The sequence below is a fragment of the Streptomyces sp. NPDC017056 genome, from assembly GCF_044332485.1.
GTDB lineage: Bacteria > Actinomycetota > Actinomycetes > Streptomycetales > Streptomycetaceae > Streptomyces.
The window spans coordinates 1-56,156 of record NZ_JBIRPD010000022.1; the positions used below are offsets into that span (position 1 = coordinate 1).

The window sequence follows — 56,156 nt, forward strand, 5'->3', positions numbered from 1 at the left end:
CCTGCGCGATTTGGCACAACCGCACCATCGGCGCACCCACCACCAGGTCACTGACCGCCTACGACCACTAAGCCACATCGGAACTACTCGTCTAGGTCCGGCGCTTCGTCAAAGTATCGATTGGCGACTCGTGGATCTTCCAGAAGGCCAACCCAGCTCGATTCCGAATTATTCATAGTATAATTTCCTGTCAACTGCGGGGAGTTCGCTAAACCGCATGCTATCCACCTTTCCTGCGTAGAGGTGCTTCTCGCGATCCGGCCCGGTACCGGGGGCCCGGAAAGCACTGATCCTGTCCACCGTAAGGGAATCGCTGCTGGTGAAGGTGAGGTTCACCCCTTCACCAGTGACGGCGACGTTGATGCGCCGACGCTCCAGGGCCGTCATGGTCACATCTGCAGTGACCGGAGGTTTCCACTGGTGCATGGAGACGTCCTCGACGGCCAGAAACTTCAGGTGGAACTGGAGTCGATCACACCCCTCTTCCGCCCATTCAGGCAGCGGAAAGTCAGGAAAAACGGGAAGATCCAGCCGCAGGATGATCGTGGGACCGTACCGGTCGAAATGAACGGATCTCAGAGTGATTTTTTCAAGCGTAGGCAGCTCCCGGTAAAACTTTTCGATCTTTTCCTTGTTGCGTAGCAGTTCACCCCAGGTTCGGGTCATAGTAATAGTGCTCCTCGCATCCCTCATAGTTTGAATTTCGTGTGTCTTCGATTGGGCGCATGTGAATATGCGGGCGCTGATAGCCATTTTCGCCCGGCTCGCGGTGCCCCGTCCAGTGATTCTGGAATACCACGAAATCTCCGCGGTCGTTCAGGTGGGTTTCTTCCGGGAAGTAGATCGGGTTGTGTTCTTTGTCGAACAGCTGCTTGCTTCCTTGCCACTCGGGCGTTGTTGCCGGCACCCAGTCATCTACAGCTACCGGTTCTTGCCCCCAAGGGTCCCCGGCATCGCGAAATGCCTTTTTCTTGGCCTCCTCCAGGCTGGGATCATCGGGACACGACTCCAGGCCCAGCGGGTCCGCCCAGGACAACGGGTTGACTACATAGGCATGGTGGTTGGGAGCCGCACGAAGGCCGAGCGGGTCCGGACTCAGGTATGAAGCGGTGTCGGGCGAGTAGTACCGGAAGTAGTTGTATCGCAGCCCTGACTCTTCGTCGTGGTACTGGCCGGGGAACCGCAGTGGGCAGTCCACCGCGCCTCTCGCCGGGAAAGGGGAGCTCCCCATACGGTTGGGGGAACGGCGCAATCCGGCAGGTTGAGGGCTTGAGGCGGCGCCTCCGGGGCATGGGCGGCCGCTTGTTTCGCGGCGAGATGGGTTGCGCCGCCTGGCGCTGGCCGACGGCCCCGCCCCGCCGCCCGGGGTGCGCAAGACGGGCGCCCTCGATGCGGGGCCGGACTCCCTGGAACGGATCGCCGAAGCAATCCGTTCCGGCGAGATCACGGTTCCGACCGCGGCGACCTACCCAGTTGAGCAGATCCGCGAAGCCGTGACGACACAAGCCCAGAGACATGTCCACAGCAAAATCGTGATCACGCTGTAAACCGGCACAAGTACGGACAGCGGGCCACGCGGCGCGATGGCCGCTGAGCCGGCCTTCGGCCAGGCCTGTGCACCGAATCGCAAGCTGTGCGATGGCCCAGTGGGCGCGTGGACTTCCCACACCGGAACTTGCGCGGTCCGCGCGTACTGCAGCCGGATCGGCTGGGACAAGGGCAAGGACCATGTCGGCGCCCAGCTCGGTCATCTGCCGGTTCAGGCGTTCGGCGGTCCGACAGAACGTCGTCCGGACTGCCCGCTGTACGCGGTGTTCCGGGCCGTCAGCGGGTTAACCGGGCCCGCAAGTTTCCCAGTCGGGAGCATGCCCCTCGTCGCTGTGCCCGGCGAACCGTGCTCAGACAGCCATCTGAGTACCGAGGGCGCAGTCCAGCACGTGTACGAACACGAGGGGAGGACGTGATGCCGTACAGCTGGGTGACGTCGAGCCAGCCGGTCTTTAACGACGCGGTCAGCAGGCCGTAGTACGACCCGTGGGCTGGCCCGAGGACCAGGAAGCGAAGGGGCGCGACCGCCGCGGCGGCCCTACTACGGCCAGCTCGGGATACGCCGCAGTCAGGCGCTCCGTCACCGCCTGGCCGAACGGCTTCATCTGAATCGACCAGGCCGGTGTCAGGCACCCGCCTCACGCCACCAGGCGTCCAGCTTGGACGGTTCCGGGGAACCACACCCGGGTGGAGGCTCGCATATAGTCCGCCTACCTCGCCAACCAGCAGCGCAACCCGGGCATTGCCCGCCGGGAAAGGAGACGTCCCATGCTCGCCGTCGTTCTGGCCGTCACCGTCCTCGCCGCAGGTGTCCTGATCGCCAAGGCAATCGGAATCTTCTTCACCAGAAGAGTCTTTCTGGCCTCCGGGCTCGTCGGAAACTTGCTGGAGGCCGCACTCCTGCTCGCCAGCACGGGCTGGCTGGTCAATTTCTACGGCGCCGCCAGCGTGTTCGCGGACGAGGGCGAGGCCGTCTCCTTTTTGCCCGTCCGCCAAGTCCGCGACACCGGTCACGGCGTCATCGACCTGGTGTCCGAGTGGATCGCACCGACCGTGACCGTACTGTTCACGGCAAGCGGTATCTGCCTCGTCGCCGTAGTCGGGGCAATACTGCGGCACCGCGGCCACCGGCAATCACTGCTTTGAACTGATCGAGACGGCCGTGGCCCAGCACCCCGCCCTGGTCCACCACCGGGTGCTGTACGGGCCGCCGCGGCACCGAGCGCTCGCCGACCATCTGGTGCGGCTGCTGGAGTTGCGGGATCCGTGGGCGCACCGCAACGGCGGCAAGACGCTGCACATCGAGCTCGTCGAGCCCCCGGAGGCGCTGGAGTGCTTCTTCGTCGCCACTGAGACGCTGAAGCAGGGCCGCCCTGGACCCGGCGAAGTTGGCTGCGTCGGGTAGACGCCTCACTAGTGTTGTGACCGCATAGGTTCGCCGGTGTGAGCCTTGCGGGATGATCACCTCATGAGTGAGATCGTGTTGATGTCGGACCCGAGGGTCGCTGCCATACCCGTTGCGGAATGCGGTGAGCGTCTCGTGGATGTCCGACGTGGTGACTCGTTACTGGTCGATGTGCGCAAGCAGGATCCAGACGGTGCCTTCGCGCATCTGCGGGAAGGTGTGCTGGAGCGGCTGCACAAGGCCCAGTCGATGCTTTCGCCGGGCTTGAGACTACTGTTCGTCGAGGGATACCGGCCTCCTGCCCTTCAGCGGGATTACTTCGAGGAGTACGCCGGTCAGCTGCAAGCCGTCCACCCTGAGTGGTCCTCCACGCAGGTCCACGCGGCGGCGAGCCGGTATGTGTCACCGCCCGAGATCGCACCGCACAGCGCCGGGGCAGCCGTCGATCTCACCCTGGCCGACGCAGGCGGGCACGAGCTGGATCTGGGCACGCGGATGGACGCAGACCCTGAGGAGAGCGAGGGCGCCTGCTACACCGATGCTGCCAACATCAGTGAGAAGGCCCGCGCCAACCGGAAGCTGCTGGGCGCTGTGCTCACGGCTGCGGGGCTGGTGAACTACCCCACGGAGTGGTGGCACTGGTCCTTCGGGGACCGCTACTGGGCTCTGATCACGGGGAAGGCCGCGGCCCTCTACGGCCCGAAGGAGATCGACTCGCACGGCTGACCGGCCCGCCGCTGCCGGACTGACCGGTCACACGACGGCGAGGTCAGGGCACCCGCCACAACGGACGCCTTTCTCGCTGCGGACGCCGGCACGTTCACGTCCCGGCTCGCCCGGCCCGCGGCAGCTGATCACCGTGGTGGAAGCTGCGACCGCCGACGCCCCGGTGCAGGTGCCACCGAGAACGGCCCTCTGTCTGCGTGGCGGACCGTTCAGCTTTCTGGCGCGCCGGGCGCGTCGTACGTCGTTCGTGGACCAGTGCTGCACCGCCACGTCCTCAGGTTGAGGTGAGTAGCCGGTCTCAGGCGGGGCCGCGTCGCGCCTCTACGCCCCCCACCATGCCCCTCCCCCACCGCTGCGGCCAGTGTGTTCACCATGCCGCCTCCTCCGCAGCCGCATTCAAGCAGAACAGCGGATGACGGCCAGACGACGATTCCTGCGTCCGGTGCTGGTCCTTGCTGGCGCGCTGCTTGTTGCCGCCGCGTCCGGGGCCGCGCCGCACTGTGGCTAAGACGTCATCTCATTTGGCGATTCTGCGGTAGCAGATGAGGGTGCAGGCGATGCTGGTGAAGGCGAGGAAGTGTGCGGCTTTGCGTTCATAGCGTCGATGGAGGCGGCGGCAGCCGGCGAGCCAGGACGGACATGGTGCGTTCAATGGTCCAGCGGTGGCGGCCGAGTCGCTTTGAGGTCTCGATGCCTTTCCGGGCGATGCGGTGGGTGATACCTCGTCGGCGTAACCATCGCCGCAGGTGGTCGTAGTCGTAGCCCTTGTCACCGTGGAGCTTGCCCGGCCTGCGTCGCCGGGGCCCACGGCGGGAGCGGATCGGCGGTATGCCCTTGACCAGGGGAATCAGGGCTTGGCTGTCGTGCAGGTTGGCCGCGGAAATACCGACGGACAGGGGCAGACCGGTCCGCTCGGTGAGCAAATGGATCTTCGAGCCGAACTTGCCCCGGTCCACAGGATTCGGGCCTGTCAGGTCCCCCTTTTCAGGGCCCGCATGTTCACCGAGTCGATCGCACAGCGGGACCAGTCCAGCTCACCACGGCAGCCCAGCTCATCGAGGACCAGGCGATGGAGCCTGGCCCATACCCGCGCCTTCGTCCACTCCGCAAAACGCCGGTGGGCTGTGGCCCCGGACGGCCCGAAGTAGGCGGAAGGTAACTGCTGCCACGTACAGCCCGACGTGGCCACGAACACGATCGCTGCCAGCACCTCCCGATCACCGTGCCGGCGCCGCCCACCGCCCTGCGGCCGCGACGGCGCCTCCGGCACCACACGCTGGAACAGCTCCCACAACTCATCCGGCACCAGCCGCTCAACGATCCCCACCACGCCGACAGCCTACCGAGGCCACCAAATGAGATGACGTCTAAGGAGGCCGCTCGCACCGGACGCCAGCGCGTACGCCACCGCCTGCAGCAGCAGGGGTGGAAGCTGATCAGCGAAGTCGACGGGCACATGTGGTCCCAGTACGAGCATCCGGACAGCGGCCAGACAGTCGGCGTCAACTGGTACCGAACTACCGGGGTGCTCACCATCACCGTCCGCGCTCCGTGCGGCAAGCTCCCGTCCGGCTTCGACGAGCGTCGGTGGCGCAACGCTCCCGACGCCGCCGGCATCGGGCGGTGAGCGCAGACACCGGGGTGCCGGCAGGCCCGCGCCGCGGGCTCCGCCGTCTGGCCTCCTACAGTTGCTCCCCCCTGCCGGCTGGTTTCGGAGGATGCGTCCCGCCACCGTCCCTGATGTCCTGATCGCAGGTTCGCGGGTCGTAGGACCGGTCATTGGGGATCAACAGCACTCCGGCAACCTGCCCAGGGTGCTCGACGGTGAGCCAGTCATCGCCGGTGCGGGTGCGGTCCGGCTGCTGCCGTGCCTGGCCGGAGTAGATCGTCTGACAGTCCAAGGCCACGCGCTTCTTATCGACCGCGCAGGCCTGCACTGCGGGGCCGGATGTCTCGCTGGTGCCGTCGAAGCGGTAGGTGAAGTGGACCTGGTCGCCGGCGGAGGGCTCCTGCGGGTGGGGCTCCAGGCGCCAGTCAACGACTTCGGCGGTGACGCCGGGGCGCTGCCCGTACGTGTCCTCGACCTGCACTCTCACCCTGGCCTCACCGCGCTTCGCCGTCGTGTCGGTGCAAATCCAGGAGGAAGAGCAGCCGGACAGGGCGAGAATCACCAGAGCCAACGGGGCACCGGCAAGTACCCGTCGAGGAAACACTGAGCAGACCTCCGGTCGGGATGGGGCGAAGCAGTGTATCCCGGGCCTGGCAGCTGCGGGTGAGGGCGGCGAGCGCCTGCGGCAGTGAAACCGAAACGCAGAGGAGCTCTGTGCACCAAGCAGGCGCAGACAGCATCACGATGCAGCTGACTCACCAAGTGAAGCACTGTCTAGAGCAACTGCATTGGGGCTGGCAGCCCCCGGGAGTCAGCCGACCAGGCCCGTGCGTACCGGACCCACCCCGCGCCACGTCCATCCCGCTCTCAGGACCGCGTCGCGCAGGAGGTCCTTCCTCTCCGCACCGACGAAGCGGAAATCCTCCTCTGTCTCAAGTCCGCCGTCGGCCCCCGCCCGGCCGTCCAGCGCCGGGATACCGTCCGCCACCAGGTCGGCACTCTTCGGGAACCGCTGCGCCCCACGTACGGCACCTCCGGCCCGTTGAGCCCGAGCAGCGCCGCCCGCACCTCTTCAGCAGACCGCGGCACGGCACACCTGGCCGGACGCTTGGTGCCGGTCAGTCTGTCGCGAAAACCCATCGGGCGAATCTGCGGATGCCGGGTAACTCAACGCAAGGTCCCCACGCGGGAGCGGCGGACCGGCTCCGACACAGCGGTGGACGCCGGCTGCGCTGGAGCCTGCCCCAGGTCTGCTTCGGTCTTTGATACAGGGTGGCTGAACTCCAATCCACGGGCGCAGCGCTGCTGATGAGCGATGTGAGTACAAGTACTCATGTCTGCACCTGAACTGACAACGTATGTCGATTGTTGTCGCGCATCGCGGGGATCAGAACGGCGGGGCATGGAGATAGACAAGGAAAGCACACAGGCGGCGTTTGCGTCGCGCCAAGCGATGACCTCTTTGACGCCAATCAGAAGAGAACGGACACGACGGGACACAGTGACTGCTGGAAATGTGACGGGCATCCTTGAGGGATCCTTCAGGATGAGAAAGCTGCTGCTTAAGGGCATGAAGAGGTCAAGCGTGCCACATACCCCTTATCCCGCTCGGCCGCGACGTGCAGGTGCCCTCTTCGTCCTGTTGTCCATGGTGGCTGCGGTCACACTGACCGGATGTTCAGGAATGAGCGCCCCGGGAAGAGAAGCTGGCCCCCCGCCGGACAGCCGAGAAGTCTCTGCCGCAAAGAGTGAAGCGCAGAGCATTTCCATCGAGATCCTTAGCATCATCGGTCTGCGTGGCAAGACCAGCAAACCTGGGCCGGGTGTCGCCGTGTGCGGGGACAGGGATCCGGGTAAGTTCTATGCAATTCACCACCATTGGTCCTTGACGGGTGTGCCGGTGAGCTACATGAAGAAAGCCATGAAACGGCTCAGGGAGGGCTTGCCCGGAAAGGACTGGGCAATCACCAGCTACGGCCCGGACAGCAGCCCAAGCAAGAGCCTTGAACTGACCGCAGACTCCGTGAAGGAGAAGTACTCGGTCAGTATTCGGCTCCTGGACGGGACTGGACGGACCGAGCCCGGCGCTCCCACGGCACTGATCTACGTGGATCTGACCTCGGCGTGTTTCCAGGCCCCGAAGGGGAAGACCGTACACGAATACTGACTCCACGTGCGCTATCAGGCACAGCATGCCCAGCCCTTGGGGCCCGCGGGCCCTTCCCACCACCACGCTGCACCGAACCAGCCCCGCAGCCCCATGCCGGGCTCGAGCAGGCCCACCGGGCGTCAACCCGGTGGTTCTCTTCGGGCAGAGGCGGCCCGTCACGAGCGCCGGAGATCAGCGCTCCGCAGCCCCTCTCAGCCTGTGAGCGATCTCCAGATCCGCATGGAGCGCACTGAGCCTGACCAGGTCACGCTGGTCGTCAAGTACGACGACATGAGGCTTACTGCCGACGATGCCAGCTCGGTCGCCTGAAGGGCGTTTTGGGCCCTTGGTCCGGAACTATGCTGCGGCCCGGCATGGTGAGCCGAGCAGGGCGCCGTCGATGAGTTCATCCTCGTCGGGCACAGTAAGCGACCTGGGGCGCACTCGGAGCGTCAGATCGGTATTCCTCTCCTAGATACAGGCACGATTCATGGGATGAAAGAGCTTTACACGGAGCGCGAGCCATGCACGCCGGGGAAGGGGTCGGCGGACCGCAGCGCCTGAATGTCCAAGTATCCGCCTGAGGGGATTCAAGTTTCTCGTAGCGTCGAGTACGAGTAAATCGAGGAATCAAAAAATGCGGCAACTATCAGATGAAGTAATACCTTGACGGAATCAACCAAAAAAGAAGTAGATATTGACCTCATGACGCCGCTTCCGATGAGGTGGCGAGTATCAATAGCTAGCACGCGACAGGATGGAATATGGCACGCCTCACCACCCGTTCGTTGATGGAGTCGGCATTCCCCCCGGAAGAGCTCGTGACGTTGCGGGAAGAGAACCTGTCGGAAGAATTCGAGGAAACGTCCCGGTCAATACTGACCAGCGTCGGCCTTCCGGATGACCGGAGCTCTTTCTTCTTCGTCGACGGGCGACTTACCAACGAGGAGCCTGTCGGCGAGTTCTCCCGCTGTGCGGAGCTCCCCTACTTCTCGCAGTACCGGGACATGCCCGAGGGCTGGGGGAACTGGCTGGTGATCGGGGGCATGTACGAAGACGGCGTGGTGCTGGATCCGGTGTCTGGGGCGGTGTACTGCCTGCCGGACGGCGAGTACACGGCACGAACACTGAACCAGAACCTCGACTCCTTCGTCTACTTCCTGTACTTGTTGCAGTCCGAGCGTCCCAACTATGACTTCTCGGTGTCGGAAGACGTCGATCACTCGGAGGATGTGGCGGTGTCCCTCAGGGAACGGATGATTCGCGTCGATCCGCGTCCTTTCGAGGGGGTGGAGCCAGCGTGGTCGGAGGACTTCGACTGGGACGCCGAAGACGCTCCAGCACTGCCCGCGTGGGATCGTGTGCTCTGGGACGTTCACGAGTCGGTTGGCTAGGCGGATTTACCCATGACAATCCCGGAGAATGCCGTGCGCTGCTTCACGGCTGAGGACGTCTTTGATGACGCCAGCGAACTCCCGAGCGTGCAGCAAATCGCGGACATCGCGGTTCCTCTCCAGGTGGGGCCGTGCTTCGAAACGCTCGCGACGAGCCAGTCCAGTTGCACGCGTACGCGGAGCTCGTCGGGCGCCGGGTGGTGCACGAGAACACCCGGGCGTGGGCGCGTCTGGGTCGGACCGCGGGTTCGAAATCTGCGTCGACCAGGACGGGTCCGCGCGTGCGGTGCTGCTGGGCTTGGACGAGGTGGTGCGTTCGGTGAACTCGACGCATGAGGCTTTCGCGTAGCCGCTCGAAGTGCTGGATCAGGCCTTGCGGACGATCCTCACCGTGGACAGTCCGCAAGCCGCCAAGACCGCGTTCGAGCAGTTGGAGCAGCGGCTGTGGGCCATCGACGCAACCGCGTTCGCCGAGCGGGAGAACTGGTGACCGCTGGTGCTCGACGACATCACGGACACGGCGAGCACCGAATGGTTCGCGGCCTTCGAGGTCGTCAACGTCCGAGGTGAGAAGCAGATCTTCACGGAGCCCGGAAGCGTCGGAATCCATCCTGAGGAGAAGCTGTGGCGGAAGCTACGACAGGCCGGCGTGGAGCCGGAACGGGTGCTGAGGATCCACACGGAGCTGGAGGCGTGCTTCATGCCCAGCCACTACTGCTCACTGTGGCTGGGTGAGGTGTTCCCTGACGCGCAGTTCACGTACAACTTCCCGTACGGAGAGAGCGCCGACTCACGGGCCGAAAGCATCCAGCAGCTGCGAGTGGCCGCTGCTGAGCAGCCGCCACAGTAACGCCACGGGCAAGGAAGAGGGAGAGGGAAACGCGGCCACTGTCTTTCCGGCGCCGGACATTTCCGCTTGACTGCACGTCGAGGGCGCCCGACAAGCAGCAACTGTTCGACTGGGCCGTCAATGCCGACGCAGACCACCCGCCAGTGTCTCTGGTGCGCGGCGCGAGAGGCAGCGGCAAGAGCCGTCTCCTGGTCTGGTTCTTGGCGGGAGCATCCGCCGTCGGCCGCCCTGGTGTGACGGTCCATGCCACCGTCCCGGCCGACCGGCCGACCGGCCGACCGGCTGCCCGGCTGCCCGGCTGCCCGGCTGCCCGGCTGCCCGGCTGCCCGCGGACGCGTTAGCCTGGGATCTCGGCCGGCAGCGGGGCTACGGACCGCTGCCCCGGACCGTCTGCTGAACCGGGTCGCCGGCGACCAGCGGCCGACGCTTGTCATCGTGCCTGACCTGCACCGAGCCGGACCCGGCGTGCCCGATCTGCCTCCAGCCGATCCGGTGACGCTCGTCACCGAGTTGCTCGGGTCCCTGCCGGCGCTCCCCCACGTTCGAGCCGCGGTCGAAGTCGGCAACTCGGGTCTGCTTGCTGATCACCCTGCTGAGGTCATCGAGGTGGAGCCGACCGCCGGTCGCCAACCGGTCGGCGAGGTGTTCATCGGGTTCGTGACTCTCATGGCGGCCGTACCGAGGACTACCGGCGGGCGACCCGACTGGGCGCAGGCTCCCGTTGACGTCCGCGAGCGTGTGCTCGACCGGGCGCTTCACGAAACGGGCGGTCAGTCGACCGCAGCAGACCAGCAGCTGCTGATCGACCCTGGCTTCCACGTCTACGGGCCGACCTGTGCCCTCACGGCCGCGATGGACGACGAACGCCTCCCGCTGCCTGCCGGGGCCCGCCGCATCTGGCGCCGGCAGCGCCCCAGCTCACCGCGACCGATCACAGCCCGGCCGAGCCCGCTGCGCTGCTGCACGCCGCAGCACTCGGTGACAACGGCCGCCTCGCCGCTTACCTCCGTCCCTTCACCGAACAGCGTTCCTGGACGCAACCATCTGAGTACAACACGGCTCCCCAGCTGGCGCCCAGTGCCTCCTTCAGGGGGCCGACAGTCAGCTGCTGGTCGCTGATCCGCTGGGAGGACTGCGCCTTGTCGCTCCAGAAACAGGGCAGCGTACAGGATCGCTACCCTCGCTGACTGGCATTCGCCCCGCGGGCGTGGCCGGGCCCGGCGCTGACACGCCCTTGGTGCTCGGCGATGACGGTGCTCCGCAAGCGGTGGCGGCCGATACGGAAGGGGCAGCCGCCACAGTGCTCGGGCACATCGTCGCCCACCACCGTCCATTTGTGGTCCCTGACCGCGTACGCGCCCACGCCGCGAAGCTACCGCCTTCACACCGTTCCGGCCACAGCCCTCACCTATCTGCGGCTGCCAGTCTTGGCTCCCCAGCCGTGTACAGGTGAACGTCCTCAGGCATTGGTACGCGGGTCATGAGCGGGCCTCGTGAGGTCGCAGGATCGCCCCTGCGGAAGACGGGTTGGCTCAGGAGTTCCGCTCATCGCTGCCCGGCTCGCCGCGCGGCCCGGAGCGTACCGTGCTTCGCACGACAGCCTCTTTGAAGGCCGCCGCGGCGCGTCCTGTCAGGACGATTCTGCGCGGGCGGTCGTCGGCGTGGGTGAACTGGACGACACCGTCACGACGGCCAAGGCTGATGTTGGTGAAGGCGTAACCGATCCGAACGGGCCCTGGTTCCCGATCCGCCAACCGAGCCGCAATGACATCGGCCACGCCCCGGCCCATGGGCAGGGCTGCCTGGCAGGACATTCGGCTCGATGCCCCGCCCACCGACAGCCCGGCAGCCGCATCGCCGACGGCGTACACCTCAGGGTGCGAGACCGAGCGCAAAGTGGCGTCGACGAGCACCCGGCCGCTCTCATCCGTGGCGATGCCTGCCGCGCGGGCCAGTTCCGGCGCACGGAACCCGGTGCTCCACACAACGGCGTCAGCGGCGAACGACGTGCCATCGCGGGTGTCCAAGCCGTCCTCCCGCACCGCTGCGACGACGGTCTGCGGATGCACCGAGACGCCCAGTCGGTCGAGAGCGCGCCGCAGGTGGGTCCGGGCACGCGGCGCGAGCCCGGCACCAACGTCATCGGCACCGGTGAACAGCCGGACCCTCAGGTCGGGGTAGCTCTCGGCCAGTTCCGAGGCGGTTTCCAGCCCGGTCAGCCCTCCGCCGACCACCGCGATAGTGCCGCCGGACGCCATCTCGGCAACTCTGTGCCGCAACCGCGTCGCCTGCTCAGGACCGGCGACAGAGTACGCGTGCTCGACTGCCCCCGGAACATCGTCGAGCCGCGCCTGGCTGCCCACCGCGTACACCAGGGTGTCGTAGCCGATCGTGCGGGGCGCGACGTCCGTACACACAGTCCGGCCAGTGGTGTCGATCGCAGTCACGTGTCCGACAACCAGTTGGACTGGTGTACCGCTGAGCTGTTGGCGCAACGGCAGCTCCGTCCAACGCTGCCCGGCGGCGAGCTGGTGGAGCCGGACCCGTTCCACGAACCGGTCCGAGGCATTGACCAGCGTGACGGTGACATCGTTGCGGCGCAGCTTGCGGGCGAGGCGCTTGGCCGCCAGCAGACCGGCGTAGCCGGCACCTACGACAACGAGGCGATGACTCATAGCATGACTTCCTCTGTGACTACGGGGACTACGGGCGGCTTCGGCGCCGCCTCGGACAATCGGCCATCACTCATCGGTGTCAGGATCTGGCCACTGCAACCGCCCAGGCGATGTACAGGATGTTCATGACTAGCCGGGCCACCGCACCGGCCGGCCGCTCCAGCCGCCGGGGCCGGTCCGGCCGCGCGCGACGCAGCGCGTCTACGTGGGACGTCAGGTAACAGGTGATCAGGGCGGCGGCGGCCCAGCCCCCGGCCAGTCTGCTGCACGGAACCAGCACCAGCGCACCCACCACGACCTCCGCCGCCCCGCTGACGGCCACGAGGAGCCGCTCCCGGCGCAGCCATGCGGGTATCAGCATGCGGAAGTAGCCGGGGACCAGAAAATGCATGACCCCCGTGACGAGCAGGAATACCGCCAAGGCGGCGGCAGCGGTAGCGTGCATGGCACGATGATCCGTTCACCTCGCGCCTGGGCGCTTGAACAAAACGATCGCCGCATCGTCTTCGCCTCCGGCACCGAGGCGACGATGTTCGCCGAGTCCCGTCCGTTCAGCGTCTCCCAACACCAACTGCCCGCGTGGAAAGCCGTGCTGCCGATCGGCGGCCACGCCCAGCTCCTCCAGCCGGGACGGCCCATGGTGGCGGCGTCCGGGCTGATCGTTCCGCCCCAGCTGGCCCATGCCTGTGCGGCGACCTCGCCCTACATCGCCCTGTTCATCGACCCATGGCTGCTGCCTTCCGGCCCGGAGCCGATACGGCTCGGTGCAGGCGAGGTCCGCCGCCTGCTCGCCGCGCTCGGCACCACCGATTCCCACGGCCCCGACACCGGCGTGGACCTGACCGCCGGGTATGCCGAGCTGCGGACACTCGCCGGGCACCCGGCCCCGCTCGATCCGAGAGTGGCCCACGCTGTCCACCTGTGCACGTCGCTCGATCCGGACATGCCCATCACCTCCATCGCCGACGAGGTCGGCCTGTCGGCCCCGCGGCTGCGCGCCCTGGTACGCCAGGACGTGGGAATCGCGCTCACCCGCTTGCGCCGATGGGGCCGGCTCCGTACCGCGATCGCCGACCTGCCGGATTCGACTGCCGCCCTGGCCGCAGCCACCGCAGGCTTCGCCGACCAGGCCCACCTCACCCGCACTGCGCGGGACTTCATCGGACGCACACCCGCCTCTCTGCAACGCGCTGAAGGGTAAGGCGCCATTGACAGGCTGTCGCACCCCGTAGCCCTGAGAGCTGCGACGGCCCCGGGTCTCCATCTGTGCTCGACCAACTTCACAGTGGGGACGCATAGCTGTACCTGCCAGGGCCGCACTCAGGTGTACGCCGACAAGGCGTGACCGCGTCCGCGAGATCGAGAACGGCGATAAAGACGTACACGAGTTCGCTCCACTCACCGAGGCGGAACGCGTGCGGGCCCTGGCCCGCCTGCTGGTTTCATGAAAGTCGATGTTGTCGATGTCTATCGGGAGGCCAATGTCGGTCCCCGGGCGGGCCGCGGCCGTGCGCGGGCGAGCCAGTACGCGTCCGCGGCACCGGACCACCAAGGCCCGGAGGCTGCCGGACGTGCCAGAGACCATGACGACGCAGACGCAGCCCAGCAAGGACGGCGCTGAGGCGGTGGTGCCGACCGAGGCGCCGGAGCCGACCAAGCCGGGCGTGATCCGCCTGTGCGATCCGGCGGAGGATCGGGCGCGGGTGGGCCGGCACCGTACCGGCGGCTCCAACGCGGTGGGCCGCCGGCGCGCGGACGTCCGCCTGCTGGTCGACATCAACGAGCCGGACAGCGACGGCACGTGCCAGGTCACCGGCCGGGTCCGGGGCACAGCGCACCACCGCGACAGCGAGAGCGGCGACGCCCCCTGGAAACATACCGGCACCTACCGGGCGCAGGACTGGCTCAGTCTGCTGCGTCGCGGCATCAACGACCACTTCACCATCGTGGTCGAAGAACGGGAGAACTTCCGTGACGATCCGGGCCTGCAGCCGGACGTCCTGGTGACGCTGTTCGCCAAGGTGAATGCGGACCGGCTCAGCGCCTACACCTTCTAATGGATCTTCGGTGCCGATGAACGCATCGGCAGCAGCCTGCTGGCCGGCGCCTGCGTCCACGGCCGCCAGGTGCTGTTCGTTCCGCGTCGATGAAGGGCCTGAGGTGCAGCACCCTGCGCCATCCGCACACCGGCCGCCATCACAGCACCGGAGACCGCCGCGTCATCGGGCACCATCCGGAATCCTTCGCCGAGATCACCATCGCCGCGCCTCGGCGACCGAGACCGAGGTCAGCGCCGAGGTCGCCGCCTCCCGGAATGTGGGCCTCGTCCGGGACCCCAACGCCACCGACATCCGCGTCACCAGCGCCCTGGAGCGGTACAACGCCCACGAAGACCACCGGCGGACCGCAGCTTCTCACCACCACACGATCCAGACGGTCCACAAGCCCCTCGGCGACCTCAACTCCAGCGGACAGATCACCCACGCCGTGCCCACCGATGAACTCAACCCCTACCGCTACGTCTGGGGCTGCACCGACGCCAGCCTGCAGACCAAGCTGCTACAAAGGGCCGTCGTTCCCATCTACACCCGCATCACCTGACACCGCCACCCGCGCCCGCCACCCCGTCCGCGGCTCCACTCCCCCGCCCCGCCACCACCTGGCACGGTCCCTGGGTGGGCATCGAATTGGGGGACGGCACCAGCACGCCCATTCCCGCCGATCGAGTGGGAGCTGCGGCGGCGGGCGGCTCAGCAGGCGGTGGACGAAGCGAGACTGACGAGACGTATTGGTCCGTCCGGCAACCGCGGCCGAGACTAGCATCGCGCAGGAGCTCTACCGCGGCATCGCTGCCCTGCAGGCCGCCTGGGATACCCGGGACCAGCTGCCACCGCTCGCCCCAGGCTGCGCCTGCTGGTTGAGGTTGGCCAACTCGTACGGCCCCTCGCCGATCCGGACACCGGCTCCGAGGACGTGGAACAGCATCTGCACGAGGCCATGGAAGCCGTAGCCGTCACCTGCACCGCCTCCAATACCCGATTAACCGCCCTGGAGGCCCCACCTCCGACGCCGCAGCGTCAATGGTCGAGATAGCTGGGAAGTCCTGGCACAGTTCGAGCAGGAACTGCACCCTCCCGGTGAAACGGAAGGGACGTGCTGGTGGGATGACCAGGGCGCAGTGAGTGTGCTGTCCCAGATGCGAGAAGGACTGCTTGCCCCGCTCCTCCCCTCCTGAGAAGCCTCGGCCGTTGATCAGGTAGTGAGTGTCCCGTCCGGGGCGCGCCGGATGCCCGCGTAGACCCGCACCCGTGCGCCGGGCTCCCCGGGTCAGGCCACGGCTGTGACGGTCCGCTGGACCACCACAGGGAACACACGGCCTGCACGGGGCTGCGGACGCGATCTCCTCGTCATCAGCCACCATCTCTACCGCGCTCAGGCCCGCCCGGCGAAGTGCGCCTCGCTGATCGCCTTCATACACAGGCAGACCGCCGGGACGGCCCGGTGGTTCGGCCCACGGCAGGAGATCACTCGAACGGGCAGCAAGCAGCCACGTGCCGACGGCGGCGTGCCGCCAGTCCGGTCGCGCTCCAGGATGGCTGCCCGACGCTGGAGCCATAGGACGCTCCACGCCGATGGACCACAAGTCCGCCGACTGGGAGGAGCGAGTCCCTGCTGCCGGCGTCCGGGCATGCCTCCGAGAGATCGGGGCCCGGCAGCGCATCGTCGTCAGTAATCCCGATCACCGCCCGTCCGCGCTGACCGGCGGTTCCGGCCACCTGCACAATGCCGGCGGCCCAGGCCGCCAGGGCGGGGCTGCCGTGTCTCGGCACCCGCCCTTCACGCACCAGGCTGGGACAGCGTCATCGCCTATGCCAAGCTCGTGGATCGCAGTCTCCACAGGCCAGGCTCCCGGCGGGGTGAGGCGCTGGTCGACGTGGACCTGCCTGCGGCTGTACTGACTGCGCGTACCGGCACCCTCGTTGGCTCAGTCGTTCCATCGTTTGCGTGCGGACGCGGCCAGTCCGGTCACCAGGGTGTCGGGAGGCACGTCCTTTGTGACAACGGTTCCGGCACCGACCACCGCCCCACGCCCGACCGTGGCGCCTTCGTGCAGCAGTGCCGGTACGCGCGACCGTAGCGGGTGCGACAGATGTGGCGTCATCGCCGAGTCAGGCGACGTTCCGGCTACTACGTACCGCCCGCCGAGTACGAACACGATCGGCCCGTGGCCTGACCAGGGGGCCGCCGTGACCATCCACGACCTGCTGCGCCGGCGGGCTCGGGAGAGATAAGGGAGGCTGGGGAGGGCCAGGTGACTCGCGCGCCATTGGCCATGGCGCGCGGGCCACCGCGACGAACCGGGCCTGTCAGAGCCAGACATCCGGCTCCCAGTAACTGGCGGGCTTGTTCCAGATGATGCGTCGGATAGCAGCGATCATGTCATTCACCTCCCTTCGTCAGCACAGGCTTGGCGGGGGCTTTAAGGGCGCGGTGCAAGGTGAAGGAGCGAGGGAGAACTGAACCGGACACCAGGGGCCGGGCATCTCCGCCGCCGACGGTCAGGCGGGCGTTTTGTGCCAGGGCGGTGACCGCCTCGGTGATCAGGCTCTGTGCGATGGCCGCGCCGGCACAGGTGAAAGGGCCGGCGCTATAGGGGACGTAGGGGCCTTGCCCGCCCGGTTCGTTCCAACGTTCGGGTCGGAACGCTTCGGGTCGGTCCCAGTGGTGCGTGTCGTGGTGCAGCAGGTAGGGGCTGACCGATAGGACCGTGCCCGCTGCGAACGGCAGGCCACCGAACTCGAGGGGGCGGGGGACGAGTCGGCCGACCATCCAGACGAACGGACGGTGGCGTGCGGCCTCGCGCACCAGCCATTCGGCAGGCCACGGCCACGGCGGGCCGGGCGGGTGGTGCAGGCAGGCCAGCAGCAGCGACCATGCCACCGCGTAGCCGATGTTGCCCACGATCGACTGGAACAGCAGGACGTAGAGGTTTGCCACGGTCCGGTCGGCAAGCTCCTCGGGGCTGGCTCCGATTACGGCGTCCAACACGTCCTGCGGCTCGGCCGCTGCGAAGCCCTGTCTCCGGCGGCTGCGGACATGTCCGGTGATCGCGGCCAACAGTTTGGGGCGCAACAGTTCCGCCCGCGCCCGCTGTCGCATGTACGGCTGGCGGGCGGTCAGGCCGGCCGTCACAGCCTGAGCCAGCTGCCGCCGCAGTGCCGGCGGGGCTTCGGGGTGCAGCAGCACGTCTGCCGTGCACCGGTAGACCAACAGCGGCCCGGCTCCGGGCCACTGGCTGACCGGGCCCAGCCCGGCCACTGCCTCGGCCATGGTTCGGCGGTAGCTGGGCAGGTGCACCCGCAGCAGGTCCCGGACGGCGCGGCCGAGGGCGACCTGGGCGGTTCGCGAAGGCAGCATGCTCCCGAAGAAAGTGGACATGCCGCTGTGGAAGGTCGGGTCGCGCAGCACTGTGAGCGCCAGCTCGGTGTCCCTCACACACCAGGCGCCCCACGGGAGCCGGAACACCTCTACCGGACTCCGGCGTGCGCAGTCTTCGATGTAATAAAGCGGATCACGCCGGAACCGGCGCATTTCTCTCACGCTCACCGCACGCCCTTCCCGAGGGACGTCACCCGGGCACCCAATTCACCACCCGTGACAGGTGCTTGCCCAGCGACGACCCTCCTCAATGCCGCAGGTGCACCACTCCACTCGTAAAGGTGAACACACCGGACACTCGTCCCCGCCACCCGCCACCCGCCACCCGCTCACGCGACCGCTCAAGCTCTCGCCATCAATGTGACCTGCACCGCCCGGAGCGGATCTCTGCCCCGCGGCCGGGAGCAGGCCCCCCGGGCGGCCCCACCGACGAGCTTGACGTAAGGAGTTCACACCGAACGCCGACGGCTTGGACTGCATTACAGACCTACGGCATTCAGCGGCCCAGATGCCGACCGCCTCAGCAGCGGATGCCTTCGGCCTTCCACATCCGCTGATCGGTACAACCTGGCCAACGACCGGACTGGCAGAGGCTTCCCGCTGCCGAGCGAAGCGCGAAACCTGGTCCGCGCTGGCGGCGGGAGCAAGAATTCGATGTCCGACCGGGACCGCGTAAATCTGTGTGACGGTGTGGCGATTGCAGGCGGCGGCTGCTGACCTGGGGTGACCAGCCGCGTTGGGTTACGGTGTCGCGCAGCACGGCCAGTCCGGCACGCATCTGGTGGCGGGTGAGGCCGCAGGATGCGGCAGATGTGCCTGGCATGCTTTCGGGCTGCATCAGCCATGCGGCACGACATGGGTACATGCCCCACAGCAGGCGAGTCGGCTCTTCGTCCCTGTCGGTCTCGCCCGTAGAGACCGCGTGCCCGCCTCAGTCGCAGGCGGCCGAGCCCTCGGGGGCTTACTCGAACTGCCAAGCCCGCTGGGCCTGGGCATGGCATTGCCGAACAGGCACCTGGCCGTGTCGTCGAGTGCTGGTTGGAAGGCGACCGAGAGGCAGGACAGGAAAACGGTCGCTGCCGCGCCGCACCTGCTCGTCGGCGGCCAGGTCGTGGAACGCCTCGACCTTCTCCTGGACTGGACTGACCGTGGGCTGTTCATCTGCCAGGCAAGCTGGCGGAGGGCGTCAGCACGCACCAGCACCTCCAGACCCGCACCCCTGCCCCCTCCCTCACCCCACACTCCTGCCCCGGTGCACCTGGATCCCCTGACGTGGGCGGGGGTGACGGCTACGGCGCTGAGGCAGGGCTGAGGCAAGGGGGCTGGGGTTGAGTTGGGACCAACTGGAACGGTTAGCCGGCGAACTGGAGTCGGTGGTCGTTCAGGTAGGAGCCGAAGCCCTTCGCGATGGTGTGGTAGTTGGCGAAGCCGTTACCCGTGCCCTCGGCCAGGGTGATACTGCCATCCTTCTCGAGAGCAAGGAGATCGGCCTTGCCGTCACCGGTCACGTCGGCGTACTTGAGGCGGTCGTCGTCGAGGTAGGTGCCGAAACCCTTGGCAATGGTGTGGTAGTTGGCGAAGCCATTACCGGTGCCCTCAGCCAGGGTGATACTGCCATCCTTCTCCAGCGCCAGGAGATCTGCCTTCCCGTCTCCAGTCACATCCGCGAACTTCAAGCGATTGTCGTCAAGGTAGGTGCCGAAACCGTTGACGATGGTGTGGTAGTTGGTGAAGCCGCTTCCGGTGCCCTCAGCCAGGGTGATACTGCCATCCTTCTCGAGAGCAAGGAGATCGGCCTTGCCGTCACCGGTCACATCCGCGAACTGCAGGCGGCTGTTGTCCACATAGGAGCCGAAGCCCTTCGCGATGGTGTGGTAATTGGCGAAACTGCTACCCGTGCCCTCGGCCAGGGTGATACTGCCATCCTTCTCGAGAGCGAGAAGATCGGCCTTGCCGTCACCGGTCACGTCGGCGTACTTGAGGCGGTCGTCGTCGATGTAGGTGCCGAAACCCTTGGCAATGGTGTGGTAGTTGGCGAAGCCATTACCGGTGCCCTCAGCCAGGGTGATACTGCCGTCCTTCTCCAGTGCCAGGAGGTCGGCCTTGCCGTCACCGGTCATGTCGTAGCCGGGCGGGTACGGATTCGCATGGTCCTGTCCCAGGCCGGCGCGCGGACCGCAGGTGGGCCAGGCGCCCTGTCCCTGTCCGGCGAGCACCTTCTCGCCTATGAGGATCTGTTCCTTCTTCGTCGCCAGGTCCGCGCGTGGCGCGTAACCAGTTCCTCCGTACGCCTCCCATGTGCTTTGTGAGAACTGGAGCCCGCCGTAGAAGCGGTTTCCGGTGTTGATGCTCCAGTTCCCCCCACTCTCGCACTGGGCGACCTTGTCCCAGGTGCTGACGGATGCTGCTCCGGCGGGGGGGGCGGTGGCGCAGAGCGCTGCGAGGGCGGTCGCCGCCGTTGCCGTGAACGAGAGCAGGCGGGAGCGCTTCTTGTGCGAGGTCATATTGAACCGTTCTGTTGGGAAGGGGGAGAGCATGAAGGCGCACACGGGCTTTCAGTGCGGCGGCCGCAAACTGAAGCCCGTGTGCGGAGAGGGTTGAGGATCAGCCGGCGAACTTCAGCCGGTGGTTGTCCACGTAGCCTCCGAAGCCCTTCGCAATGGTGTGGTAATTGGCAAAGCCGTTACCCGTGCTCTCGGCAAGGGTGATGCTGCCGTCCTTCTCCAGCGCGAGAAGGTCCGCCTTGCCGTCACCCGTGACGTCGGCGTACTGGAGCCGGTCGTCGTTGACGTATCCGCCGAAGCCCTTGGCGATGGTGTGGTAGTTGGTGAAGCCGTTTCCGGTGCTCTCGGCAAGGGTGATGCTGCCGTCCTTCTCCAGCGCGAGAAGGTCCGCCTTGCCGTCGCCGGTCACATCCGCGAACTTCAGACGGTTGTCCTTCAGGTAGGTCCCGAAGCCCTTGGCGATGGTGTGGTAATTGGCGAAACCATTACCGGTGCCCTCGGCCAGAGTGAGGCTGCCGTCCTTCTCCAGTGCCAGGAGGTCGGCCTTACCATCGCCGGTCACATCCGCGAACTGGAGCCGGCTATCGCTGACGTACTCACCGAAGCCCTTAGTGATGGTGTGGTAATTGGTGAAGCCGTTACCGGTGCCCTCGGCCAGAGTGACGGTGCCATCCTTTTCGAGAGCGAGGAGGTCGGCCTTGCCGTCGCCGGTTACGTCGGCGTACTTGAGACGGTCGTCGTCGAGGTAGGTCCCAAAGCCCTTGGTGACGTTGTGGTAGTTGGCGAAGCCATTACCGGTTCCCTCGGCAAGGGTGATGCTGCCGTCCTTCTCCAACGCGAGAAGGTCCGCCTTGCCGTCACCCGTTGCGTCGTGCGTGGCGGCGTCCTGGATGTTGACATAGCGAATGGGCTTGAAGGTGCCGTGTCCGCTGAAGTACGGGTAGGGGATCTGGCGGTAGTGAACGCCGCTGGGCGTGAACTCGTAACCCCAGTAGGCGTCCTGGGACGCGTCGGTCCACTTCGCAAACAGGACGACATGTCCGCTGGCGAGCGTGGCATCGTTGAGCAATGCGTCGCCGGGCTTCAAATCGCTCTTGGAGATCCACTTGGCGAGACCGGTGGGGACCAGCGTGTCCGTCGTCTCGGACCGGTCCAGGCCCCATGCCATGGAGACATAACCCGAGCAGTCCGTGCGATAACCCTGGTACGAACCGCCCCAGTTGTAATTCAGGCCCTGGTCGACCCAGGAGGCGGCGCGTTCAAGGGCCTCGCCACGGGTGAGCGATGCCTTGGCGCTGGCGGCGGCAGCCGCAGCGACGAGCCCTCGGGCCTCCTTCTGCGGCACGGGGGCGACGGCGCCCTGGCCACCCCCGCCGTGGTCCTGCCGGGCGTCGGGCGCGGTCGACGACGTGTCGGCGCTCGCGACAGGCGCGGTGGTCACCACAGAGCCCAGAGCCAGGGCCGTCGTGGCGATAACGGTAAGGGTGCACCTGCGGGCTATGCCGGAGAGCTTCATGACGTCCTTCTGTGTGCGCACAGCCTCCAACCCGACGGCTGTTCATGGAGGCTGCGCGGAGGGAACGGTGGCGACGAACCGGAATGCCCACCGCCGGCGCGCCGTTCTGACTTGCGGCGTGCCGGACGGAATAGCGGTCAATCCGTTTCGTACGCCTTGAGTGAGGCGGAGCCGGGCGAACGGCAGCATAAGCAGCACCTAAATGCGCCGCAAACAAGGCCATTCTTGGGGCATAAAGGGTAAATACCTTGTTATCTACGCATGTATAGTCGTTGCCCGTTTTGAGCGGAGGGTTCATTCTGCGTTACGTTGAGGGGTTTTCCATGGATGCGGGTTCGCCTTGCGGGTCGGCCCCGAGCATCCCGAACTAGAGCCGTTCCGGCGGGTCGCACGAGCATGCGGCGTCTCGTGTGATGGGCCTGCCCAGTGGCCATCAAGCGCCTATTTTCGGCCAATCCGTCACGGGTGTCGTCCGATGCTCCCTCATGTGCGGTTTTTACCACATCGTGATCATGATGAATGTACGCATGACCGACGCTCACCGCTTCTCGCACGTGCCGGCGCGCTACCGCAGCTGTCGCCAGTGCGCCCCGTACACCGGCCGCGCCCGAGTCGGTCTACGGCCGTTCGCAGCCGACCGCGCGGCAGCAACCCGGCGGCCGCCGGCGAAGGGCGATGCGGCGCGAGTTCCCACAGCGAGAGGGCCGGTCTACTGCAGCGCGCAGCCGGTCGGAGTCTGGGATGCGACACGGCTCGGCGCTGGGAAGTCGGGTCTGGTGTGATCCAGCTGCCGCGGCTGGCCCGCCCGCAGCAGTCAGTATTAGTGCAACGTGCCCGGCGTACGTACGCGTTGTCAGCCCCGGCCGCGGTCACGGGTGCGTAGTGCCTGCCAGGCAATCGGCGACGGCGGCGTGGCTTCGGGTATCCCGCGCGTAGGTCAAGGCGGCGATGACGCGGCTGACTGAGTTCGGCTTGCCGATCGTCGCGCTGTCAGGTGCCGCAGTTCAACTGCGGTCGCTCATGTCCCCAATGCCGTACCGGCTACAGGGAGTTTGCGTAGGCACGGTGCGTGTCCGCGACGCGCGGATCGTCGCACTCGGCGCCTCGACGCGGCTGTCGCACGAACTGGCCGCGATCGCCCACCGGATCCTCCGGTGCCTGGTCGAACAGCACGGCCCCCGGCCCTGGCCCCTGCCCCTGGCCCCTGGCCCCTGCCCCTGCCCCTGCCCCTGCCCCCCGGAGGAGACGGCACCGTACGGCTCGGGCTCGACGCCTACGTACGGACCGGGGCGGGCGATTCGCGCGCGGTGCTGGCACCCGCCCAGCCCGCCTGCCGTACAGAAGTGGCTCGCCGCACAGGCCAGGCTGCGTCTGTCGGTCCGCACTACGACGCCCGGGGCGACACACCGCCCACCACCCCTCCAGTGGGCCGCTGGCCGACTGGTTCGACGCGCTCGTACACGTCCGGGCAGCCTCCCCCCTTGGAGCAGCACTTGGATTGTTCGGCTGCCCCCCGGACCCGGTTCTCCCGAACCCTCGCGGGTGTCAGCCGTCGTCGTCCTGATCGTTTCTGGAGGCCCGGCGCCCCCGCGTGACCGCGAGGATGCTGCCTGCGACGGCGATCACGGCGATGGCCAGGGCGATGCTGAATCCGCCCTCCGTATCCCAGTACACGTCTTCCAGGCTGATCAACAGCGCCGCCTCGTCGACGACGAGGGCCAGGCCCACCCCGTAGGCCAGCCCCAGCCAGGCACGTGCCCGCGCCGAACGTTCGGCCAGGCTCGCCGCGCCCACCACCGCGAGCAACAGAATCCCCCACACGTAGTGGTGCAGATGTACTCCGCCGGCCTGCACGTCGCCGACCCCGGCCACGTCGATGTGGATGAGCCAGGTCAGCAGACGCATCCCGCCGAAGGTCAGGGCGAAGCCCCACCAGGCCAGGATGAAGCCCCGGCGTTTCGGGGAGATGCCGGGCAGCAGGCGCAGCCAGGGGGACGGACGCTCCGTGTGCCCTGACGATGCCTGGCCGGACGTCTTCGAGGACTTCATCCGGACTCTCCCGCCGTGAATTTCTCGATCAGTGCGGCCATGGCGTCTGGCGCGCTGTAGTGAGCCGCGTGGGCCGCGCCCGGAATGTCCTTTGCATGCCCGTCGGCAACCAGGTCAGCCACGCGCCGCGTCCATGTGCCGGAGGCGATGGTGTCACCTGTTCCCCGTACGACGAGTGTGGGCGCGCGGACCTGGGAGAGGTTGACCTCGAATGACTCGGCCGCGTCCCGCAGCGAGTGGCGGAAGGAGGCGGCGCAGCGCAGGGGGCCGGTCACCAGGTAGTCGAACGCGGCCAGTGACAGCAGACCGAGGGGCTCGCGGGGAACGTCCGCGACGAGCCATGCGAACTGGCGCCAAGCGGGGACCCTCGGTTCGAGTGCCGGACCGATGAGCACCAGGCGGCTCACCAGCTGAGGATGGCGGGCGGCCAGAGCCGCAGCCACCTGGCAGCCGACCGAATTGGCTACCACCAGGCTCGGGCCCAAGGACAGTCGCCGCTGCAGGCGAGCCAAGGCGTCTGCGTGCTGTCCGACAGTCGGTGCGCGACGCGCGGCGGCCCGCGAACGCACGTTGCCCGGCAGGTCCGGCACCACCACGGTCGCCCCGCTCGCGGCCAGCCGACGCGCAAGCGGGGTGAAGTACCGCCCCGAGAGCCCGAGTCCGTGTACGAGCACCATGGCTGGGCGGTCCTCGCGTGGCGAAGGCCCGTATCTGCGGGCGAAGAAACCGGCGTCAGTCATGTGATCCACGTTCCCACCATCGCCTCCCGCACAACCCGGACCGTGGGTCCAGTTCTGCGTACGGGCTGGTTGGCCTGCGGTGTCGTCGGCAAGCCCGCGACGCGGCCGCCACCCCGAAGGCGCACAGTGACCAGCTCGAAGGCGTGCGAGGGCTGGCCACTCCAGCTCCTCCCTGTCAGGGGCCGCCAGGACTTGCCGGAGGTTGCAGGTACGACAGCCGCCGCCACACCGAGCGTGCACACGGCCGGCTGCACGGAAACCCAACCAGGCAGGTGCGGCAGCCAAGGATGGTCCGGTCCTGCAGGCGGCGAAGCACATCCGGCGCCCCTGCCTCCCGCCTCCCGCCGCACCGGAAAGCGCCCCGTAGGTGGGGATTACGTAATGCGCTACGTAGATCGCAGATGAACGGCGCGGGGCGGACGTATCCGGACGTAGCGTCGGCGACAGCAGGCAAAAGCTCCTCTGAGCGCAACAGCTCAGAAGCGAGACCAGCTCGCAACGCGAAGAAGAGCCAGAAGATATGTACGAGCGAGGGAAGTGCATGATCAGTACGAAGAAGACCGGTATGAAGGCGCAGGGCGGTCGTGTGGCCGTCATCGGTGCGTTGGGCCTGGCCTCGGTGGCTCTGGCCGCCGCGCCGGCGTTCGCCAAGGGCAACGCCGACATCACGGCGCCCTCCACTGTGCAGGTCGGCAAGACTTTCACGGTCTCGGCACAAGGGGACGACGACGCCTCCCTCTACCTGCGAACATGCCTGGAAAACCGCAGCGGCGCGCAGGCGTGGCACCAGGTGACCTGCGGTGACGTGGCCTGGACGGGCAACGGTGCCAAGGTCACCGCACACGTCAAGGCCGCGCAGCGCGGCACCCAGCAATACCGTGCAGTGGTCTACGGCCTCTCCAGCCCGACCGACCGCCACCCCATACGCCAGCGGACCTCCGACCCGGTGACGGTCAACATCCGCTAAGTCGAGCAGCACAGTCGCGGACAGCCGGCACCAACGCCGCCAGGCCCCGGGGATGCCATAGCGGATCCCCGGGGTCCATGCTGCGTCCAGAGCGACGGCCACTGGGGCAAGCCGCTTTCGGAGGCAGACCCCGTCGGCGCGGTCACCGTCCATCTCACCAACGCCACCTCATCCGGCAGTACACCAGCCGAGAAAGATCCGGACGGTTTCAGCCCACCGGCTCCCCCTTGGGTGAGGACGACGGCACGCCGGCCCACCGGTGCAAGGCAGCTTCGAGGCTCGTGGCGGCGGCGGTGCCGGCGGTGTCTGAGGCCCAGGCGACCACCCCGTCCGGGCGTACCAACATCACGGTTGGGGTCGCGGGGGCGTCGGTCACGCTGCTCACCCGCCCGGACCAGGCCGCGGCGAGGTGGGCGAACGCGCCGTCCGGAGTGCGGTCGAGCAGCAGGAATCCGCCGTCGTGACCGTGGTCCACCAGACGGGAGCCGTCCCCCAGCCACACATCGGGGACGAACCGCCCCACCAGAGGGTGGTCGCCGGGCAGATCGACACGCTGCGTGACACCGGAGATCTTCTTGACTGCGTAGGTCGTGCCCGCCCGGGTGCCCAGCAGATCGGCGACGACCTCCCGGAGCGCGGCCGACTTAGCGTCCCCGCGCATCACACCGATCTGGGCCCGCGTCCAGTCCAGCACCCAGGCACCGAGGGGGGCGGCGTTCGATGTCGTAGGTGTCGAGCAGTCCTGCGGGCGCCCACCCGGCGACCACGGCACCGAGCTTCCAACCGAGGTTCATCGCGTCGCCCACACCGAGGTTGAGCCCCTGACCGCCGAATGGCGAGTGCACGTGCGCCGCATCACCAGCCAGCAGCACCCGCCCCGAACGGTAGGTCGCCGCCTGTCGGGCATTATCGGTCCAGCGGGTCGCGGTGCCGCGCAGCGCAGTCAGAGTGACGTCGGTCCCCGAGACCCGGCGCAGACTGGCCTGCAACTTCTCCAGGCTCACCGGCGTCGAGCGGTCGGCCGGCGGAGCCTCGAACTCCACGGTGACCACCCGCCCGGGCTGCGGACCGTAGCGGTACGCCCCTCGGGCCGACCACGCCCACCCGTTTGCCAGCTTCTCCGGGTCGGCGATGTCGACGACCGCCAGGTGCCCGGTGAGCTCGGGGTCGGTGCCGGGGAAGTCGATGTCCGCGAGGCGGCGCACGGTGCTGCGCCCACCGTCGCACCCGACCAGCCACCCGGTGCGCACCGTGCCGGCAGTAGTGCCGACGAGCACGCCGTCGCCGGTGTCTTCAAGCGCGGTGACCTCCACTCCGCGACGCACCGGTACGCCGAGTCGCGCGACATGGCCGGCCAGCAGCTCCTCCAGCTCGCGCTGCGGCACCATCCTCGCTCCGGCGACCGCGGTGTGGGCGGCGAGGTCGGGATCGGACCAGTCCACGAGGTCGGCGTCGAGCATCATGCCCGCGAAATGCCCGGTGAACCGCGTCTCGCGCGCTCCCCGACCGCCACCGGGCTGCTGGTCGTCGACCACGCGAGCGAACGATCCCACCCGCTCAAGCATCTCGCGCTGCACCTGCTCGGCGGCAGGCAGCAGGCCGCGGCGATCGAGCGCCTCGGCCGTCGGCACGTTGATCGCCCCCGCCTTCATCGCCTCGTCCGGCTCGGCCCGTCGCTCCAGCACCTGCACCGCCGCCCCGGAGAGCGCCAGCTCCGCGGCGAGCACAAGGCCCACCGGCCCGGCTCCGACCACGGTCACGTCCACATTCACACCCACGTCCCCGTTCTGACCCTGGTCCTGGTCCTGGTCCTTCACATGTGTTGTCACGAACAGCGTTCTACAAACGAACAGCGTTCGCGTCAAGCTATGATGGTTCGGTGAACCCGAGAGAACGACGCGCGGCGCGCCACCAGCCACCGAACCCCGGCGCCGAAGCCGGCCCCAGGCCGCGGCGCCGCAAGGCACCCATCACCGTGGACCAGGTCGTCAACACTGCGCTCGACATCATCGCCACAGAGGGTTACGAGGCATTGACCATGCGCCGACTGGCCGGCGCGCTCGACACCGGCCCCGCCTCGCTCTACGCCCACGTGGTCAACAAGGCGGACCTGGACGAACTGCTCATCGGGCGACTGTGCGCCGAGCTCGTACTGCCCGAGCCCGACCCCGCGGCCTGGCGGCAGCAGGTCCGCGGCGTATGCACACAGATACGCGACCAGTACTTGAAATATCCCGGAATCTCCCGCGCCGCGCTCGCCATGGCCCCCACCGACCTTGAAATCGTGCGCGTCAGCGAAGGAATGCTGGCGATCCTGCTCGCCGGCGGCGTCGCCCCGCAGGCCGCCGCCTGGGCCATCGACGCCCTTTTGCTGTACGTGGCCGCCTACTGCCTGGAAACGTCGATCGCGCGTCAACGATCGGCATCCGATGACGCCGCTTGGGTTCTTGACCGCGACGAGCTGCTACGCCGGTTCACCGCCCTGCCTGCCGCCACCTTCCCGTACACCACCCGCCACGCCGCCGAACTCACCGCCGGCGAGGGCCACGACCGGTTCGACTTCACCCTCGCCCTGATGATCGACGGCCTCGCGCACCGCTGACCCGGTGTCGCCCTCACACCTCGTCGGACAGATGAACGGCAGGTTGGTCGCAGCGAGCCGACAGCGCCCCAGACACACCCAGCTCAGCGAAGACAACACCGCTCACGTGATGCGACTCGTACGGCTCCAGCCTCCCCGCCCGGTCGGTCGAGGCGCGCTTCGTGCACGAGCTGGGTCTTCTTCGAACGACGGCGGTTCCGTGCACCCTGACAACATCCCACCGTGACGGCCCCAGGACGCGCGACCTCCGTCAAGCATGCGCCGTCTGTGCCCGCCCGTGCCCAACCATGCCCAGCACCACTCCCCCGGCCGCCTATCGCACCTCGCACCCCGTAGCCCCCCGCGTTCCGCATTCCGCATTCCGCGTCCGTCAGAGGCTCCTAAGGGACCAAGGCCAGAACGCGGGCCGGAAAAGCAGTACCGTTTCTGGCCTTGCCTACGCCGACCACGATGTGTGCACCGGTCGGGGGCAGGGCGTGCAAATTGGTGAGTAGTTCGACCTGGTAGTTGTCGTGGTCGAGTACGTAGGCCTCGCAGGCGTACCGGCGGCGTGCGTTCTCCGCCGCGGTCGCGCCCTCGGGGCCGTCTGCGGTGGTCCACATCCCGGGGTCGGCGTCGATGGTTTCGTGGCCGATGGCCGTGACGGAACGTTCGACCAAGAGGTAGCGAAGAGCGTCCAGGCTCCAGCCTGGGGTGTGGGAGATGCCGTCCGAGTCGACGTTGCGCATCGCGTCGATGTCGGGCCACCTGCGGGACCAGTCGGTACGCAAGGCGGCGAAACAACCTGCGGGGACCGGGCCATGGCGTCGCTCCCAATCGAGTACGTCAACCCGGCCGAGGCAGCGGTCAGGGTTGTCGGTGACGGCCTGGGAGATGTCGAGGACGGTCAGGGGAAGGACCAGGTCCTCGACCGGCAAGGCATCAATGGTGCGGCCCCCGGCCACCATCTCGGCTGGGGCGTCCACGTGTGTTCCCCATGAGCCGGCGATGCGGTGGTAGACCGCGTCGAAGCCATCTCTTTCAATGGTCATTTCCCGGTGACGCTGCTCGTCGTCGAATTCCGGTTCGCGCGGCTGTCCAGGGCCGAATGCGTGCGTCAGGTCCAGCACCCGCATGGAGATCATATGGCCCATCATGTCCGGTTCGGCTGCCGTGAAGCGGGAGGCGATGGCCAGAGACGGATCACGTTGCCTCTAATAGCTCATGCCGTTGTGCCGCGTGGTGGTGAGCGGGCCTCGACGGAGACTGCTTTAAGCAGGTCGCGCGCCGCCAACACGGTCGGCGAGGCAGCTTCGTGAATTCGGAGGTCACATGCGCGCGTGCTGTTCCTGCTTCCCGTGCGTCAGTGCGAAGCGAGGCCGCGAAGTTCTTGTACGCAGCACTTCGCGCCGCCGCCGCTCTTCGCGAGCTCGCTCAGATCGATGCCGATCGGCTCGAATCCGCGGGCGCGCAGGGCGGGAAACAGCTTATGGGCGGCCTCGGGGAGCAGGACGTGCCACCCATCGGAGACGGCGTTGAGGCCCAGGGCCTCGGCGTGGGCGGAGTCCGCGAGCACCGCGTCGGGGAAGCGATGTCGCAGCACGGCGCGGCTGGCCTCAGAGAAGGCTCCCGGGTAGTACATGATTTCGTCCGCGGCGGGGTCCAGGACGGCCAAAGCCGTGTCGAGGTGGTAATAGCGAGGGTCTACGAGTTCGAGGGCGAGCACAGGGCGGTCGAAGAACTCCTGCGCCTCGGCGTGCGAGGACAGATCCGTGCGGAAACCGTGGCCGGCGAGCAGCCAGGAAGAGGTGATCGCGTAGTCGCCCTCGCCTTCATTGAGGTGTTCCGGCTCTCGATACGCGGTGACGCCGTGCGAGAGAAACCACTCACGGTGGACGGCTGCCTCCAGGACACGTTCGCGGTGTGTGAAGCGCGCACCCAGCACACGCCCATCGATCACGGTGGCGCCATTGGCCGCGAAGACCATTTCCGGTGCCCCGGGGCGCGGCGGCAACTCCTCCACGGTATGCCCGAGGGCACGAAGACGATCCCGCAACTGCTCCCACTGCCGGCAGGCCACGGCAGCGTTCACCGGTTCGTCAGGATCCATCCACGGGGTGCGGGCCTCAGTGACCTCGAAATACGTGGGGCGGCACATCAAGTAATGACGGGTCGTGGCGTGACGCGGCAAGGCAGCTCCTCACAAACCTGGCAACTCTTCACCCCCGTTGCGATCTGCCCCCTCCTGTTCGGCAACGGCCCGGCTGAGCTGCTGCACGTATCTCTCGAAGATACGCGCTACGGCCACGACCTTGGCCTGCCCGAGACGGTCGTACGTGCGCTGCTACAGTCGCCTATCTCCTAGCCCGGACTCGATCGACAGACCAAGCGCCCAGCCCCACCAGCACGGCCGCCCCGGCGGCGTAGACCGGCAACCACAGGGTCGTGGTGACGGACAAGCAGTCAGCAACCGCGGTATGACGGTGAACGTCTTGTGCATGGACCAAGGCAGCAGCGTCGCGACCGGCCGGATTCGCCAATTCTGCCTCAGTTCGAAGGCTTTCGTAGGTGCCCAGTGCGGGACACTTGCCACGCGTGCCCGGCATCGGAAACAGCCACGCCCAACGCTGCAGCATGGGAGCGAGTGCGATCGCTATGCACAGGCCGACGACCAGTGAAAACGCCGCCAAACTCCGTACGTACGCAGATCGGAGGCCGGGCGCCCACGTCGGCAGCCGGTAATAGCAGAAGATCACCGCCAGGAGCGTCACCCCGATGTACGTGGCGAACCACTGCCACGAACCTTGTGCGAGTGCGGCTGTCAGCACGGCGGCGAGCGCGATGACGATAACCCCCGGCTGACCGGAAGCCTCATGGCTCACACTGGTGAATGCCGGGCTCCGGGCTCCTTGACGGCTGGGATCGTCCACGTTCTCTCCTGCCTGTTCCGGCTATCAGCATCCAGACACATCGCACCGTCGGCCTGACGCCATGCCGGACCACCCGCAAGCCTGACCCGGATGGTGGGCCCGCTACCTGATTCCACCTCTACATCCGCATTCGCATTCGCATTCGCAGCCTTGTCGTCACCGGGCAGCGCGCTGAACGCTGAATATCGCCCGTATTACTTGGAGGAGACCATGTCCATATCCCCCCACCTGCCTGCCGATCCGATGCCGAGCTACCGGGCCGTCGAGAATCTGATCGCACGCTACGCCGAGCTCGTGGACGACGGCGATTTCGCAGGTCTCGGCGTCCTTCTCGCTGACGCCACCTTCATAGGCAGTGGCGAGCCAGTGAGCGGCCGCGACGCAATTGAGCAGCTGTTTCAGGACGCTCTGATCGTCTACGCCGACGGCACGCCGCGGACCCAGCATGTCACGACCAACGTCGCCATCGAGGTCGACGAACAGGCCGGCACGGCGGTTGCGCGTTCGTACGTCACCGTATTGCAGGCGCTGCCCGACCTGCCGCTGCAACCCATCGCCGGCGGTCGGTACCGCGACCGTTTCGAGCGCCGTGAAGGGCAGTGGCGCTTCGTGGAACGGCGGGTCTGCATCAACCTCGTCGGCGATGTGAGTCGCCATCTGCGTCAAGCCGCCGCAGAAAAGTAGCTCCCTTCGTTACGCCTATTGCCCGCACATTGCTCAGGGGGCTGCGGCTGAGCGCTTCACATGGCGGGTGAGCACCTGAGTTGGCGACGCCGAGTGTTTTAGCCAGCGGTGCTGGGCGTGATGGCTGCGTCTTCTCTAGGCACTGCCTCTCCCTCCTGTCCCTCCGATCACAATCGGAGGGACAGGAGCCAGCTCCAGATGTGCCAGGACACGCTAGTTGCAACCGTCGCACCGTGGTGACCACCATTGTTGGAACCAGTTCCGGCCATTCAGTGTCCGCGATGTCAGCGGATGCTTTCCTGGAATGCACGGCGTTGGGCCAAAGTTTGCGCACAGCGGTACGTGCGGCACCGGCCTGGCGGTGTGGTCGTACCGTGCGGGGTTCCGTCAGTGCGAGATTCGTCTGGCGGCGTTCGCCTGCCACTTGCGGCCGAGGGAGCGGATCAGGCCCGGGTACACCCCGAGGTACCGGAAGGGCTTGATGGCGGCCATGTAGAGGGTTCCGAACCGTCCGTTCGGCTTCACCAGGACGGCCATCTGGCCGCGGTAGCCGCCGGACCCGTCCGACACCCAGCCGATGTGCATCACCCCGTGTACGGTCTTGTTGCCCATCTCGGCGGCCCACTCATCGTCCGTCTGGTAAAGGGAGATGAAGGGGGACGAGCCGAGGTCGGGGCCCTGGGGGCCCTCGCGAAGGTCCGTCGGCAGCCGGTCGCGCAGGGAGGGCAGCCGGGCGCCAACGCCGGTGCCGGACTTGTCCCAGCCGAGCAGTGTTCCGAGCTTCCAGCGGACGGCGAAGAGAACGCGCGAGACGGGCCCTTCTCCCTTTACCCCGCCACTCATGCCATCGGCGAGCTGGCGCACCAGCCACGCCAGGTCGTTGGGTCCGCCGGGGGTGGGCAGTGCCCACACATCCTCAACCGTGAAGTCGCCGGCGATCTCGTGAATCCGCCAGGGGCGGTAGGTGTGGGCGGTTCGGGGAAGTCTCATGAACAAACCCCTTCCTATACGGTGGCGTATAGACCAAGCGTAGAACCATTTATACGCCCGCGTATACTCGGCAGGGGCGTGAGGAGGCACACACTATGGGCGCGATCCGCACGCCACGGGGCAAGTGGATCGAGGAAGGCTTGCGGGCCCTCGTCGCGGGCGGCCCCGAAGCAGTCCGGATCGAGGCACTGGCGCAGGCGCTCAATGTCAGCAAGGGTGGCTTCTACGGGTACTTCCGCAACCGGGATGCGCTGCTCACCGAAATGCTCGACACCTGGGAGTACGAGGTCACGGAGAGTGTGATCGAGCAGGTTGAGAGCGGCGGGGGAAGTGCCAGGGCCAGACTGGAGCGACTGTTCGCCATCGCCGCCGCCGCTGCTGACGGGCCGGTGCGGGGCACTACCGCCGATATCGCGATCCGCGATTGGGCCCGCCGCGACGCGGCCGTCGCCGAGCGCCTGCGCCGCGTCGACAACCGCCGTGTGGACTACCTGCGTTCCCTGTTCTCCTCCTTCTGCCCCGACGAGGACGAGGTCGAGGTCCGCTGCCTGATCGCTGTCTCGGTGCGCATCGGCAACCACCTCAACGCCGCCGACAACGGCAAGCGCAGCCGCGCGGAAGTGATGGAGCTGATCAGGCGAAGGTTGCTGGAATAGCCACTCCCGCCACCATCCTCGCAGCCGTAACGCCCAGGCAGGCTCACGCGACGGTGCAGTGGACGCCCGTCGGTCGACAAGGGCCGGTCAGGTTGCCCGGGCACGGAGACGGCAAGCCCCGTTCCACGATGCCTGACCAGGTGCCGACTAACGCGTCGCGGCGCGCGCCGGGCCCCGCACGTTGCTCAGGGAGCGCTCAGTGGTGCGAGACCCATGGCGGCGTTCAACCCGTTCGAAGTGCGACATTCACTGTTCGCGTCGGCGCGCGCAGGTGGAACCTACAGCGTCGGCGAAAGCGCGAGCGAGTGGGGTGAGTGCGTCCCAGCGACGTACTGCCCAGCCCACCGACAGTTCAGGCAGGTCGGGAATGGGCAGGAAACGAAGCGGGCCGGGCTCCTCGGGTGCCTGCTGGTCGGGCAGGGCAGGCACGACGGCGTGGCCGAGGCCGAGTTCCGCCAGGAGGATGGCGGTGTCCCAGTCGGCGACGCTGGTGTCGGACCTTACTTGAATGCCGAGCTTCGCGAAGGCGGTGTCCAAGTGGGCTCGGGAGGAGGAGCTTTCCGGGAGTCTGATGTGCCGGATGCCTGCCAGATCGGCGGCTTCGACATGCGATCGCTCCGCGAGGGGGTCGTCGGCTCGTACGGCCAGCACCCAGGGCAGTTCGACCACAGAACGCTGTTCGATGCCGCGGACCGGGCTGCCGAGGGTGATCCAGGCAAGGTCGAGGGCGCTGGAGGCAAGCGCGTCGAAACAGTTGCGACTGGAGGTCTCCGTCTGGAACTCCAGGCTCACCTTGGGGAAGCGTCTGCGGAAGTCCACCACGGCTTCGGCCATGAAGTGCCGCACGGTGGTGGCTCCGGTTGTCACCCGTACGGAGCCTGCGTCGCCGCGTACCAGCTCTTTGAGGTTGCGAAGGGCCGAGTCGAGACCGGCGATGCCGTCCGCTGCCGCCGCTTGCAGTATCTGTCCCGCCGAGGTGGGAGCCACCCCTCGTGGGTGGCGTTCCAGAAGTTGCACCCCCGTCTCCCGTTCCAACCGTTTCACGTGCTGGCTCACTGCAGATTGCGTACAGGAAAGTTCCCGGGCCACGGCGCTCAGGCTGCCGGCCTGGCACACCGCGACGAAGACGCGCAGATCGTCGAGAGTCATGATCCCCAAGCTATCCCTTGGGTGAGGCTCATAAAACCCGAGGGTTGACTCTGGCTTTGCAAGGCGTCGATGATTTTCGGGGCGGCAACCTGCCCTGTACACGAGAGGAACCCACGCGTGCCCACGTCCCCGTCTCTCACCAACCTCCCCTCCATTCACCAGCGGACCATTGCTGTACTCGGCCCAGGCGGAGTAGGCGGCCTTCTGGTCGGAGTGCTTTCCCGGGCCGGGCACCGGGTCATCTGCGTGGCCGGGCAGGACACCGTCCGGACACTGCGCCAGGACGGCATCCGAGTGTTCAGCGGGCAGTTCGGCGACTTCACCACGCGCGTCGAAGCGGACACCGAACTGCGCGAGCACGTCGACCTGTGCCTGATCACGGTCAAGCACACGGCGCTTGACGCGGCTCTGGAACGGATACCGGCACAGGCACTCGGCGACGCGCTGGTCGTCCCCCTGCTCAACGGCGTCGAGCATCTGTCGGTGCTGCGCCGGCGTTACGACGCGCAGGAAGTCGCGGCGGGTGTGATCCGGGTCGAGTCGACCCGTACAGCTCCGGGCATCATCAAGCACGGCAGCCCGTTCACGGAGATCGACCTGGCTGGAGCGCATGACCGCCTTGCCCCGACGGCCGCGATGCTGACTGACGCCGGGGTGCGCACGCGCGTGTCCGATGACGAGACTGCCGCACTGTGGACAAAGTTGGCCTTCCTCGCGCCCTTTGCCCTGCTCACCACCCGGTACGCACTCACCATAGGCGCAGTGCGCACCGAGCGACGCGAAGAACTGGCGGCCCTCGTCGAAGAAGCCGCGGCGGTGAGCGGAGCCTGCGGTGCGCCCACCGATCCCGCAAAAGCTCTGGCGTTGTACGACACGTTCCCGGCCGACAGCAAGTCGTCCATGCAACGCGACGCAGAGGCGGGCCTTCCGCTGGAACTCGATGCGATCGGCGGGGCGGTGCTGCGGGCAGCCGAACGGCACGGAGTTCCAGTGCCAGTGGTGAGCCGGCTGATGGCCGAACTGACTGGCTGACTCGTGCCGTAGCGACACGGTTCCGTAGCAACACGACTCCGTAGCAACACGGCTCCGTAGCGACACGGTTCCGTAGCGGTTGCGGCTTCAGGCGGCGCAGACCGTGCTGGCCAGAATCACGTGGACGGCTGTGCCGCCAAGGATGCTCAACAGCGCGTTGCGGCGCCATAGATGCAGGCCGATGGTGACGGCCAGAGCGACGAGCGGAGCCAAGCTGCGTGCGTGAGTGAAGGAGAGGTCGCGCAGACAGTACGCGAGGAGGATCACCATGACGCCGGCTGGCATGCGGGAACTGAGGTACTGGACGGTCTTGCTGGCGCGCAGGGGTGTGAGGGCGGCGAAGGGCAGGGCGCGCAGGCCCCAGGTGATGGCGGCGGCGACGAGGATGGCGGCGATGGCGTAGCGCGCGTCAGGCATGGGTCGGCTTCCTGCCGGTGGTGAGTTGGCGGGCCAGAAGGGCGGCGGCGAACAGGGCGAAGGCTGCCAGGAGCATCTGATCGGGGAACAGGAAATGGGCGGCCAGAGCGCTGAGCAGGGCGAGCGCGGGGGTCGGCAGGTCACCGCGCAGATCCCGGACGGCGTCGAGGGCGAGGACGGCGAACAGAGCGGTGAGGGCGAAGTCCAGCCCCGTGATGCTGTCCGGGATGAGAGAGCCGAGCAGGGCTCCGGCGGTCGCGCTGCCGGCCCAGTACAGATGCAGGAAGAACTGCAGCCACAGGATGCGCCGACTGGACCAGGAGCGGGCCTGTTCCCCGGTGGCCAGCGCGTACGCCTCGTCGCACAGGGCGAAGGCGCTGTACGTCTTGCCGAGGCGGCCGGGTATGCGGTGCAGGGGGAAGGACAGCGCGTAGAAGACGTGCCGTACGTTCACCATGAACGCGGACAGCGCGATGGTTGCCAGCGGGGCTGCGGCGGTGACCATGCCGATGAGCAGGAACTCGAACGATCCGCCGAACGCGAGCGTCGCGGACAGCCCCGCCCACCACCAGTCCAGACCCGACTGCGTCACCAGCGCCCCGAAGGCGAGCCCGACCACGACGAACCCCAGGCTGGCACCGGCTGAGTCCTTGAGCGCCGCACGCGCATGCGACGGTGTTACGGAGGGAGGGGCGGACGTGGAAGGAGAGGTGGGCGTGGAAGGAGAGGTGGACATGGGTGGCCGAGAGCGGCTCTCGACAGCGGCAGGACTTTCTCGCATGGCGAAATTTTAGAAAGATTCTCGCCTCATATGGTTACCGCTTATCGCTCTAGGATGGCGTTGTGAGCAATAAAGTGACCCTTGATTCCGTTGATCGCGACATTCTGTTTCACCTCAGTCAGGACGGGCGGCTGACCAACGTCGAGCTGGCCAAGCGGGTCGGCCTGACCCCGCCGCCCTGCCTGCGCCGGGTCAAGCGGCTGGAGGAGACCGGCGTGATCACTGGGTACCGGGCCGTCATCAATCCCGAGGCCGTGGGCCGCGGCCTGGACGTTCTCGTCGCCGTCGAGATCTACGCCCAGGACCGCAAGAGCTTCGAAGAGTTCGAGAACACCGTGGCCTCCTACGAAGAGGTCATAGAGTTCCGTCGCATGTACGGGCGCCCCGACTACTTCCTCCGCGTCGCCGTCGCCGACCACGCCGCCTACGAAGCCTTCCTCACCGGCAAGCTCAGCTGCTTGCCGGCCGTCCTCCGCCTCGAATCCCACCTGACGATGAAGGAACTCAAGGCCAACCCGTGATCTCGGCCCGGCCACGGCAGCTCACGCGGCCGGCTGCTGCCGGATGTCTGCGGACAGGCGTCCTCAGCGGCTGAACCGTACGTCTCACAGCCTACGATGCGGCCCATGACTGTCACGTATGAGTGGCGCGGCGATTTCGACAACGCCGCCGTCAACGCGCTCCACGCGGAGGCGTTCGATCACGTCCAGATACCCATCGATTGGCACACGCAAGTGCACCGCCACAGCCTCGGCTGGGTGTGCGCCCGGAAAGGCGGCAGACTTGTGGGGTTTGTCAACGTCGCCTGGGACGGTGGCGTCCATGCCTTCATTCTCGACACGATGGTCGCCCAGGACGTGCGCAAGACCGGGGTCGGGACCGGACTCGTGTCGACCGCCGTGAAGGGGGCTCGCGCAGCGGACTGCGAATGGCTCCACGTTGACTTCGACGAGCATCTGCGCCCCTTCTACTTCGACGCGTGCGGCTTCAAGCCGACGGACGCAGGGCTCATCGCCTTGCGCTAGCTCAGGCTTACTCCGCAGTCGGTTGCCCGCCCGGCCAGGCCACCTCCGCTGTAACCCGTCGCCGAACGCGCCGCCATCTCGCCGTACTCCTACGCTCCCCTGCCCCTGTTCGTATTCCTGTTCCAGTTCCTATTACGCCCGCAACAGGTCCTGCACCGCTTTTCCAGGGTCGAGGTCGCGCCGGGTGGTAGGTGGGCGGCGGCGTCGATGTCGTGGACGACGACGTACCGTACAAGCACGCGAGGGTTCTTCTGGCGGCGCCTGTCGGTACGTCTCGACGGGTCCGACGGCCTGCCTCCCTCCTCGCGCGGCCAAGCGCTTGCACCTCACCCGCCCACGACCTCGGCGCCGTGTCGCGACCGATACCTCCAAGAGGTCCAGGACTGCCGCCCGAACGGGTAACCGGGTGAACGGGCAGCCTAACTCGTATGACGATCGTCGTCCTCAGGCAAAGTCCTCGGGGAAGTAACCACCGGCATCGAGCCCTGCCCCCGTTCCCGGAGACGCGCTCATGATCGTCACCATTGTGGTGGCCCTGGTTGCCCTGCTCCTGGGCGTGATCGCCCATCACTTTCTGCGCCGCCGGGACAGCGACGCCGACGTCTCGGGCCTGTCGGTGCAGGACCTGATCAGCCCGGTACAGACACTGACCTGACCATGCTGATCCTCGCCTTCGTCCTGGCCACCGCCGCCACCTCGTACCACAAAGTCCAAGAAGCGGTGCACACCGAGGCCAATGCGGTGGACCACTTCGTGGAGGTCGCCGACTTCTTCCCCCAACGCCGCGCAGCGCCACCGGCTGCAGACCGACGTGGTCTGCTACACCAGGGCGGTACGTCACTTCGAATGGCCGGCCATGTCCCACGGCGAGGACTCGACGGTGCCCAGTGCCTGGACCACCGATCTGTGCACCGTCTTCAAGCGCGCTGCCCGCACGCCAGGCTCGCACCGGAGACCACCTACCGACTGAGCGGCGTCGTCTTGCACGCCACCCCGGGTGCGGCGGGCCAACGCCCCATGAACAGGCGCCGGAACGGCGGAAGGATGGCTCCCTTCCGCTCGGGTGCCGTCCGTCCTGCCTATTCTTCAGGCCTGATCTTCACCTTCAGGACTGGTCTTCGCTGAGCCAGAACGGGTCCCAGCATCTGTGTTGCGGTCTGGTCGCAGGATGGAAGCGGAGGCCGTAGGGGCCGTCGGAGCTTGCTTGCGGCAGGTCTATGAGCCAGTCGAGAACATGGTCGGGAAGCTGGTCGGGATCGTCCAAGTCGGCCAGAAAGGCGGCTTGGCCGCGGGCGTTATAAGGCGTCGGCAGGGCTATTTCGGCAGCGGTCGCGCTCTCGATAATGCGCTGGCAGATGCTGTGCCAGCGCCCCTGCCCCCACCATGAGTCCGTGTAGCTCGTGGAACCGCCGATGGTCATCAGGATCAGAGTCGTCTCCGTCCCCAGGACCTGGTGGTCGAGTTCTTTCCAGCGGGAGAGCTCGTCGGTGACAGTGGAGGCTACTTCGCTCCAGCCGGAACCGAACAGCGAGTGAATCGGGGTGCCGTCGGGCAAGGACCAGTGCGGGTCCATCAGCGCCGAGCGGATGCCGTCCCAGTCGATGCCTTCCAGCGGGCAGACGTACTCTTGGACGATACGGGTGACGGCAATGTTGACGCGCGCCATCAGCACGTCGGTATTCAGGTGGTGCTGCTCCACCGCGGTGTTGTTCCGCCAGCACCAGGCGGCAACGCCGAGCGCCGCCGCGTCCGGCACGATGTCGGGCGCGACGTCCTTGCCCGCCATTCCGACGACCCATTCCAGGTACGTGCTCAGCCATTCGTGCTCGCTGACTTCCCGCAGGATCTCGACCAGCGGCAGTCGTCGGAAAGCGGCGGCCGGCTCAAATATTCGGCGGATACGGGCGAGGGCGAACTCCTGCTTGGCCTCCTCAGGAGCGGTATCGGCGACACGAACATGCGTGGCATCCAAAAGTCCCGCATGGCCTGCGGCACGGGCAACTGTGATCACCCCATCCTCCCCGGATGTCCCCACGGACAGTTCGATGGCGTCGTCCAGCATGGTGTAGGACTCGGGCCAGTCTCCTGTGACATCGTCGAACGGCTGCAGCTCCAGCGCTCCTACCTGGGGCCGGTATTCGGCCACTAAACAGCCGTCACCACGCCACAGTTCCGAGAACAGCACAGCACCCACTTCAGGATCGAATTCGCCGTCCCACTCCTCTGGCAATTCGAAGCCCGCCCATTCCAGCGGCGCCAGTAGGTCGTGCAATCGGTCCACGAAGTCGCTCCACTGGTGGTCCGTAGGGCGGTTCCCTGCCGCGGATGACGGCGTCCCTGTGTGGGCAGGTATGCCGGCCATCGTCGGCAGCTGGTCGCGGTCCGCGTGAGTATGGGCTGGAGAGCTACCGAGCATGGTCCGCAACTCCTCGGCCTGCTGAACGTCCAGCTCCCTCTCCGCAGTGCGGCACCGCGCGCACAGGTAGCGGTATTCCTTGCCGAAGCGCGCCGAATAGCGGGTCAGGGAACGCGTCTGCCCACAGTCACGGCATGGGCCGCGGCCGTTCTTGGGCCACCACAGGTACCACTTACCGTCGTAATTCCACGGCTTGGGAACGATTCCCCGGCCGACCAGTTCCTCGGCCAGCCGTCGCAGACACCCGCCGCCAGGGTGGCGAGCCGCGCTCGCGTAGAGCAGGTCGTGCGCGTCCTGAACCGCGGCGTCCGGAACCTCTTCGCCGCTTTCCACCCGGCGCAACACACCCAGTGCTGCCGCCAGTTCGGCCACCCCTTCGGTATCCGCGCCCGTTGTACGTCCAGAACCTGAGGTGGTGGCTATGGCTAAGTCGATGTCTGCCTGAGAAGGCACGGGGATGGTCACCCGCGCAGCGTAACCCAGCCCTGTGACACCGCCGGTGGTTTGTCCGTGCGGCGGGCTGTCTCCGCGGCAGGCCGCCTGTGCGGCGGGCTTGTCAGTGGCCCGGGTTAGTCTCGGAGAGCGATAGGGAGGGGGTTTGCATGACGTACGGTCGGTTGTCGCCGGAGGTGCCGTTGGGGCCCTTCGCGAATGCACCCGTCGAGGTCTGGTCGACGCCGGGCAAGGCGGCCAAGCTCCACGCCTCGGAGCACTGTTCCCGGGCCCGTACCGGGCGTATGGCCGCTTCGGAACTGCCACTCGGCGAGGCGGCCAGGCGGATGTGTCCGCGTTGTGCCGAGCACGGGCAGTGGGCGCGGCCTGGCACGGGGGCGGGCATATTTCTTGAGGCTTTGACCGGCCTGGGCCTGCTATACGAGTTGGAGCGCTACGCCGGGGCGGACGAGGACACGCGCAGCGATGACGAGGTGCGGCAGGCAGCCGCCCTGCTGAATCGGCTGCCTCGCGGCGAGCATGAGAATCAGGGCGGGCCGCAAGAGCCAGGCGGGTCGCGAGAGTCAGGCGGGTCGGAAGAGCTGGGCGGGTCAGAGAAGTCGGACGGGTCGGAAGAGCTGGCAGAAGACGAGGACGACTGGCACGAGGTGCAGGAGGCCCACAGCGAGCGGGCCCTGATCTTCGAGCAGTGGCGCGACGCAGCTGCGAGCCTGCACCGGGCGCACCAGCTCCTGGCTCCGTTTCCGTGGCTACGGCCCTGGGCCGACGCCGGCCTGCGGCAAAAGGCTGCCTACGTCGCATTGCTGCAACGGCAGGCCGGGCAGCTGGTCAGCCGGGACGCACTGGTGGTGGCTGCATGCGCGGGGGCCATGGAGCCTCCGGACTTGCCGGTGGAGGACCCGGCGCTCGCCGCGCTGGGCGCATCAGCGACGGTCCGGTCGGAGCTGGCGTCGCTGTGGCGGCGGTGGAACGGGCGCGCGGCTAGCAGTTGGGAGCACCCCCGGGAGCATCGCTACGTGGCGCACCACCTCACGGACGGGATGAGCGGGCGGCGGAAGGGGCGGGACGCCGTACTCAGATGCGCGTACCAGCTGGTGTCCACGTGGACGGCTGCAGCTGAGGCTGCCGCGGTCGGTGAGTACGGGGAGCGAACCCTGATCGCTCGCCTCCCTGAGCGGCGTCCGGAACGCCGACCTGGCCACGACGAGTCGTTCCTCCATGACCTCAGCGAATGGGAGCTGGCCGTGCTCGCCTCCTGGGGCGTGGACGCGGATTGGGAGCGGCTGACCGTCACGCTGCGGGTACCCGAGCCCGTCGCTGTTCGCCTGACGTCCTCCGACTCGGCCCTGCCCTGCAGCCTGCCCGAAGATGCCGTTGCCGAACCGGTGGCTGCGCCTGCACAGTCGGTGGAACCCGGGGTGTTCGACGACGGACCGATCGCGCAGCGGCGACCGGTGACCGCGGGCCACCTTCAAGCATTGCGCACCGTCTCGCGGGATGCCGATCAGCTCTATCTGGTGCTGTCCGCTGCGAATGGGCCGGAGGTGATGTCCCTGTCGGAGCTGGAGCGGCGGGTGAGCAGCGGCGAACGATACGTGATCGTCGCAGCCGCCGGCGGCCTGCCTGAGGAGGTGTTGCCCCAATGGCACGAGCAGGTCGAGGCAGCCGACTCTCCGGAACCCGGATCGGTCTGGCCATCGCGCAGTTCCGATCCGGAACACCCGGACTTCGGTCGCAGCCTCGGCATAGCCGAGGGCGAACAAGTGGTGGCGCGGCTCAGTAGCCTCGGCGGCAGAAGCCGGGACGCCGACGTCGCGCTGCGGTTCCTGATTCTCGCGCGCGGAGTGACGGATCTGCGAGTGCTCGAAGGCACGTACGACGAGATCGGCTACCGCCGGAATGTTTTCCCTAATGACGTGTGGCATGGCTTGTTGGCCATGGAACAACTGCACCTCGCGCCCTTTAGGACGGTTCCCGAAGACGGGTCGCGTGGCGGGTCGGGCCTGCCGCTGGGAGTTCTGGCGCGGGTGCAGTTGTACACAACGGACGCCGCCGGAAAGTTCCAGGGCAGGGCCCACTCCCCCGATTGCGCGCACCAGCGCGACGATCGCGGCCTGACCAGGGGCTATGACCTGGTAACCGTGAAGGAGATGCTGCACGCGGAGCGATTCGACCCGTGCAGCAAGTGCGGTGGTTACGCGACGCGCCGTCTGACCGAGGCGCAGATCGCCTACTACCGTGCGGCGCACCGGGTGCACGAGTGCGCCCGCAAGGTTCGGTGGGCTCTGGGAAACCGGGACCTGGCCGGGGACTGCGCTTCGCTCGTGGCCAAGGTGAAGGAGTGGAGTGACCGGAAGGCGGCGGACGAGTGGTTCGAGGCAGGGAGCCAGATAGTGCGCTGGCACCACGCCGTGGGCGAGCTGTACCAACAGGCACGGGAGCTGGTGGAATGACATGACATCAGCATGAAACCGTGGTGAGCGGGTTGCGGTTGCGCGGTTGGCGGGGCGTTATGCGTCGAGGGAGGCGTCGCGGACTCGTCTGCCCGTCTGCCCGTTTGCCCGTTTGCCCGTTTGCCCGTTTGCATGCGGCTACAGCCGGCAGCTGATCTCCATTCCGTCTTCCACCGGGAAGGTCACGCTCTCGTACCCGTTCGCCGTGTCACGCACGTAGTCGAGGTACGGCTGAACGGTCTCGAACTCAACGTCGTCGGCGGCCACGATGCTGCCGGGCGCCAGGCGGGGTTCGAGGAGTTGTAGGACGGGCAGGTACAGGTCCTTCCATCCGTCGAGGAGCAGAAAATCGACCGGGGTGGCAAGGTCGGCGAGGGTTTGCCGGGCATCGCCCTCCAGCACGGTGACCACATCCTCAAGGCCCGTCTCGGCGAAGGTTCGCCGGGCGGCGGCCACCTTGTTGTGGCTCATCTCCGTGGTGACAACCTTTCCGGCTCCGTTGTCACGGACGGCGGCGGCCAGGTACAGCGTGGAGATTCCGAAGGAGGTGCCGAACTCGATGACGGTGGCGGGGTGGATGGCCCTGACGAGGTTGTAGAGCAGCTTGCCGCCGTCGGCGGAGATCGGCATGTAGATCTCTTCTGCCGCGTCGGCCTGCTCCTGTGGAGTTGCTGGTACGTAGCCGGAGGACCGTCGCGCCCTGGCGCGCGTCGCGGTTTCGCTGTCGTGTGTAGCGCCCTCGAACATGCGGGTCAAGGCAGTGGCGACTCGGGGGTCAGAAAGCGTGTGTAGCTGCGTTGCCATGGCTCTGGCTCCTCTGCGGTTTCTGGTTGTTGCTAGGCAGCGTTTGAGGCCGCCCGGCCCGCCTGTGTGTGGCGGGCCGGGCGGAGCGTTGTCTCAGGCGGTGGTGTAGGCGCCGGCTTCGATGTCCTCAACCAGGGTCGGTCCGGTGGGGTTCCAGGAGAGCATCTGACGGGTCAGGTCGCTGGATGCGGTCATGGTGGTTGCGAAGAAGCTGCCGACGGCTCCGAAGTGCGCGGTGGCGTCCTGCGGGGCGATCGAGGCCACCGGGATGCCGAGGTGCCGGCCGATGGTTTCCGCGATCACCTTGGTGGGGATGGCCTCCTCAGTGATGGCGTGCAGCCGTGTCCCGGCCGGGGCCTTCTCCATGCCGAGGCGGATGAGCCGGGCCGCATCGCCACGGTGCACCGCCGACCAGGTGGCGGAGCCGTCGCCGACGTAGCCGGAAACGCCCTGCTTACGGGCGGCAGTAACGAGGAAGTTGACGAACCCCCAGTCGCCGACGCCGTGGACGCTCGGCGCGAAGCGGACGATCACAGTTCGCACGCCCTGGGAGACGTAGTCCAGCGCGAGGTTCTCGCTGCCACCCCGGTTCGAGTCCAGGCCAACGGCCGGGGAGACGTCGGTTTCCGTGGCGGGCCGGCCCTGGACAAGGCCGGATATGGGCGCGGCGACGATGAACGGGCGGTCGGTGCCGACGAGCGCCTCGGCGAGGGTGTGCACCGAGGCGCGCTCGGAGCGGTCGGTCTCGGCCGGGTTGCCCCAGTCGTGCTTGTTGGCCATGTGGATGACCGTGTCGGCCTGTGCGGCACCCCGTCGGAGAGAGTCCAGGTCGTCCAGGTCGCCGCGGAGGACGTCGACGCCCTTCGATGCCAGCGTCTGTGCGGCCGCGTCCGATCGGGCGAGTCCGACGACCTGGTGGCCTGCAACGGTGAGCTCGTCCACGACAGCGGAGCCGATCCAGCCGGTCGCTCCAGTCACAAAAGCACGCATGTGCGTGGTCTCCTTCGTATTTCTGTACAGGGAATGAGATGCGCAAGAGTTCGAGAGAGGGGGGTTCGGGCCGGGCCGAGGTAGGAACTTTGCCGACCGGGCCCCCAATTACGGAACACTGTGCCTTGAAATTAGCAGATACGAGACACCGTGTCTACTTACCGGAGAGGGCGGTGCGGGTGGACGCCTCCCCAGCCCCGGGAGGGCGTAGCCAGGCTGACTGTTGAGCCCGTACACCTATCCCGTGGCGCCGTTTCGGCGCGCACGTGTCGCCCCGGCCACGACGAGAGCCCCGGCAATCAGGGTGAGGACGCCAGCCGTGCGCAAAGCGGTGTCCGCGCCGCTGATGAACGCCTCAGCAATAGCGTCGCGTTCGGCCGGAGCCAGGGTCAGCGCTTCCGCTACGGTGTGCGGAACTGGGCTGTGGTGGCTCAGACTTGCCGGCAGATGTTGAGTGAAGCCGGCGGTGAGGACGGTGCCGACGACGGCAACCCCCAGCGCACTCCCCAATTCTCGTGTTGCAGACTGCAGCCCACCGGCGATTCCGGCCTGTTCGACAGGCAAGCCGGCGGCGATCTCCGCGGTCAGGCACGGCCCGGCGAGCATGATGCCGAGGCCGATGACGAACAGTGCCGTCGCGTAGAGGGGATAGGGCATGGCCGAGGTGAAGGACAACCCGAACAGGCCGGCGCTCACGAGGAGAAAAGCTGCCACGAGGACCGCGGGCAGCCCGGTACGACGGATGAGTCCGGGGACGTAACGGGTGCCCAACAGGAGCGGGAGGGTCAGCGGGATAATTCCGAGGCCCGCCTGCAGGACGGTGAACCCACGACCGTACTGGAGCAGTGAGGCGTTGACGTAAAAGAGGCCGAAGCTGCCGAAGAATATGACGGTCATGCCGATGCCGGCACTGCTGAGCGAAGGGTTGCGGAACAGCCGAGGATCCAGCATGGGATGGGGCACTCGCAGCTCGACCAGAAACCAGGCAAGACCCAGCACGAGACTGCAGGCGAAGGCGACAAGGACGACAGCGCTGCCCCACCCTTGCTCGGGGCCCTCGATGATGCCGGTCAGCAGTGCGACGACGGCGGCCACGAACAGCACCGCACCGGCCGGGTCGAGACTGCGGGCGTGGCGTGCACTGAGCGGCGCGCAGGCCGCCACCCACCCCAGGCAGCAGACCGCAACAATCGCCACCGCCACGAACAGCACGCGCCAGGAGCCGATACTCAGCAGGGCGCCGCCGCCGACGTTGCCGACGACACCGCCGATGCCGGTAGCCGCCGCCCATACCGCCAGCGCGTGGGCGCGGCGCTGGGGCGCAGTGGCGTGAATGAGGACGCCGACACAGTTGGGCAGCACACACGCCGCTCCGAGACCGGTGATGGCACGCCCGACCAACATGACGGGCACGCTCGGCGCCATGGCCGAGAAGACGGCGCCGACCGCGAACACACCCAACCCCGTCAGGAGCGTTCCCTTGCGGCCGAACTTGTCACCGGCGGCGCCGGCGGGGATGACCAGACAGGCGAAGACGACAACGTAGGCATCAACGATCCACAACAGGCCGGACGACGTCGGATGCAGCGAACTCGCCGCGAGCTTCGGTACCGCAAGGTTGATTGCCGCGACGAATCCGACGACCAAAGCGGTGCACACACTCATACCGGCGAGCACCAGGCCAGGCCGTTGCGCCTGGCTGACAGGGCGTTCCACCGTGAAAGTCATTTGATCTTGTTTCCTTTTCGAATGCTCTTTGAAGGCGCGGCGAGGCCCGGGGCGAGAGCCGACTTCAAGCGGCTTGGCGCACGCGGCCTCAGGCGGCTTGGCTCGCGCAGCCTCAGACGGCTTGGCGCACACAGGGTTCAGGTGGCTTGGCGCACTCGGCCTGGCGCGCGCATGGGAAGGAATGGCCGGGGACACAACACCACAGGCGGCGACACTTTCGAGTCACCATGCCTCGCAACCGTAACACATGCGAGGCATGGTGACTCGTTATAGTGGTGTCATGGTTGAGGAACACGGCCGCAGTGGACGGCCTCGCAGCGAGCGCGCCCGAGCGGCCGTCTTGAACGCAGCCGACGACCTGCTCGTCGAGGTCGGTTACGCGGCACTGACCATGAAGGGCATCGCGGAGCGAGCCGGCGTGGGACGGCAGACCGTCTACCGGTGGTGGTCGAACAAGGCAGAGATTCTCTACGAGGCCAGCGCCATCGACGCCCAGCAGGAACTTTCGGTGCCCCTGAGCGGCGAACCGTCAACAGACCTCGCGGCCTATCTGGATGCGTTCGTGACTTTTCTCGTGAACTCCCACGCCGGAGCCGCCTACCGGGCACTCATCGGCGAGGCCCAGCACGACACTGCTGTCGCGGCCCTCCTCTCCTCCAAGGACATCCTCAGCGAGAGCGCCGCAACAGTCATCGAACCAGTACTCAACACCAGCGGCAGCGCGCTGTCGATCGAACAGGCAACGGCACTTCTCCTGGGCCCGCCCTTCTTCCACATCCTGTCGGGACGCAGCGCGAATAGCATCGACACCCATCAACTGGCCAAGGAATTCCTGCGCGGACTCACCGCTCGCTGACACCGGCCGCCTTGGCGCCCTGGCGGTATGGCTGGGGCGCTCCAGTTGCCGACGACCACCCACACATTCGTCATGCCCAGGCTCTGCCTACCGATGTCCGCGTCTACGGAGACGAACGTGACCTGCGACGGTCTACAGACGCCGCTACGTCTGCCCAAGAGCCTCAAGATCGCTCGACGCGGGGGGATCTGCCGGGTGCCCCGAACCCGTACGCGGCACCCCTGGCCTCCCCCCACCCGGTAACGCGTACGGACCTGCTATGCGGCATGCTCGGCCAGGACGCACGATCTTATCGACGCACGAGGAGACAGCTATGGTGGACTGCTTACTGGCACACGCTTTCGTCGATGACGGCGGGGAGTTCGGTAACCCCGTACTCGTAGTGATTGAACCGGACGGCGGCGGGCTCCCCCAGGACCAACGGCAGCAGTTGGCCGACCGGCTCGGCATCCCCGCAGTCGCCTTCGTCCGCTCTCCACCCGCACGACGCACGTCGATCGCCATTCACGGTTCGTACGGGCTGCCGATCCGGTTCGGGGGCCACCCTGTGCTCGGCACACTCGAAGCCCTCCACCACCTGGGGCATACGGTCGACGAGATCGTCCCAGAGGCCGGGCCGGTGGCCTGCCGGCGCGATACGGAAGGCATCTGCTGGCTGACCGCCCCCGCTGCCTGGTCCAAGCCGTGGCGCCATCTGCGGATGGCGTCCGCCGCGGAGATCGAGGCGCTGACCGAGCTGCCGGACGGGGAGGACTTCACGCAGGTCTGGGCCTGGACGGACGAGGACGCCGGCGAGGTCCGCGCGCGGCTGTGGGCCCCGCGGATCGGAAAGGGCGAGGACGAGGCGTGCGGCAGCGCATCGATGCTGCTCACCCTCCAGCACGCGCGCCCGCTGCGGGTCCTGCACGGCCAGGGCTCGGTCATACACACCTCCCCGGCCGGTGATGGGCTGGTCGAACTCGGCGGCCGGTGCGTGGTACGGACGCCCGACGAGGAGGTGACTGCCGAGGTGGAGCGTGCCTATGCACGGGTCTGAGCACTCGGGCCGGCCCCGAGCCTGAGGCGCCCCGTGCCCTTCCCTACGTGCAGTACCGCCAGGCACGGGCACGCAACTCAAGGTGCATAGTTCCTCTACGGCCATGTGCCCGAAGCGGCCACCAAACGCTCCGGGAGGAACCGCAACGTACGGATCTCATCGGCGCCGTACGGCGACTCATCAGCACGTGGGGCCTCTGCGATGACGCGTCACGAGGGGGCACCTCCAAGGTTTCGCCACCCGAAGCGAGGATCGCCCCGCCGTAGCAGCTGTGTCCGGGCAGCGTGGCTTCGTCATCACGTGCATTCGTGCGCACTTGTTTCTATGGTGAGTGGTGAGTGTGGCCGCGCGTTCGGATGGGCGGGAGGGTGTGCATGCTGTCCGTACTGCGTCATCGCACGTACCGTCGTCTGTTCACCGCTCAGGTGGTCGCGCTGGTCGGGACCGGGCTTGCGACGGTGGCTCTGAGCCTGCTCGCCTACGACATCGCCGGCCCGGCCGCCGGTTCGGTACTGGGTACGGCCCTGGCGATCAAGATGGCGGCGTACGTCGGACTCGCGCCGGTCATCAGCGCGCTCGCGCACCGGCTGCCACCCCGACCGCTGCTGGTGGGCGCCGACCTGATCCGCGCGTCGGTGGCGTGCGGCCTGCCATTCATCACGGATGTCTGGCAAATCTACGTCCTGATTTTCGCGCTACAGGCAGCCTCGGCCAGCTTCACGCCCACCTTCCAAACCCTGATCCCCGAGGTATTGCCCGCCGAGGAGGACTACATCCAGGCCCTGTCGCTCTCACGCCTGGCGTACGACCTGGAAATGCTCTGCTCCCCGGTTCTGGCCGCCGCGCTGCTGTCCTGGATCACCTACGACTGGCTCTTCACAGGCACTGCGGCCGGCTTCCTCGCCTCCGCCGCCCTGGTCTTGTCGGCTGCCCTCCCCACGGCCTCCCGAGGCCCGGCGTACGACGGCCTGGCGAGCGGCGATCCAGGGTTCCTGCGTCGGGCCACCCAAGGGACTCGGTTGTTCCTGACCACCCCGCGCCTGCGCGCCCTGCTCGCGCTGACCCTGGCGGTGGCCGCGGGCGGCGCGATGGTGATGGTCAACACGATCGTCTACGTACGCGACCACCTAAGCCGCGCCACCTCGGACGTACCGCTGGCCCTGAGTGCCTACGGCGCCGGCTCCATCCTCACTGCCCTCCTGTTACCCCGCCTCCTCACCCGTACCAGTGACCGTGCGCTGATGCTGCCCGCCGCCTTCACCTCCGCGGGCCTGCTCCTCGCCCTGGCCGCCGCCACCCGGTTCGCGCCCGGCGGCTGGGCATGGCCGGCACTGCTGACTGCCTGGGCCGCCTTCGGCGCCACGGAGTCTCTGATCACGACCCCCACCGGCCGCCTGGTGCGCCGCTCGGCCGCCCCCGACACCCTCAACGCCGCCTTCGCCGCCCAGTTCTCCCTCTCCCACGGCTGCTGGCTTCTGACTTACCCGCTCGCCGGATCACTCGGCACCATCGCCGGCCTGCCCGTTGCCGCCCTCGCCCTTGGCGCGGTGGCTCTTGGGGCAGCACTCGCCGGCTGGCGCCTGTGGCCCGCCGCAGACCCCCAGCGCCTCACCCACGTCCACACCGCCCTGGACCACGGACACCCACACCTGATCGGCGCCCACCGGGCAGGCGAAGGATGGCGGCACGCACACGACTACGTCATCGACGACCTGCATCACCGCTGACCGGCGCGGGTTGCCCCCGACTGAACTCCCCTCGTACCGGGGCGGGCAAGTCGGGGACGTCTACCATGTGCGCATGAGCACACGCGTGCACGCCGCAACTGCGCACCCCGCGCAACAACAGGACGACGAGCGGCTGCAGACTGCCGCGGCCGTACTGGCGCTGCTCGCCGACCGTACCCGGTTGGCCCTTCTCCAACAGCTCACCGAGGGCGAGGCAGACGTCGCCACCCTGACCGCCCGAAGCGGTGCCGCCCGCCCCTCGGTCAGCCAGCACCTGGCCAAACTCCGCCTGGCCGGACTGGTCGCCACCCGCAAAGACGGCCGCCGCGTCGTCTACCGCCTCCAGCACGGCCACCTCAAACGCCTGGTCGCCGAGGCACTCAGCGTCGCCGACCACCAAATCAAACATCTACCTCCGCACGACTGATCAGGGGGCAGCGGAGTCTGCACCTACCGAATCGGACGTCGTCGCTGGGGCCAGCAGGAGTTCGGGGCCCGCCTATCAACTCCCCCTGGCCTACGGCAGGCCCAGCTCGGCTGCCGGGTCGATGTCCCCCACGCCAGTCACGCCAGCTCCTCCCCTCGCCGCCCAGCCAGCACGTACAGTCATCCCGTAAAGGTCATGACGTCCCGGTGCAGGTGGGACTGGTCGGCGTAGCCGCTCTCCGCTGCGACCGAGCCGGGGCTGAGACACGCGGCGAGGCGGTGGGCCGCGGGGTCGAAGCGGACCAGTTGCGCTGCGCACCTGGGTGTGAGGCCGATCTGGTAGCGGAGCCGTGCCCACAGCCGCTTGCGGCTCCATCCGACCTCCGCTGCCAACGGCTCCACGCGGATCTGCCCCTCGGCTGATCTTCATTTGCAGCCAGGCGTAGGCGTCTTCCGGGTCAACGGGTTTGTGTGGCGCCCCGGCCCCAGAGCGCGTCGAGGGCGACCATCTCTCCGCCCGGCTCCAGAGAGGCGCCCAGTACCGCATGCGCGATCACTGGTGACAACCGTATCTGCAGGCATTCGGTGTTCGGCCGCGCACGCGAACGCTGCCGGGCACGAGGCCGAAGACGCCGCCGCGCTGCTGTCGGCCACGGACGCTGTCGATGATCAGCCCGTCCCTCAAGCCGACGGCCAGTGTGACAGCCGGGTAGGGGATCACCTGGAGGTCAGGGAATCCGTGCTGCGATCGCGGAATCCGTCCATGACGACCCGACGACCCCCGGCAGCCGGCCGGGTCATGTCCAAGTGTTGATGTCCCACCTCGCGGCAACCTCAGCAGTTCCCCCGGCAGATCGCGTAGTTTCAGGCTACGGGTCAACTCCTCTGGATTCACGAGTCGACGCGACATTCGTACAAGACGCGCCCTCGTCCGGGCGGCAACACTGACGTTCCGCCAACTACCCAGGAAGGGACTGCTTGTGACACGCTACTCGATCGACCCGTTCACATCGGCCGTCGAGCTCGCCGTGGCCATTCGCCGCAAGGAGGTGAGCCCAGTCGAGGTGGCCGACAGCTACCTGGAACGGATGGATGAGCTGGATCCCCAGCTCAACGCGTTCTGCCACCGTGCCGACCACGACGTCCGCATAGCCGCAGCAGCGGCGGCCGACGCGGTAGTACGCGCCGCGTCGCCCGACGACCTGCCGCCGTTCCACGGCGTGCCACTCCCGGTAAAGGACTACCTGGACGTGGCCGGTTGGCCCACAACCTACGGAAGTGCCGGCGCCGACCCGACACCGGTCGCGGCGTCGGACCCGGTGGTTCGCCGATTCACGGACGCAGGCTTCGTACTGCTCGGGAAAACCACCCTCTCCGAGTTCGGCTCCGTGTCGTTCACCGAAAGCGGGGCTCTCGGTATTACCCGCAACCCGTGGGACCGGACCGCTCGCCGGGCGGTTCTTCGAGCGGTGCGGGCGCCGCAGTCGCGTCCGGCATGGCGCCGATCGCGCATGCCGCCGACGGTGGCGGCTCGATCCGGGTCCCCGCGTCGTGCAACGGTCTCGTCGGGCTCAAGCCCACCCGCGGCCTGGTCCCGGACGCGACCGTCGGCTGTGAGGGCATGGCCACCAGCGGTGTGCTCACCCGTACGGTGGCCGACTCGGCGGCCGCCCTGGACGTACTTGCCCGTCATGATCCCGCTGCGTGGTGGTCACCGCCGGCCCCGCGACGCCCGTTCGCGGACGCGCTCACGACGGCCCCGCCGACCGGGTTGCGGATTGGAGTGCTCGTCAAGCCTCCGATCGCTAGCATGGGCGTGGACCCGGCGTGTCTGGCGGCAGTCGACACGACTTTACGGGCTCTGGAAGCCGCGGGCCATCACGTTGTCGATGTGCCCCTACCGCTGCCGCCGACAGACGAGTTGATCTCTGCGTTCACGACGATCTGGAACGTCGCCGCCGCGGGCTTTCCGCTGGCCGACCCGAGCCGCGTGGAGCCGCACAATCGGGCTCTGCGCGAGGCGGCACGCGCCGTCGACTCCTGGGCCTATGCGGAGGCTCTGCAACGCACCCAGCGCCTGTCGCGGCGCGTCGTCGAAGCATTCGTCGACAGTTTTGATCTACTCGTCACGCCCACGATGGCGTGCCTGCCCCCGCCCATCGGTTTCTGGCGCACGGACAGCGGCGACGACCCGCTGACGCCCCTGCGGAAGAGCTATCCGCTGGCCGTATTCACCTCGCTGTTTAACGTGACCGGCCAGCCGGCGGTTTCACTGCCTGTCCACCACGATGCCGCCACCGGTCTGCCCGTCGGCGTCCAACTCGTCGCCGGGCCCTGGCGCGAGGACCTGCTGCTGCAGGTGTCGCGCACGCTCGAACACGAACTGCCCTGGGTAAACCGCCGACCGGCCGTCAGCTGACACATTCAAGGACTTCGGCAGGGGCATGCGCGCCCGCAGGCCTGGCCTTGCACCGTACGACTCACGGCCGCGGGCCGCACCACGACTCATGCACGCCCACGACAGACCCACCAGCGAGCCCAGCCCAGAACAGGCTGCTCGCAGAAGGGAAGTTCCGGCATGACCGTTACTCCGATCGATCTCTACGCTTCCTGCATCCGTCTTCGGCAAGGCGGCGAGGCCCGCGCCGAGCAGCCGGTCTTCGCCCCTGAGCGGGACGGCTGGCAGGTGATGACCTTCCATGTGGAGACCGACGCCGACGTCCACGGCGACCACTGGGAAGTCCACACCGCCGCGGACGAAGTCGTCTCCTGCCTCACCGGCGGGATACGCCTCTGCTTGCGCCCGCAGCAGCCGGGAGACGAAGAGGAACAGATCAAGCTGACCGCCGGGACAGCAGTTGTTGTGCCGCGCGGGCGATGGCACCGCATCGTCCTGGGCGCCCCCAGCGACATCATGTCCGTCACCGTGCAGCGCGGCAGCCGCCTGGAGAAGCGGACCGAAGCCTGACGAACTCGACGGACGGACCAGAGCGATCAGCAGGCTCGGGCGCGGATGGCTCTGGCCCGGGTGGCGGTTGGGATCAAGCAGTGAGGGCGCAGTCCCGCTGGTTGGTGCTGGGGTAGAGGCGTTGATGTTCGCGGACTGTGCGGAACGTCCAGCCGTCTTCGAAGTCGCCGTTCATGATCAGTGTTGCGCGGACTTGAAGGGCAACTTCGGCCCCGTGGAGCCCCCAGCGTGCGCCGGCGATACCGAGGCGGTCACAGACTTGTTTGAGGTGGCCGGTCAGTTAGCCAGCAGACCTCGACGGCTTCCCTCCTGGCGGCCACCAGGCCGATACGGCCGGTTCGGCTCAGGCCGCCGGGCGGCGGCCCCACGCGGAAATCATCGGCGAGATTGCCAGTCGAGACCGCCCGCGGCAACGTTGGCCAGGTGACGGTCAATCTCTTCGTCAGTGGCCAGCCCCGCAGCAACGAGCCTGTCGCGGACCTGGTGGACGGTGGCTTTCTCCAGCACGGTGCAGGCGGGCGAGCTGATCGGGAAGTAGGCATCGGCCTCGACGTCAACCAACCCTGCCTCGCGAAGCAACCGCGGCAGCTTGCGCCCATACGACAGGTCCGCGCCACGCTGCCGCAGCAACTCGCGAAAGCCGCTGCGCAGCCTGTTGGCCAGCTCTTGCTCAGCCCCGCACTCGTCGGGGCAAATCAGCGGCTGCAACGCGGGGTCGCCATCCTCCAGCACCAGCCACCCACCGGGGCGAAGCGCTTCGACCATGGACCGCAAAGCCTTGTCGCGGTCGGCGACGTGGACCAGCACGAGCCGGGCATGGATCAGGTCGAACGGCCCTCCGGTCGGCGGCGCATCGGTGGCCACATCGTGGCGCAGCACCTCGAAGCCTGCCCCCTTTCGCATCCAGGAGGTGTCGATGTCGGTGGCCACCACGTGCCCGGCTGGGCCGACACGCTCAGCCAGCCAGGCCGGAACGGTGGGGCCTCCGGCGCCGACCTCCCAACACCGCCATCCACCCCCGACCCCGACCGTATCGAAGTGCCGGAACGTCGACGGGTCGAACAGCTCCGACAGCGCGGTGAACCGCTCCCCCGCCTCGGCCTGCCGATTGTCCAGAAGGTACCCCTCGCCAGCAGTCTCTCGCGTGCCCCGTGTCATGGCCCGATCATCGCACCCGCCCGCAACACCGCGCACGCATCGCGCATGCCCCGCGGCCAGGCGAAGGCTCGACACCTGCGATAGCCCGACACCCGCGATAGGGCCCCTTCGGGGCTTCGGCGCGAACTGAACACCCCCGCCGTCGCCCGACTCGTGAGGAATCCCCGTCAGGCCATAGCTGGGCCTCCCGCCTTCCGAAAGCTGCGGGCCACGCATCTGCATGGCGCATTACTGACGCGATCCGTGGCCGCTCGGCATCCGAATGACCCCGGTTTCGCCGCGAAGAGTCCTTATGTTGTGGTGATGCGCTTCTCGAACCAGTGGTGGGCGTACGGCTCGTTGTTGAAGGCTGTGACCTGCTGAAAGCCGTAGGAGCGGTACAGGCTGATCGCGCCGCTGAGAGCTTTGTTGGTGTCCAAGCGGAGTACGCCACAGCCGTGACGGGCGGCCCGCCCCTCCAGGTCGGCCAGCAGTCGGCGACCGAGGCCGAGCCTTCGAGTGTGGGGAGCCACCCACATGCGTTTGATCTCGGCCGCTGCACCGGCCGGCAGCTTCAGACCAGCGCAACCAACGGGCTCGCCGTGCAGCCGGGCAACCAGGAACAGACCGCTCGGCGGTCGGAGTTCGCCCGCGTCAGGCAACAGGCTCTGAGCAGGGTCGAAACCGGACTCGAACCGCTCGTGCAGCTCGGCGAAGTACGACCTCAGACAGTACTGAGCGTCGGGGTGCGCCGGGTCTACGACGTCCAGCGCGACCGTCGTGGCGGTCAGCAGCCGGTCGACCTCGGCCATGGCCGCGACGAGCCGGGCACGTTGGGCGGTGTTAAGCGGCTCCAACAGAGAGCTGGCCAACTCGTCACTGCGATCGTCAAGCATCGCGTGCTCCACGCGTCCCGCATCCGTGAGCCGGACGGTGCGCACCCGTCGGTCCTGAGGGTGAGGTTCCACCGTTACCAGGCCGTCGGCTTCCAGGGAGCGGAGCAGCCGGCTCACGTAACCGGAGTCCAGACCCAGGCGCTCACGCAACTGCCGTACGTCCTGGCCCTGCGCCCCGACCTCCCACAGAAGCCTGGCCTCGCCGATGGGCCGGTCGCGGCCGAGGTAGCGGTCGTGGAGCACTCCCACGCGTTCGGTGACGGTGCGGTTGAACTGCCGCACTTGACTGATCTGCACAGCATCCATTCTCTGACTTTAGTCAAGTAACGAGTGCTGCGGCTAGGGCTCCGGATTCGCAACGGCGGGCCACTCACTTCCGATACCGCACCTAATCCCCCTGCACCACTGCATACCCAGGTAGGGACGGCCATCGCACCGTCAAGACCACGG

50 protein-coding genes and 6 pseudogenes (1 of these 56 running past the window's edge) are annotated in these 56,156 nt (G+C 67.4%); 26 read left to right on the forward strand and 30 right to left on the reverse strand.

Translation table 11 applies throughout. The annotated features are described in order from the left end of the window. Positions 1–168: 168 nt before the first annotated feature. Together ACH4OW_RS31685 and ACH4OW_RS31690 are read right to left on the reverse strand one after the other, a co-directional pair. A complete protein-coding gene (locus ACH4OW_RS31685) occupies positions 169–666 on the reverse strand; it encodes an Imm50 family immunity protein (protein WP_398031240.1) in 498 nt (165 codons plus the stop codon). Further along, a complete protein-coding gene (locus ACH4OW_RS31690; protein WP_398031241.1) occupies positions 647–1,198 on the reverse strand; it encodes an RHS repeat-associated core domain-containing protein in 552 nt (183 codons plus the stop codon). Before ACH4OW_RS31690 ends, ACH4OW_RS31685 begins: the two co-directional genes overlap by 20 nt. Before the next feature lie 124 nt (positions 1,199–1,322). Between ACH4OW_RS31690 and ACH4OW_RS31695 the strand changes: the two genes are divergently transcribed. The 4 genes from ACH4OW_RS31695 to ACH4OW_RS31710 all read left to right on the forward strand — a co-directional run bounded on the left by ACH4OW_RS31695 (position 1,323) and on the right by ACH4OW_RS31710 (position 3,679). Continuing rightward, positions 1,323–1,547, forward strand: a complete 225-nt coding sequence (locus ACH4OW_RS31695; protein ID WP_398031243.1) for a zinc-binding dehydrogenase — start codon at positions 1,323–1,325, stop codon at positions 1,545–1,547. A 769-nt stretch (positions 1,548–2,316) separates the two neighbouring features. Further along, positions 2,317–2,694 (forward strand): hypothetical protein, encoded by a 378-nt coding sequence (locus ACH4OW_RS31700; protein WP_398031245.1) that lies wholly within the window; start codon positions 2,317–2,319, stop codon positions 2,692–2,694. Positions 2,695–2,710: 16 nt separating this feature from the next. Next, complete coding sequence (locus ACH4OW_RS31705; protein ID WP_398031246.1) at positions 2,711–2,953, forward strand: hypothetical protein; 243 nt, start codon at positions 2,711–2,713, stop codon at positions 2,951–2,953. 63 nt (positions 2,954–3,016) lie between these two features. Further along, positions 3,017–3,679 (forward strand): M15 family metallopeptidase, encoded by a 663-nt coding sequence (locus tag ACH4OW_RS31710; RefSeq protein WP_398031248.1) that lies wholly within the window; start codon positions 3,017–3,019, stop codon positions 3,677–3,679. Positions 3,680–4,196: 517 nt separating this feature from the next. Here the strand turns inward: ACH4OW_RS31710 and ACH4OW_RS31715 are convergent. After that, positions 4,197–5,000, reverse strand: a pseudogene (locus tag ACH4OW_RS31715) (IS5 family transposase). A gap of 39 nt (positions 5,001–5,039) precedes the next feature. Here ACH4OW_RS31715 and ACH4OW_RS31720 point away from each other — a divergent pair. Then, complete coding sequence (locus ACH4OW_RS31720) at positions 5,040–5,306, forward strand: hypothetical protein (protein ID WP_398031250.1); 267 nt, start codon at positions 5,040–5,042, stop codon at positions 5,304–5,306. A 55-nt stretch (positions 5,307–5,361) separates the two neighbouring features. Here the strand turns inward: ACH4OW_RS31720 and ACH4OW_RS31725 are convergent, their stop codons facing one another. Further along, complete coding sequence (locus ACH4OW_RS31725) at positions 5,362–5,850, reverse strand: hypothetical protein (protein WP_398031424.1); 489 nt, start codon at positions 5,848–5,850, stop codon at positions 5,362–5,364. 840 nt (positions 5,851–6,690) lie between these two features. On the opposite strand from ACH4OW_RS31725, the gene ACH4OW_RS31730 reads away from it, so the two are divergent. The 3 genes from ACH4OW_RS31730 (at position 6,691) to ACH4OW_RS31740 (ending at position 9,681) form a co-directional block, all read left to right on the forward strand. Continuing rightward, positions 6,691–7,455, forward strand: coding sequence for a hypothetical protein (locus ACH4OW_RS31730; protein ID WP_398031252.1), 765 nt, complete (start codon positions 6,691–6,693; stop codon positions 7,453–7,455). 746 nt (positions 7,456–8,201) lie between these two features. After that, positions 8,202–8,831, forward strand: coding sequence for an SUKH-4 family immunity protein (locus tag ACH4OW_RS31735; protein WP_398031253.1), 630 nt, complete (start codon positions 8,202–8,204; stop codon positions 8,829–8,831). 496 nt (positions 8,832–9,327) lie between these two features. Then, entirely contained in the window at positions 9,328–9,681 is a 354-nt protein-coding gene (locus tag ACH4OW_RS31740; RefSeq protein ID WP_398031255.1) for a nucleic acid/nucleotide deaminase domain-containing protein, read from the forward strand. Between the two features lie 366 nt (positions 9,682–10,047). On the opposite strand, the gene ACH4OW_RS31745 is transcribed toward ACH4OW_RS31740, so the two are convergent. The 3 genes from ACH4OW_RS31745 to ACH4OW_RS31755 form a co-directional block, all read right to left on the reverse strand. Further along, positions 10,048–10,500, reverse strand: coding sequence for a hypothetical protein (locus ACH4OW_RS31745; protein ID WP_398031257.1), 453 nt, complete (start codon positions 10,498–10,500; stop codon positions 10,048–10,050). 713 nt (positions 10,501–11,213) lie between these two features. After that, positions 11,214–12,356 (reverse strand): NAD(P)/FAD-dependent oxidoreductase, encoded by a 1,143-nt coding sequence (locus ACH4OW_RS31750; RefSeq protein ID WP_398031259.1) that lies wholly within the window; start codon positions 12,354–12,356, stop codon positions 11,214–11,216. Positions 12,357–12,435: 79 nt separating this feature from the next. Beyond that, positions 12,436–12,801: a hypothetical protein gene (locus tag ACH4OW_RS31755; RefSeq protein WP_398031261.1), complete on the reverse strand. Its 366-nt coding sequence runs from the start codon at positions 12,799–12,801 to the stop codon at positions 12,436–12,438. Between the two features lie 6 nt (positions 12,802–12,807). On the opposite strand from ACH4OW_RS31755, the gene ACH4OW_RS31760 reads away from it, so the two are divergent. The 3 genes from ACH4OW_RS31760 (at position 12,808) to ACH4OW_RS31770 (ending at position 14,957) form a co-directional block, all read left to right on the forward strand. Further along, positions 12,808–13,557: a helix-turn-helix domain-containing protein gene (locus ACH4OW_RS31760; protein WP_398031262.1), complete on the forward strand. Its 750-nt coding sequence runs from the start codon at positions 12,808–12,810 to the stop codon at positions 13,555–13,557. Between the two features lie 382 nt (positions 13,558–13,939). Continuing rightward, complete coding sequence (locus tag ACH4OW_RS31765) at positions 13,940–14,413, forward strand: hypothetical protein (protein WP_398031264.1); 474 nt, start codon at positions 13,940–13,942, stop codon at positions 14,411–14,413. 259 nt (positions 14,414–14,672) lie between these two features. Beyond that, positions 14,673–14,957, forward strand: a complete 285-nt coding sequence (locus tag ACH4OW_RS31770) for a hypothetical protein (RefSeq protein WP_398031265.1) — start codon at positions 14,673–14,675, stop codon at positions 14,955–14,957. Positions 14,958–15,191: 234 nt separating this feature from the next. On the opposite strand, the gene ACH4OW_RS31775 is transcribed toward ACH4OW_RS31770, so the two are convergent. From ACH4OW_RS31775 to ACH4OW_RS31800, 6 genes are all read right to left on the reverse strand, one after another. Then, positions 15,192–15,347 carry a hypothetical protein gene (locus ACH4OW_RS31775; RefSeq protein ID WP_398031267.1) on the reverse strand — a complete coding sequence of 52 codons (156 nt, stop codon included), beginning with the start codon at positions 15,345–15,347 and terminating at the stop codon, positions 15,192–15,194. Positions 15,348–16,796: 1,449 nt separating this feature from the next. Next, on the reverse strand, positions 16,797–17,852 hold the full coding sequence (locus tag ACH4OW_RS31780) for a cytochrome P450 (protein ID WP_398031268.1): 1,056 nt from the start codon (positions 17,850–17,852) through the stop codon (positions 16,797–16,799). Positions 17,853–19,147: 1,295 nt separating this feature from the next. Beyond that, a complete protein-coding gene (locus ACH4OW_RS31785) occupies positions 19,148–20,299 on the reverse strand; it encodes a transglycosylase family protein (protein WP_398031270.1) in 1,152 nt (383 codons plus the stop codon). Positions 20,300–20,399: 100 nt separating this feature from the next. Further along, entirely contained in the window at positions 20,400–21,815 is a 1,416-nt protein-coding gene (locus tag ACH4OW_RS31790) for an FG-GAP-like repeat-containing protein (RefSeq protein WP_398031271.1), read from the reverse strand. A 1,545-nt stretch (positions 21,816–23,360) separates the two neighbouring features. Then, positions 23,361–23,864: a hypothetical protein gene (locus ACH4OW_RS31795; RefSeq protein WP_360134112.1), complete on the reverse strand. Its 504-nt coding sequence runs from the start codon at positions 23,862–23,864 to the stop codon at positions 23,361–23,363. Next, positions 23,861–24,541, reverse strand: coding sequence for an alpha/beta fold hydrolase (locus tag ACH4OW_RS31800; protein ID WP_360134109.1), 681 nt, complete (start codon positions 24,539–24,541; stop codon positions 23,861–23,863). The genes ACH4OW_RS31795 and ACH4OW_RS31800 overlap by 4 nt, the downstream gene beginning before the upstream one ends. 604 nt (positions 24,542–25,145) lie before the next feature. Here ACH4OW_RS31800 and ACH4OW_RS31805 point away from each other — a divergent pair. Beyond that, positions 25,146–25,571 (forward strand): hypothetical protein, encoded by a 426-nt coding sequence (locus ACH4OW_RS31805; RefSeq protein ID WP_398031272.1) that lies wholly within the window; start codon positions 25,146–25,148, stop codon positions 25,569–25,571. A gap of 208 nt (positions 25,572–25,779) precedes the next feature. Here ACH4OW_RS31805 and ACH4OW_RS31810 read toward each other — a convergent pair. After that, a pseudogene (locus ACH4OW_RS31810) lies at positions 25,780–27,337 on the reverse strand (FAD-dependent oxidoreductase). A 113-nt stretch (positions 27,338–27,450) separates the two neighbouring features. On the opposite strand from ACH4OW_RS31810, the gene ACH4OW_RS31815 reads away from it, so the two are divergent. Then, positions 27,451–28,173, forward strand: coding sequence for a TetR/AcrR family transcriptional regulator (locus ACH4OW_RS31815; RefSeq protein WP_398031274.1), 723 nt, complete (start codon positions 27,451–27,453; stop codon positions 28,171–28,173). A 380-nt stretch (positions 28,174–28,553) separates the two neighbouring features. On the opposite strand, the gene ACH4OW_RS31820 is transcribed toward ACH4OW_RS31815, so the two are convergent. From ACH4OW_RS31820 to ACH4OW_RS31830, 3 genes are all read right to left on the reverse strand, one after another. Beyond that, the gene (locus ACH4OW_RS31820; RefSeq protein WP_398031275.1) at positions 28,554–29,297 is read right to left on the reverse strand and encodes a cyclase family protein; all 744 of its coding nucleotides are present in this window, start codon (positions 29,295–29,297) and stop codon (positions 28,554–28,556) included. A gap of 218 nt (positions 29,298–29,515) precedes the next feature. After that, entirely contained in the window at positions 29,516–30,343 is an 828-nt protein-coding gene (gene ddaH / locus ACH4OW_RS31825; RefSeq protein WP_398031277.1) for a dimethylargininase, read from the reverse strand. 163 nt (positions 30,344–30,506) lie between these two features. Continuing rightward, positions 30,507–31,082, reverse strand: coding sequence for a hypothetical protein (locus ACH4OW_RS31830; protein ID WP_398031279.1), 576 nt, complete (start codon positions 31,080–31,082; stop codon positions 30,507–30,509). A 210-nt stretch (positions 31,083–31,292) separates the two neighbouring features. Here ACH4OW_RS31830 and ACH4OW_RS31835 point away from each other — a divergent pair, with 210 nt between their 5' ends. Further along, the gene (locus ACH4OW_RS31835; protein WP_398031281.1) at positions 31,293–31,766 is read left to right on the forward strand and encodes a nuclear transport factor 2 family protein; all 474 of its coding nucleotides are present in this window, start codon (positions 31,293–31,295) and stop codon (positions 31,764–31,766) included. Positions 31,767–32,153: 387 nt separating this feature from the next. Here the strand turns inward: ACH4OW_RS31835 and ACH4OW_RS31840 are convergent, their stop codons facing one another. Next, complete coding sequence (locus ACH4OW_RS31840; protein ID WP_398031283.1) at positions 32,154–32,756, reverse strand: DUF2867 domain-containing protein; 603 nt, start codon at positions 32,754–32,756, stop codon at positions 32,154–32,156. Between the two features lie 95 nt (positions 32,757–32,851). Between ACH4OW_RS31840 and ACH4OW_RS31845 the strand changes: the two genes are divergently transcribed. After that, positions 32,852–33,412 (forward strand): TetR/AcrR family transcriptional regulator, encoded by a 561-nt coding sequence (locus ACH4OW_RS31845; protein ID WP_398031285.1) that lies wholly within the window; start codon positions 32,852–32,854, stop codon positions 33,410–33,412. A gap of 246 nt (positions 33,413–33,658) precedes the next feature. Here the strand turns inward: ACH4OW_RS31845 and ACH4OW_RS31850 are convergent, their stop codons facing one another. Further along, on the reverse strand, positions 33,659–34,561 hold the full coding sequence (locus tag ACH4OW_RS31850) for a LysR family transcriptional regulator (RefSeq protein WP_360134083.1): 903 nt from the start codon (positions 34,559–34,561) through the stop codon (positions 33,659–33,661). Positions 34,562–34,678: 117 nt separating this feature from the next. Here ACH4OW_RS31850 and ACH4OW_RS31855 point away from each other — a divergent pair, with 117 nt between their 5' ends. Then, complete coding sequence (locus tag ACH4OW_RS31855; protein WP_398031287.1) at positions 34,679–35,593, forward strand: ketopantoate reductase family protein; 915 nt, start codon at positions 34,679–34,681, stop codon at positions 35,591–35,593. Between the two features lie 87 nt (positions 35,594–35,680). Here the strand turns inward: ACH4OW_RS31855 and ACH4OW_RS31860 are convergent, their stop codons facing one another. Together ACH4OW_RS31860 and ACH4OW_RS31865 are read right to left on the reverse strand one after the other, a co-directional pair. Next, positions 35,681–36,010 carry a branched-chain amino acid transporter permease gene (locus ACH4OW_RS31860; protein ID WP_398031289.1) on the reverse strand — a complete coding sequence of 110 codons (330 nt, stop codon included), beginning with the start codon at positions 36,008–36,010 and terminating at the stop codon, positions 35,681–35,683. Further along, entirely contained in the window at positions 36,003–36,629 is a 627-nt protein-coding gene (locus tag ACH4OW_RS31865; RefSeq protein ID WP_398031290.1) for an AzlC family ABC transporter permease, read from the reverse strand. Before ACH4OW_RS31865 ends, ACH4OW_RS31860 begins: the two co-directional genes overlap by 8 nt. A gap of 224 nt (positions 36,630–36,853) precedes the next feature. Between ACH4OW_RS31865 and ACH4OW_RS31870 the strand changes: the two genes are divergently transcribed. The 3 genes from ACH4OW_RS31870 (at position 36,854) to ACH4OW_RS31880 (ending at position 38,471) form a co-directional block, all read left to right on the forward strand. Continuing rightward, entirely contained in the window at positions 36,854–37,312 is a 459-nt protein-coding gene (locus tag ACH4OW_RS31870) for an Lrp/AsnC family transcriptional regulator (protein WP_360134071.1), read from the forward strand. Between the two features lie 105 nt (positions 37,313–37,417). Continuing rightward, positions 37,418–37,816 (forward strand): GNAT family N-acetyltransferase, encoded by a 399-nt coding sequence (locus tag ACH4OW_RS31875; RefSeq protein ID WP_398031293.1) that lies wholly within the window; start codon positions 37,418–37,420, stop codon positions 37,814–37,816. Positions 37,817–38,327: 511 nt separating this feature from the next. Further along, positions 38,328–38,471 (forward strand): hypothetical protein, encoded by a 144-nt coding sequence (locus ACH4OW_RS31880; protein ID WP_398031294.1) that lies wholly within the window; start codon positions 38,328–38,330, stop codon positions 38,469–38,471. Positions 38,472–38,921: 450 nt separating this feature from the next. On the opposite strand, the gene ACH4OW_RS31885 is transcribed toward ACH4OW_RS31880, so the two are convergent. Beyond that, entirely contained in the window at positions 38,922–40,697 is a 1,776-nt protein-coding gene (locus tag ACH4OW_RS31885) for a hypothetical protein (RefSeq protein WP_398031296.1), read from the reverse strand. A gap of 137 nt (positions 40,698–40,834) precedes the next feature. Here ACH4OW_RS31885 and ACH4OW_RS31890 point away from each other — a divergent pair, with 137 nt between their 5' ends. Then, positions 40,835–43,138 carry a hypothetical protein gene (locus ACH4OW_RS31890; RefSeq protein ID WP_398031298.1) on the forward strand — a complete coding sequence of 768 codons (2,304 nt, stop codon included), beginning with the start codon at positions 40,835–40,837 and terminating at the stop codon, positions 43,136–43,138. A gap of 138 nt (positions 43,139–43,276) precedes the next feature. Here ACH4OW_RS31890 and ACH4OW_RS31895 read toward each other — a convergent pair whose 3' ends face one another. The 3 genes from ACH4OW_RS31895 to ACH4OW_RS31905 all read right to left on the reverse strand — a co-directional run bounded on the left by ACH4OW_RS31895 (position 43,277) and on the right by ACH4OW_RS31905 (position 46,660). After that, positions 43,277–43,885 carry an O-methyltransferase gene (locus tag ACH4OW_RS31895; RefSeq protein WP_398031300.1) on the reverse strand — a complete coding sequence of 203 codons (609 nt, stop codon included), beginning with the start codon at positions 43,883–43,885 and terminating at the stop codon, positions 43,277–43,279. 150 nt (positions 43,886–44,035) lie between these two features. Further along, the gene (locus ACH4OW_RS31900) at positions 44,036–44,932 is read right to left on the reverse strand and encodes an SDR family oxidoreductase (protein ID WP_398031302.1); all 897 of its coding nucleotides are present in this window, start codon (positions 44,930–44,932) and stop codon (positions 44,036–44,038) included. Positions 44,933–45,169: 237 nt separating this feature from the next. Then, on the reverse strand, positions 45,170–46,660 hold the full coding sequence (locus ACH4OW_RS31905; RefSeq protein WP_398031303.1) for an MFS transporter: 1,491 nt from the start codon (positions 46,658–46,660) through the stop codon (positions 45,170–45,172). 280 nt (positions 46,661–46,940) lie between these two features. Between ACH4OW_RS31905 and ACH4OW_RS31910 the strand changes: the two genes are divergently transcribed. From ACH4OW_RS31910 to ACH4OW_RS31925, 4 genes are all read left to right on the forward strand, one after another. Next, positions 46,941–47,516, forward strand: coding sequence for a TetR/AcrR family transcriptional regulator (locus ACH4OW_RS31910; protein WP_360134045.1), 576 nt, complete (start codon positions 46,941–46,943; stop codon positions 47,514–47,516). Between the two features lie 313 nt (positions 47,517–47,829). Next, positions 47,830–48,552, forward strand: coding sequence for a PhzF family phenazine biosynthesis protein (locus ACH4OW_RS31915; protein WP_398031305.1), 723 nt, complete (start codon positions 47,830–47,832; stop codon positions 48,550–48,552). Between the two features lie 374 nt (positions 48,553–48,926). Further along, positions 48,927–50,279, forward strand: coding sequence for an MFS transporter (locus tag ACH4OW_RS31920; protein ID WP_398031307.1), 1,353 nt, complete (start codon positions 48,927–48,929; stop codon positions 50,277–50,279). Between the two features lie 73 nt (positions 50,280–50,352). After that, positions 50,353–50,706, forward strand: coding sequence for an ArsR/SmtB family transcription factor (locus tag ACH4OW_RS31925; RefSeq protein ID WP_398031309.1), 354 nt, complete (start codon positions 50,353–50,355; stop codon positions 50,704–50,706). A 179-nt stretch (positions 50,707–50,885) separates the two neighbouring features. On the opposite strand, the gene ACH4OW_RS31930 is transcribed toward ACH4OW_RS31925, so the two are convergent. Beyond that, complete coding sequence (locus ACH4OW_RS31930) at positions 50,886–51,107, reverse strand: helix-turn-helix domain-containing protein (RefSeq protein WP_398031310.1); 222 nt, start codon at positions 51,105–51,107, stop codon at positions 50,886–50,888. A 686-nt stretch (positions 51,108–51,793) separates the two neighbouring features. On the opposite strand from ACH4OW_RS31930, the pseudogene ACH4OW_RS31935 reads away from it, so the two are divergent. After that, a pseudogene (locus ACH4OW_RS31935) lies at positions 51,794–53,124 on the forward strand (amidase). A 159-nt stretch (positions 53,125–53,283) separates the two neighbouring features. Further along, complete coding sequence (locus tag ACH4OW_RS31940; protein ID WP_398031312.1) at positions 53,284–53,673, forward strand: cupin; 390 nt, start codon at positions 53,284–53,286, stop codon at positions 53,671–53,673. Positions 53,674–53,746: 73 nt separating this feature from the next. Here ACH4OW_RS31940 and ACH4OW_RS31945 read toward each other — a convergent pair. The 4 genes and pseudogenes from ACH4OW_RS31945 to ACH4OW_RS31960 all read right to left on the reverse strand — a co-directional run. Then, positions 53,747–53,996 (reverse strand): annotated as a pseudogene (locus tag ACH4OW_RS31945) (ISKra4 family transposase); the annotation flags it as partial. 20 nt (positions 53,997–54,016) lie between these two features. Next, a pseudogene (locus tag ACH4OW_RS31950) lies at positions 54,017–54,831 on the reverse strand (methyltransferase domain-containing protein). 290 nt (positions 54,832–55,121) lie between these two features. Beyond that, positions 55,122–56,012 carry a GNAT family N-acetyltransferase gene (locus ACH4OW_RS31955; RefSeq protein WP_398031313.1) on the reverse strand — a complete coding sequence of 297 codons (891 nt, stop codon included), beginning with the start codon at positions 56,010–56,012 and terminating at the stop codon, positions 55,122–55,124. Positions 56,013–56,094: 82 nt separating this feature from the next. Continuing rightward, positions 56,095–56,156: pseudogene (locus tag ACH4OW_RS31960) on the reverse strand (signal peptidase I); it runs 309 nt beyond the window's last position.

What these genes read in the sequence shown, in the direction of transcription:
- ACH4OW_RS31685 (WP_398031240.1), bottom strand. Translation starts at nt 666, where the DNA reads ATGACCCGAACCTGGGGTGAACTGCTACGCAACAAGGAAAAGATCGAA.
- ACH4OW_RS31700 (WP_398031245.1), top strand. Translation starts at nt 2,317, where the DNA reads ATGCTCGCCGTCGTTCTGGCCGTCACCGTCCTCGCCGCAGGTGTCCTG.
- ACH4OW_RS31710 (WP_398031248.1), top strand. Translation starts at nt 3,017, where the DNA reads ATGAGTGAGATCGTGTTGATGTCGGACCCGAGGGTCGCTGCCATACCC.
- ACH4OW_RS31720 (WP_398031250.1), top strand. Translation starts at nt 5,040, where the DNA reads ATGACGTCTAAGGAGGCCGCTCGCACCGGACGCCAGCGCGTACGCCAC.
- ACH4OW_RS31730 (WP_398031252.1), top strand. Translation starts at nt 6,691, where the DNA reads ATGGAGATAGACAAGGAAAGCACACAGGCGGCGTTTGCGTCGCGCCAA.
- ACH4OW_RS31735 (WP_398031253.1), top strand. Translation starts at nt 8,202, where the DNA reads ATGGCACGCCTCACCACCCGTTCGTTGATGGAGTCGGCATTCCCCCCG.
- ACH4OW_RS31750 (WP_398031259.1), bottom strand. Translation starts at nt 12,356, where the DNA reads ATGAGTCATCGCCTCGTTGTCGTAGGTGCCGGCTACGCCGGTCTGCTG.
- ACH4OW_RS31755 (WP_398031261.1), bottom strand. Translation starts at nt 12,801, where the DNA reads ATGCACGCTACCGCTGCCGCCGCCTTGGCGGTATTCCTGCTCGTCACG.
- ACH4OW_RS31760 (WP_398031262.1), top strand. Translation starts at nt 12,808, where the DNA reads ATGATCCGTTCACCTCGCGCCTGGGCGCTTGAACAAAACGATCGCCGC.
- ACH4OW_RS31765 (WP_398031264.1), top strand. Translation starts at nt 13,940, where the DNA reads ATGACGACGCAGACGCAGCCCAGCAAGGACGGCGCTGAGGCGGTGGTG.
- ACH4OW_RS31785 (WP_398031270.1), bottom strand. Translation starts at nt 20,299, where the DNA reads ATGACCTCGCACAAGAAGCGCTCCCGCCTGCTCTCGTTCACGGCAACG.
- ACH4OW_RS31790 (WP_398031271.1), bottom strand. Translation starts at nt 21,815, where the DNA reads ATGAAGCTCTCCGGCATAGCCCGCAGGTGCACCCTTACCGTTATCGCC.
- ACH4OW_RS31795 (WP_360134112.1), bottom strand. Translation starts at nt 23,864, where the DNA reads ATGAAGTCCTCGAAGACGTCCGGCCAGGCATCGTCAGGGCACACGGAG.
- ACH4OW_RS31800 (WP_360134109.1), bottom strand. Translation starts at nt 24,541, where the DNA reads ATGGTGCTCGTACACGGACTCGGGCTCTCGGGGCGGTACTTCACCCCG.
- ACH4OW_RS31805 (WP_398031272.1), top strand. Translation starts at nt 25,146, where the DNA reads ATGATCAGTACGAAGAAGACCGGTATGAAGGCGCAGGGCGGTCGTGTG.
- ACH4OW_RS31820 (WP_398031275.1), bottom strand. Translation starts at nt 29,297, where the DNA reads ATGATCTCCATGCGGGTGCTGGACCTGACGCACGCATTCGGCCCTGGA.
- ACH4OW_RS31835 (WP_398031281.1), top strand. Translation starts at nt 31,293, where the DNA reads ATGTCCATATCCCCCCACCTGCCTGCCGATCCGATGCCGAGCTACCGG.
- ACH4OW_RS31840 (WP_398031283.1), bottom strand. Translation starts at nt 32,756, where the DNA reads ATGAGACTTCCCCGAACCGCCCACACCTACCGCCCCTGGCGGATTCAC.
- ACH4OW_RS31845 (WP_398031285.1), top strand. Translation starts at nt 32,852, where the DNA reads ATGGGCGCGATCCGCACGCCACGGGGCAAGTGGATCGAGGAAGGCTTG.
- ACH4OW_RS31850 (WP_360134083.1), bottom strand. Translation starts at nt 34,561, where the DNA reads ATGACTCTCGACGATCTGCGCGTCTTCGTCGCGGTGTGCCAGGCCGGC.
- ACH4OW_RS31860 (WP_398031289.1), bottom strand. Translation starts at nt 36,010, where the DNA reads ATGCCTGACGCGCGCTACGCCATCGCCGCCATCCTCGTCGCCGCCGCC.
- ACH4OW_RS31875 (WP_398031293.1), top strand. Translation starts at nt 37,418, where the DNA reads ATGACTGTCACGTATGAGTGGCGCGGCGATTTCGACAACGCCGCCGTC.
- ACH4OW_RS31880 (WP_398031294.1), top strand. Translation starts at nt 38,328, where the DNA reads ATGATCGTCACCATTGTGGTGGCCCTGGTTGCCCTGCTCCTGGGCGTG.
- ACH4OW_RS31890 (WP_398031298.1), top strand. Translation starts at nt 40,835, where the DNA reads ATGACGTACGGTCGGTTGTCGCCGGAGGTGCCGTTGGGGCCCTTCGCG.
- ACH4OW_RS31895 (WP_398031300.1), bottom strand. Translation starts at nt 43,885, where the DNA reads ATGTTCGAGGGCGCTACACACGACAGCGAAACCGCGACGCGCGCCAGG.
- ACH4OW_RS31900 (WP_398031302.1), bottom strand. Translation starts at nt 44,932, where the DNA reads ATGCGTGCTTTTGTGACTGGAGCGACCGGCTGGATCGGCTCCGCTGTC.
- ACH4OW_RS31905 (WP_398031303.1), bottom strand. Translation starts at nt 46,660, where the DNA reads ATGACTTTCACGGTGGAACGCCCTGTCAGCCAGGCGCAACGGCCTGGC.
- ACH4OW_RS31910 (WP_360134045.1), top strand. Translation starts at nt 46,941, where the DNA reads ATGGTTGAGGAACACGGCCGCAGTGGACGGCCTCGCAGCGAGCGCGCC.
- ACH4OW_RS31915 (WP_398031305.1), top strand. Translation starts at nt 47,830, where the DNA reads ATGGTGGACTGCTTACTGGCACACGCTTTCGTCGATGACGGCGGGGAG.
- ACH4OW_RS31920 (WP_398031307.1), top strand. Translation starts at nt 48,927, where the DNA reads ATGCTGTCCGTACTGCGTCATCGCACGTACCGTCGTCTGTTCACCGCT.
- ACH4OW_RS31925 (WP_398031309.1), top strand. Translation starts at nt 50,353, where the DNA reads ATGAGCACACGCGTGCACGCCGCAACTGCGCACCCCGCGCAACAACAG.
- ACH4OW_RS31940 (WP_398031312.1), top strand. Translation starts at nt 53,284, where the DNA reads ATGACCGTTACTCCGATCGATCTCTACGCTTCCTGCATCCGTCTTCGG.
- ACH4OW_RS31955 (WP_398031313.1), bottom strand. Translation starts at nt 56,012, where the DNA reads ATGGATGCTGTGCAGATCAGTCAAGTGCGGCAGTTCAACCGCACCGTC.